Here is a 57,671-nt window from a genome sequence, read left to right as displayed (position 1 = left end):
ATGGTCTTCATATTTTTCTTTTATATTACGTAATATCTGAATCGTTTCATCAGGCGTAGTTGGTTCTACCAACACTTTCTGGAAGCGACGTTCAAGAGCTCCATCTTTTTCTATATTCTTACGGTATTCATCAAGAGTTGTAGCACCAATGCATTGTATTTCACCGCGAGCCAAAGCGGGTTTAAGCATATTTGCTGCGTCCATAGAGCCTGCAGCTGATCCTGCACCAACTATAGTATGAATTTCATCAATAAAGACAATTACATTAGGATTATTCTGTAATTCTAACAATATAGTACGAATTCGTTCTTCAAATTGCCCACGATATTTTGTACCGGCAACAATCGATGTCATATCTAAAGCTACTACTCGTTTATCAAATAATATACGAGATACTTTTTTTTGGATTATCCTGAGCGCAAGTCCCTCAACTATAGCCGACTTACCAACTCCAGGCTCTCCAATTAAAACTGGATTATTCTTTTTCCTACGACTAAGAATTTGTGCCAAACGTTCAATTTCTTTTTCACGTCCAACAACAGGATCTAACCTACCTTCTTGAGCAGCCTTTGTCATGTCAACCCCAAAATTATCAAGTGCTGGTGTATCATTTGAAGGTTTACGAACTGCCTGGGTTTGGTGGTGTTCTATACTTCCTGAACTGCTACTCGCTCGGGAGTCTTCCATATCATCTTCTTCCTCATCGTCTTCCGAGAAACTTGAGCTTGCATTAACGTCAGGTAAGTATGACATATGTTCCAAAAAGGCTTTGTAATCAATACTATTTTCACCAAGAATAGTAGCAGCTGTGTTATTACGATCCTTTAAAATTGCTAATATCAAATGTTCCGTATCTGCAACATTGCTTCTGTAAAGATGCGCTTCTAAGATTCCAAGTTTCAGAATTCGAGCTGTGTCATTAGATAACGGAATATCAGCGTCAGGTAATAACATATCATCTTGATGAAATTTCAAAATTGACTCAATGCGTTTTTTTAGATCATTAAGATCTATATGGAGTGTATTTAATACCTCAATAGCTCTGCTTTCACCATCCCGAATTAATCCTAGAAGTAAATGCTCAGGTCCTATATAGCCATTTTTGAGGCGATTGGCTTCTTCCTTGCTATATATAATGACTTCAGAGACTTTTTGCGAAAACTGATTATTCATCTTCATATTTTATAAAGGTTATTAATGGCAAATGTAGAAAAATTCTATTTAAGCCCGTTTTATATCTCATTCCTTATTTATCTATCAACAAATGTCATGCCAGTTTTGATTAAAATAGTCCTTAAAACTAGAGATTAATTTCATCAATAACACGTAAAAAGGCATTAATATTATTGTTTTTTTCAAATTAATATGGTATGTTATAAATAATCTCACGACATTCATTAACAACAAGGGAATACAGACAATAAAGTTTTTAGCTGAATACTTTTGTATATCGTGAAAATGTAGTACTTTAGCGTGGTTTTTCATAAGCCACGAATGTATAATTAATAATCTTTTTAAATGCTTGAACAAGACAGAATTATAAAGATTAACATTGAAGAAGAAATGAAATCGTCATACATAGATTATTCTATGTCTGTTATCGTATCGAGAGCTCTTCCTGATGTTAGAGATGGATTTAAACCGGTTCATCGCAGAATTCTATATGGAATGATGGAACTAGGCAATACTTCAGACAAACCTTATAAAAAATCGGCAAGAATAGTGGGTGAAGTACTCGGTAAGTACCACCCTCATGGTGATTCTTCTGTATATCTTGCCATGGTGCGAATGGCACAAGAGTGGGCGATGCGTTATCCTTTAGTAGATGGTCAAGGTAACTTTGGTTCTGTTGACGGTGATAGTCCGGCAGCGATGCGTTATACAGAAGCACGCTTAAACAAATTGGGTGAAGAAATGATGCAAGATCTTTATAAAGAGACTGTAGATTTTGATCCTAACTTTGATAATACACTTGTTGAACCTAAGGTAATGCCGACACGCATTCCTAATCTTCTTGTAAATGGTGCTTCAGGTATTGCTGTGGGTATGGCTACTAATATGCCTCCTCACAATCTATCTGAAGTTATTGAAGCGTGCGTTGCTTATTTAAATAACAAGCAAATCACTGTTGAAGAATTGATGGAATATGTAAAGGCTCCGGATTTCCCCACTGGAGGATTTATATATGGAATTAGTGGAGTACGCGAATCTTATTTAACTGGACGAGGTCGTGTAATAATGCGTGCAAAAGCAGAAATCGAATCAGGACAAAACCACGACAAAATAGTTATAACTGAAATACCATATAACGTAAACAAAGCAGAACTGATTAAAAATATTGCTGATCTTGTTAACGAAAAGAAAATAGAAGGTATTTCAAATGCAAATGATGAGTCAGATCGTGACGGCATGCGTATTGTTATTGATATTAAACGAGATGCCAATGCTAGTGTCGTTCTAAATAAGCTTTACAAAATGACAGCATTGCAAACTTCTTTTGGAGTTAACAATGTAGCACTTGTAAATGGTCGTCCAAAGACGTTGAATTTGTACGACTTAATTTCTAACTTTGTTGAGCATAGACATGATGTCGTTATTCGCCGTACACAATTTGATCTCAAGAAAGCAAAAGAAAGAGCTCACATTTTAGAAGGTCTTATTATTGCATCAGATAATATTGATGAAGTAATTCGTATTATCAGAGCAGCAAAAACGCCTAACGATGCAATTGCAAACTTAATATCTAGATTTGAATTAAGCGAGATACAAGCTCGTGCAATTGTTGAAATGCGTCTACGACAATTAACAGGCTTGTTGCAAGATCAGCTCCATGCTGAATATGCAGAAGTGATGAAGCAAATCGCTTATTTCGAAGAAATTCTCTCAAATGATGAAATTTGCCGGCAAGTAATTAAAGATGAGTTAATTGAAGTTAAAAATAAATACGGAGACATTCGTCGCTCTGAAATAGTATACTCTTCTGAAGAATTTAATCCAGAAGATTTTTATTCGGATGATGAAATGATTATCACGATTTCACATTTGGGTTACATCAAGAGGACTCCATTAACAGAATTCCGTGCTCAAAATAGAGGTGGGGTAGGTTCAAAAGGTTCAGAAACTCGTGATGAAGATTTCGTAGAACATATATATCCGGCAACTATGCACAACACAATGATGTTCTTTACTCAAAAAGGTAAATGTTATTGGTTAAAGGTGTATGAAATACCCGAAGGTTCTAAAAATTCGAAAGGAAGAGCAATTCAAAATCTATTAAATATAGATTCAGATGATGCTGTTAATGCATATCTTCGTGTAAAAGACTTATCAGATCAAGATTATATTAACAACCATTATGTGCTCTTCTGTACCAAAAATGGCGTCATCAAGAAGACTTTATTAGAACAATATTCCAGACCACGTCAAAATGGCGTTAATGCAATCACAATTCGTGAAGATGATCGTGTCATTGAAGTACGTATGACCAACGGTGATAATGAAATTATTATTGCCAACAAAAATGGTCGGGCAATTCGTTTCAATGAGAACACGGTTCGTGTTATGGGACGTACTGCGACTGGAGTACGTGGAATGTCCCTTGATGAGGATGGCGAAGACGAAGTAGTTGGAATGATATGTATTAAAGATTCCGAAGCAGAATCTATTATGGTCGTTTCTGAACAAGGTTATGGAAAACGCTCTGATATAGAGGACTATCGTAAGACCAATCGCGGTGGAAAAGGTGTTAAAACCATGAATATAACAGAAAAAACGGGTAAACTTGTCACCATAAAGTCTGTAACTGACGATAATGATTTGATGATCATTAATAAATCTGGTATTACTATTCGTTTAAAAGTAGCTGATGTTCGTATTATGGGACGCGCTACCCAAGGAGTAAGACTAATTAATCTTGAAAAACGCAACGATCAAATAGGCTCTGTTTGTAAAGTGACGTCTGAAAATGAGGATTTATTAGAGGAAGAAGTGGAGACTGCTAACAATGCTATTGAAAGTAGTGCCGAAGAATTTAATGAACACCAAGAGAAGTAATATTGAATAGACATAATATTAACATTTAATTAAAAACATCATGAAAAGAGTATTATTTTCAATGATTTTACTTATTATAGCTAGTTTTGCTTTTGCACAAGAGAAAAATGTAAAAGAAGCAAAGAAAATTGCTAATGAAGTAAAACCTGATTTTAGTAAGGCTGAACAATTAATAAATGAAGCCTTAACAAATCCCGAGACCAAAGATAATCCCGAAACATGGGATGTAGCTGGGTTTATTCAAAAAAGAATAAATGAAAAAGAGATGGAAAATGCATATTTAAAAAAGCCATATGATACTCTAAAGGTATATAATAGCGTTTTAAATATGTATAACTATTTTTTAAAATGTGATGAATTAGCTCAAACTCCTAATGAAAAAGGTAAGGTTAAAAATAAATATAGAAAGGCCAATGCTGCAACTATGATTGCAGAACGTTCTAATCTTATCAACGGTGGTATACAATATTTTAATTTAGATAAAAACAAAGAAGCTTTGTCTTTCTTTGCTGCCTATGTTGATGCTTCTGCACATCCTATTTTTGAAAAAGAAAATTTTGTAGAAAAAGATACTGTTCTTCCTCAAGTAGCCTATTATGCATCACTTGCTGCTGCTAAAATGGAAAATTATCCAGCTGTACTAAAATATGCTCCATTTGCTAAAAATGATAAGGAAGTCGGTAAATACGCCTTGGAGTTTATGGCCACAGCATATAAAGCTCAGGCGGACACAGCTAAATGGGTTGAAACATTGAAAGAGGGAATACAAAAATATCCTCAACATGCATTCTTTTTTGGTCATCTAATTGACTATTATAGCAATACAAATAAGTATGGAGAAGCAATGCAGTTTGCTGATGATATGTTGAATAAAGATCCTAATAACACATTTTATTTATATGTTAAGGGATATTTATATCATAATATGAAGGATTATGATAAGGCAATTCAGTTCTACAAAAAAACAATTGAAATTGATCCTAAATACGCAGAAGCCTATTCAAACTTAGGACTAATTTACTGTTTGCAAGCTCAGGATTATGCATCAAAAACAACAGCAGACGTTAATGATCCTAAGTATTCTAAAGAACAAGCTAAAATAAAAAAGTTCTATGAAGAAGCTAGACCATATTATGAAAAAGCTAGAGATTTAAAGCCAGACCAAAAAGATTTGTGGATTCAAGGTTTATACAGAATTTATTATAATCTCAATTTAGGTAAAGAGTTTGAAGAAATTGATAAATTAATGAATAATTAATATCAATAACATATTAACATATAGAAAAAGCTGTCCCAATTAATTAATTGGGACAGCTTTTTCTATATGTTAATATGTTGAAATCCAAATTATTATTAAACATAATACCAATTATATATATAAATAAACAATTTATATATTAATTACGACTTGTTAAATTCAAGGTTTAGAAAAATTACGTCTAGTGTTGATTACCAATAAAGGCGTATCTGAATGAAAAATCATTTTTCGGGCTATTCCAGGATTAAACAAACGAGAAAAAATATTTCTTTTGTAAGTTGTTAGTGTTAAAATGTCTATTGCATTATTTTTTATATAATTATCAAGGCTATCCAATATATCATCATGTTTTACAATACTATACTCAATAATTAATTCAGGATATTGATTTCTAAAATATTCCTTTATTCCTGCCAATTTAATTTCATTCCATGTGTCGGAAACTTCCGATAAATGAATTAAAGAAATAGAAAATTTGAAAGCTTTAAAGGAATTTACTAACGCATCGAATGCAATAAGATCTCTTTGATCAAAATTTGTCAAAAAGGCGATTTTATTAACATTGTAAAAATCATTCAAGGAAGTATTTTCAGGAATAGCTAATACTGTAGTTTTGCTGCGTTCAATAACCTCTGCAGTAACACTACCAATCAAATCTAAATCCTTTTGATTTTTTCCTCGTGTACCCATCACAATCAACTTAGGATTCTCTTCTTTGGTAAATCTAATAATCTCTTCTTCAGGAATTCCTTCTCTTAAAACACAGTTAAATTGAACATCAGGTAAATCACCTAAACTAATTCTTTTTTTAATTTCATCAGATAATACATTTAAATCAGAATTTACTTTATGAAGAGCATTCTTTACATCATTATCAGGTGATTGATAAGTGAATATATCTCCATATGGCAATGAAGAAGCATATATGGGAGTAAAATACACATGCAATAGGACAACCTCAGAATTAAAGGCTTTTGCACAAGCAAAACCGAATTGGCATGCTTTTATTGAGTATTTGGAGAAATCAACAGGAATTAACACTTTTTGAGGTGTATCAATCTTTTTAAGTTCATTCTCCCCCACTATATCTTCTGCTAACCATATAGAACTTTCAGTAATTTTAAGTGCTCTTGGTAGGTCACTCTCTTTTATACGTAACCTTACTCCAGATGATACAACTGGTTGAATCTGATTCACATTGTGAATATATGTTTCAATACCTTCATTTTCAAGGACATTCTTTAGTATTTGAGCCTTAGTATAAGTCAAAATAGCTAATGTTACAAGTTTATCTTCCATAATTCTTAAATTTATTATAGTATAAAATAAAAGTCCTAATTGCAATATTCAATTAGGACATTATTAGTTAAATCTCATATATCAGCCGATTGTTCAACAAAATTATCTTTACGCAAACTAATATTTAACTCATCAAGAATTTTCAAAGCTTTGTCTAGTACAATAGTATCATCAAGCATCACTAACCCACCATCTGGTCCTGATTCCAAATGTATCCCTACACTCTTACCTTCCTTAAAATGATGGCCACCAAAGAAGTTTCGTACAGTATCTACATTTAAACCTAACTCGTCTGCAATTCTATGCATACTCCCACTTGGTAACGAATCTTTAATCCTCCGGAGTTCATTAAATGTTATTGTTCTCATGTTTCATTAAATTTATGGTTAATACTATGTATCACGCTATAAACTTAATAAATAAAAAAGAAAAAACAAATTATTATTTGAAATAATTTGTTTTTAAAATATCAATATTGCTGCTTTGTTAATTTATATAAAAAGAACAAACTACAATTTTGTGCTTCATTCAATTTATTATAAACGTTCAATAAGTTCTATCAAATAACTTCTAAGTCATTTTTTTTCACCCAACCAACATTACCATCTTCTAATTGAATTTCTTTCCAATCTTTCATCGAATCATCTTTAATAAACACTTTTCTGCCTTCATGGAGAATAAACAAACTTGTGCCATTATCATTAGGGGTACTGCGAATTGTTACACTTGGAGAGATAATTATTGCATTCATTCTATTCAAACGAACCCTTCTCTGAAAAGCAGCAGATATATTCGCTATAACGCAAAATACAAGGAAAAATAAGGCCAAAATAAAAAAGGTTTTTCTAGCCACAATCTTAGTCGAAAAGAAGAAAATGTATATTGATACAATAAATAATAAAAAAAAGGAAATTGCAATAATTGCCCATGACTGAATACCCATTGAGTTTGTAATAGACTTCAACCAAGTGATAAAAAACAACTCAGGTACATCTGTTACCTTATCAACCGTCTTAGCTCTTGCTATTTCTAAGTTAGATCTAATGTCTTTATTAGCAGGCTTTAAAATCAAAGCTCGTTCATAGTTTAAAATAGCTTTAGCTATATCTCCTATCTTATAATAACTATTACCTAGATTATAATATATATCTGCAGACTCACCTGTCCTCAATATCATTTCATATATCTGAATCGCTGTAGTAAAATCGTTTCTAATATACGCACTATCAGCTAAAGATTTGGAGATAACAAGATTTCGACTCCCTAATTTTGATGTAGCATTAACAATTGAATCATTGTTCGTTAATGAATCAATCTCTAACGAACCTTGCGAATGCGACACTTGATATGTCAAAATAAAAAATGTAATAAATAATATCTTTCTCATAACGATATGTCATTTTTTAATAAGATTCTCAATCTTAGTAATTACAGAAACAGCAGAAACGTATAAATTATCCATCGCTCTATTTTTATCACTTGGCGAATAGCGAGCAAATTCACATTCATTCAACGTATCTATAAATTCTCTTATGAGTTCATTAGGCACGCCATATTTATTCAATCTTTCTTCAACATTATCTTTTGATAATCTTGAAACTGGGATATTAAGTTTATCACTAATATATCCCCAGAGAGCTTTCAACACCTCATCATAAAACAAATCCTTATTATCATCTCTTAATAGAGTTTGCGCTAATTTCATCCGTTTTAAAGCAATTTTATTTGCTTTCTTATTTCGCACTTTTGCAATATTTGAGTTCTCAACTATTTGCTTTTTAGAAATCAGAAAAACAATTCCAAAAATGAATATTGGAATTATATAACACAACCAATATGTTAATGAGCCAAAAAAGAAGCTACTACCGGAAATAATTTTTGCATCTCCCAATTTTATATATCTAATATCCTCACCTAAAATCTTTAAATCTTCTTTATTAGTAAAGTTTGCAATGACCTGATCTGCATTTCCCACTCCCTTTTCAACTTCTAAATTAAACTCTTTCGTTGATATATTTTTATAAACTTTATTTTTAACATCAAAAAAAGAAAATGAAATAGCTGGTATTTTAAACACTCCAGGATTTCTTGGAATTGCTAAATATTCAATCACTTTACTACCTGACAATCCATCTTTTGTTAATTTAACCTTATTATCAACTTTAGGATCATAAACTTCGAAATCATCTGGAAATTTAATAGTAGGACTGCTTATAAGTTTATGATTGCCGATTCCTGAAATAACCACCTTGACTGTAACAGCATCATTTGTTTTAATTTTAGTATTACTTATTGACGAAGAAATACTAAAGGTCCCTACTCCACCCGAAAAATCAACAGGTTTTTTGGGTGGCAAGGAATATACATTAACAGTAATTCTAGGTGTAATTATACTCTTCTTTATCTCAACATAATTACTCCCACCATTAAAGAATGCATCAAATGGATCAACCGATTGTACGGTTTTAGCTATAGATGCATCAAAACGAGCTGATTCAATTATCAATTTACCGGATTGTTGAGGAAAAAGCACAAATTGACGATATATTGTTGTATGGTAATTTTTACCATTATAATGCTCCAACGCCCATTTTGCATTTGAAGGTAGTTCTATTTCTTGGGAATGAAATCCTTTAAAATCAGGTAATTTTACATTAGAAAAATTCCTAAGATCTACTACTGTGTAAATTTTATACGTAAGTAAAAAGGCTTCTTGCTCGTAAACATTTGACTTACTTACAGTAGCCGTTATGAAAAGATCATTATTAGATACAGATTTTGCAGATATTGATTTTGAATCATGTACAGAACCATTCGTATTAGATGCTCTTTTCCCTGTTGGAAGAACTTTGATTCTAACAGAATTAGATGTGATTGGATTTCCTTCAGCCGTTATCGATGCACCTGGAATTGAAAATATTCCTTCATTATTGGCCATAAGTATATATGTAAAAGTTATACTGTTACTAGACGCCGCAGTACCATTCACAATTTGTGTACTACTTTGTTGGGAACGACTGGGTCCCATCAACACTTCGAAACCCTTTATTGAAGCAATACGAAAATCCCTCACATTTAAACTATTAACCGTGTATGACAATCTAAATTGATCACCAACTACAACTGTTTCTGGAGCTATAGCTTTAAAATTAACTTTGCCATTAGCTAATAAAAGAGCTTTGCTTGCAAACAAAACTATTATAAAGAATATTATTTTTCTCATATTAAATACTATCTATCATATATGGACTACCAATCTTTTTCTAAACGACCTCCACGTAACTTTTGCTGTTTTTTTATTCTATCTTGCACATCTCTTTCGTCTTGCATCACTGAATTCAATAGTTGTTCTGCATTTTCTTTAGACATTTTTGGGTCCCTCTCGCTTGATTGACTTGATTTAGAGGAATCATGTTTATTATTATTTGAACTATTGTTGGAATCATTATTTTTATTATCTTTTTGATTATTCTCTTTATTGTCCTGTTCATCCTTTAATAATTTTTGTGCTAAAGATAAATTATAACGAGTTTCGTCATCTTTAGGGTTATTAATTAAGGCTTTTTTATACGCTTCAATAGCTTGTTTGTAGTCTTTATCTCGATGAAACAAAACCCCAATATTATGATAAATATAAGATAATTTAGATTTGTCTTTTTCCATTTTAGATGCAGAAACGTATTGTTCTAATGCATCTTTATTTTTTTGTTGATAAATAAGTGAATTACCTAAATTATACATAGAAACAGTTGACTTAGGATTAATTTCAAGAGCTTTTCTATAATTTATCTCAGCATCAATATAGCTACTATCATTGTACAATCTATTTCCCTTACGAATATAACTGCGTTCTACTTTTTGAGCAAAAACAGAACATAAGGATACAAACAAACCTAATAGTAATAATATAAATTTATTTAGTGATTCCATAACAAATTATCTACTTTGAAAATAATCTAATTTTCTTAAAAAACACATTTTTCTTATCAAGAATCATCATCTCCGTAAACAGCAAAAATAAAATAATCCAAGCTATAGCCTGAAATTGTTCATCAAATTCAGTGTATATTTTTGAATTGATGTCAATCTTCGCCATTTTGGCTATCTCGTCATTTATAGTCTTTTCTGCAGAATTAGTATTATCAACACGTACATACACACCATTACCTTCCTTAGCGATCTCCTTACACATCTCTTCATTTAATCTAGTTACAATAACATTCCCTTCACTATCACGCCTAAAATCATTAGTCCCATCGAGAGGTATAGGTGCACCATTAGCAGAACCAACACCAAGTACATGAACCTGAATTCCTTTGTCAACAGCCTCTTTCACTGCATTTGTTACTCCTCCTTCATGATTCTCACCATCAGTTATGATAATAATGGCTTTTCCAACTCCTTCTTGTGGAGTAAAGCTTCTTGATGCTAGATTAATTGCAGCCCCAATAGCGGTACCTTGTTTGTTAATTAAAGAAGGATTTATTGATTCAAGAAACATCTTTGCAGAAATATAATCACTAGTTATTGGCAATTGCGTAAATGCATCACCGGCAAAAATAATCATTCCAACTTTATCATTCTCAAGTTTATCAACTAATCTAGCGACCAATCTTTTTGCTTTTTCGATCCGGCTAGGTTGAAGATCGGTTGCTAGCATAGAATTTGAGATATCAACTGCAATCATTATTTCGACACCCTTACGTTTTATATTTTCTAATTTAGAACCAAATTGTGGTCTTGCTAATAGAAATGAAAATAAGGATATACATATTAAAATCAATCCAGATTTAATTTCAGGTCTATACTTAGACACATCAGGCATCAATAATCCAATAAGTTCTGGATCACCAATTTTCTTAATTCTATTTTTTCTAATATAATTAGAGAACAAATAAAATAATGTTAAAAGTGGTAATAGGAGAAGCAAATATAAATATGCAGGCTCTTCAAATCGAAACATTTTACTATATATTTAGTTATAAATTTCTTAAGGAATCTTCTTTAATATTGAGTTCCTCAAATAAAATTCAAGTAATAAAAAGAGCAAAGCAATCAAAGCAAACCATTGATATTCTTCATGTCTTTTACTATATTGTTTTACATTCAACTTTGTTCTTTCAAGCTTATCTATTTCTTTATAAACTTCTTTCAACTTAGAATTATTCGTTGCACGAAAATAATTGCCATTAGTTGTTATAGCAATTTGGGTCAATGTTTTCTCATCAATTTCAACTGGGGTATTAATATATTGAATAGTTCCAGCTACCCGTAATGGGTATGGTGCCATTCCATTTGTACCAACTCCAATCGTATAAACTCTAATACCAAAGCTTTTAGCTATATCTGCAGCCGTTAATGGAGAAATATCTCCTTTATTATTAGTCCCATCTGTCAGTAAAATTATGACCTTTGATTTTGCCTTACTATCCTTTAATCTTGATACGGCATTAGCAATACCCATGCCGACAGCAGTACCGTCTTCTACTATTCCAGAATTAATACTCTGAAATAAATTAAGTAGGACAGTATGATCAACAGTTAGCGGACATTGAGTAAAGCTTTCACCTGCAAATAAAGTTATGCCAATATTATCATTAGGTCTTCCACTAATAAACTCAGCAGCAACATCTTTTGCCGCTTCTAATCTATTAGGTTTCAAATCTTCGGCTAACATACTTGTAGACACATCTATGGCAAGCATTATATCAATTCCCTCCACTTCGCTATTTTGCCAATTATTAGTAGTCTGAGGACGTGCTAAAATCAAAATGACTAAAGATAAAACAATAATTCGTAAAATAAATGGAGCATGCAACAAATATATTTTATAGCTTTTTTTTATATCACTATAAATATTCGTATCAGACATCTGCAATGTCGCATTGTTTTTTTTATGCTTTAATATATACCACACTATGTAAGGTATTAATAAAAGCAACAGAAATAAATATTCAATATTTGCAAATACCATTATCTTCTATTTTTTAAAATCATTATGCTAAAAGAGCATAGAGTTCACGAACTATAAAAATTAAAACAAATAAGATGATAACAGAAAGAGTGATAATGCTTAAAATTAAAGCAACTTTGACTTTAAGTGATCGTTTCTCTACTACAGTTATTTCTGTCGGCTGAATTATTGAATTATCATCAATAGTCTCCTTTGTTTCATTTATAAATTGAATTGCATTTATTAAATTCGCATCATTCTCATTCATACCAGGATTATGTTTGGCGAATTTAACAAGATCTGCAGTTTGGAAAAGAACTTTTAATCCACTTATATCATTTGCTTTATCAGTAACTTCCATCAATCGATTAATTATCTCCGAGGAGGTCATTTCTAAAGCATTAAATCCAAATCGATTTTTTATATAATTTCTAACTGCGTCAGTTAAATCCGTATAATAATCTTTTAACCTACCTAATTGCAATTTTTTATCACCTTTAATCTTTTCAATTTCATTCATGGCAATTTCATGTGGAGGCAACTTTGGCTCAAGTTTTATTTTTCTTATAATGGGTTTATTATCGCTTAATCTTATAATAAGATAAATCAAAAGAGCTAAACATGGAAATAATAATAACGAAGCAATTATCATGTTCCACCAATCTTCCCATTCAAATGGAGCTTTAAATACAGTTTTAGGTCCGAAAAAATGGTCAGGATTTAATGTATCTACCGGTACCGAATACACTTTAAGAGCTAACGCCTTCGATTTATATATTTTATTATCAACTGTAATACAAAAAGGAGGTATATAATAAAGAGCAGAATCAAAAGACGTTATTATATACTCTTGTGTAATTAACAACCTCTCTTTGTTGTTTAAATATTGAGTATCAGGTTTGGCTATTTCCACAATATCTACACCTTTAATCAAGGTATCAGTGTAAATCGGAAAAATAGCCTTTTGCTTAGCATTAAATGATACCTGAAGTCGAATTCTAGCTTGTTCTCCTATTAGTATCTGCAAAGAATCTATTTTCGCGTCAACAGTTACTGACTGAGAAAATACCCTAACTCCCCAGAATAATAATATAACAATAAATGCCCAACGTATATTCCTTATCATCATAATTACTAATTTCTTTTTTCAAAGAGTGTAAGTAATGCCTTTACAAAATCTTGATCGGTTCTTACAGAAACAGCATCAACTCTACTCTTGTTAAACGCATTTCGCAACTTGTCCTGTTTAGTTTTCCACCATTCAGAATGAGCTTTTCTTAATGATAAAGAAGATGTATCAATCCACTGTTCATTACCTGTTTCAGCATCCTTTACATTAATTAATCCTACCGAAGGTAAATCTTCAATTCTTCTATCATATACCTGAATAGCGACTAAATCATGCTTTCTATTAGTTATAGTCATAGCATTATAGAAGCCATCATCAATAAAATCCGAAATAATAAAAGCTGTACATTTCCTCTTCATTACATCAATCAAATACTCTAAACACACTTTGATATCGGTCATACGACTGTCAGGCTCAAAATTGAGCAACTCACGAATAATATATAAAATATGTTTTTTCCCTTTCTGAGGTGGAATAAATTTTTCTATTTTATTGGAAAAAAAAATAACGCCTATTTTATCATTATTTTGAATTGCAGAAAAAGCCAACGTTGCAGCAATCTCAGTTACAATATCTTTTTTAAATTGTTTCACAGTACCAAATTCAAGACTCCCAGAGACATCAATTAAAAGCATTACAGTCAACTCACGTTCTTCCTCAAAAACCTTTATATAAGGTTTATTAAAACGGGCTGTAACATTCCAATCAATATCTCTTATATCATCTCCATATTGATATTCCCTGACTTCAGAAAAAGCCATACCTCTTCCTTTAAAAGCAGAATGGTACTGCCCTGCAAAAATATTATTAGAAAGTCCTCTAGTCTTTATTTCAATCTTTCGAACTTTTTTTAACAAATCAACCGTTTCCATTAGTTATTATTTTGGTTGATACTAGAATTATTATTTAACATAAAATAAATAATCTAAATTATGGAACCTCAACTTTATTCAGAATGCGACTTATTATTTCATCGGAATTTATGTTATTAGCTTCAGCCTCATACGTTAGCCCAATCCTATGTCTTAAAACATCATGAGCGACAGAACGAATATCTTCAGGGACAACATAACCTCTTCTCTTAATAAAAGCATATGCCCTTGAAGCTAACGCTAGGTTTATCGAAGCACGTGGAGAGCCACCAAACGATATTAACCCTTGAAGATCTTTCAAATCATATTTTTCAGGGAAACGCGTTGCGAATACAATATCAACAATATATTTCTCTATCTTTTCATCAATATAAACTTGACGCACTACTTTTCTAGCTTCAACAACTTCTTCAGATTTTAATATCGATTTTACTTCAATCTTTCTTTCATTAATATTTTGCCTAATAATCAATTTTTCTTCTTCTATTTTCGGATAGTCAATTATTACCTTAAGCATAAAACGATCGACTTGTGCTTCAGGTAATTGATAAGTTCCTTCCTGCTCTATAGGATTTTGGGTTGCCAAAACTAAAAATGGATTTGGCAATTTAAAAGTGTCATTACCAATAGTGACCTGCCTTTCTTGCATCGATTCCAAAAGAGCACTCTGTACTTTTGCAGGGGCACGGTTAATTTCATCAGCCAAAATGAAATTCGCAAACACAGGCCCTTTTTTCACTTGAAATGACTCATCTTTTTGACTATATACCATAGTTCCAATTACATCAGCCGGCAACAAATCCGGAGTAAATTGAATTCTACTATATTTAGCGTCTATCAATGAGGCTAGAGTCTTAATTGCCAATGTTTTTGCTAATCCAGGAACTCCTTCTAATAAGACATGTCCATCAGACAATAGCCCTATCAACAAAGATTCTACTAAATGTTTTTGTCCAACAATCACTTGATCCATGCCCATTGTCAAATTAGACACAAACAGACTTTGTTGTTCAATCCGATTGTTTAATTCACGGATATCTATCGATTCAGCCATATATTCTTTTCTTTTATGAATAAAAAATAACTCAATTATATTGCTTCAAAAGTACAGTATAAAATCAACCCCTAAAACTAATTTCTATTAAAAAAACATGTTAAACCTTTAAGCGTTAAAGGTTTCATCATCTCATTTTTCTGTCAGTTTCGGAATTTTAATAATTACACCATATGGAACATTATCAGGATCTGATATTATCGAGCGATTATGTTTAACAATATATGGCCACAAAGCTTTAGTACCATAAAATTTCAATGCTAATTTAGTTAGGGTTTCCCCTTCATTTAATTTATAATCCGTTAATGTACCCGAAATAGTATATTTATCCAGTTTATTGAATTCGGCTGCAGTTCCGTCTACAGTTTCTAAGGGGGGGGTATTTCTTTTCATGATAGAATCGTCTTTATTATTCAAGACTATAGATTGCTTATTAGTAGGATCGAAATGAACTGTATCATTATGAATAGTTCCAGAATCAATAGGTATCTTAACTGAACCTGCGATCAATGTTGAATCAAGATCATTTTTGGAAAGTCTATTATTAGAATCTCCATTTAGGAAAATATATAAAACATAACTGAGGAATGCAATAGCAATAAATGTAACACTACAAATAAAAGCTCTCCTTGTTTTTACATTTACACTCAATCCACTTTCTTGTTTGGATTTGTATTTCTTACCATATTCCAAATCAGCCTTTTTAATTTCTTGAGCTATAATTTCTTCAACAGATAAAGTTTTAATATGCTCATGCTTCTCAGGGGCAACTGAATCTTTACCCAAATAAAAATCTGCCACCTCGGCATCAAAAGAATTTCCATCCTCTTGACTAAAAGAATCTTGTTTGTGGGATTCCTCTATTGGTTCATTACTAGGACATGGTTCATTACTAGGGCACACATTATCATCATCATGTAATGACACGACTTCCTCCGAAACATCAGCATTTTCAACATTATCAAACTGAATATTATCGTTTAATATGGCAGTTTCAAAATGTGCAAAAGGTTTATTTATGGATTTTTTTAATGAAACATCTGGAGTAAAAGATATTTTTGAATGCCCTTCAATAATAAATCGTTCCCCTGTATTAACGTTAATACTTTCACGACTATCAACGTCAATAAGCTTAAAAGTACCAAATCCCTTAATCTTAAGATATTTATCATTTTCCAGTGCGTACACTACTAAATCAAAAAACTCTTTTACGAATAATTCGACATTTTTCTTAGGAATATTATATTTATACGTCAACAAATCAATAAGATCTTGCATATTTAATTTTTCATTCATAGCATAGATTTTATTTAAACTTATCTTTTAAAAGGTTACTTGGCCTATAAGTTAATACAAGTTTAGGAGGAACAAGCATTCGTTGCTTATTAGTAGGATTTACAGATATACGTTCAGTCTTTTTTTTCACTTCAAAGGAACCAAATCCTTGAAGTGAAATTTGATTATTATTCTGCAACTGCTCAGACATCTCATTTATGAGAAAAGAAACCAACTCAGAAGTATCTTTCATAGTACAACCGAGTCTCTTTGACAATTCCGAAGTAAAATCTTTATTATTCAAGACTATAGATATTAAAATTTAAACGATAAAAAATTAACTTTTAATTATTGCATATAAATCAAAATCATCAGCATCAACTATAGTAGCATTATAAAAGTCACCAATAATTAGCTTTCCATTTTGTTTTAGTATTAAAACTTCCGGATCTACTTCAGGAGAATCAAATTCAGAACGTCCAATATAGTATTTACCCTCTACTCTGTCAATTACAACTTTAATGTTCTCTCCTATTTTCTTAGCACTTAACTCAGATGATATAACTTGTTGTATGTTCATTATTTCATTCAGTCGTTCTTGTTTAACTTCATATGGAATATCATCATCAAACTTAGTAGCAGCATAGGTACCTTCTTCTTCAGAATAAGCAAAAGCTCCCATTCGGTCAAAGCGTATATCTTTAACGAAAGTCTTCAGCTCTTCAAAAGCAATTTCATCTTCTCCAGGATACCCAACCATAAGAGTAGTTCTCAAATGAATACCAGGAACTTCTTTTCTAATTTTATGTATTAATTCATATGTTTCTTTTTTCGTTACATTTCGACGCATATTCAGAAGAACATTATCATTAATATGTTGCAATGCTATATCAAGATATTTACATACATTAGGATACTTCCTCATTACTGGCAGTAAATCTTCTGGAAAATGCGCAGGATAGGCATAATGCAATCTAATCCATTCTACTCCAGGTGTGTTTGCTATTTTTTCTATTAATTCAGCCAACATTTGTTTCTTATATATATCAACCCCATAATAAGTAAGTTCCTGAGCTATAATTTGGAATTCTTTAACCCCTTGAGACACTAAGTAACGTACCTCATCTAAAACATCGTTTATAGGCTTTGATATATGCTTACCAGTAATTATCGGAATTGCACAATAAGAGCAAGCTCTATCACACCCTTCAGAGATTTTCAAATAAGCATAGTGTTTAGGAGTAGTTAAAGTTCTCTCTATCTCAGACTCTGGATTATAAGCCTTCCCTAAATCTTTTAATAATTCTTTCCAATTGAACTTGCCATAGAATTTATTCACTTGAGGTATTTCTGTCGATAATTCATTTAAATACCTTTCAGAAAGACATCCCATTACAAATAATTTCTTTAATCTACCCTCTTCTTTAGCTTGAGCAAATTCAAGTATCATATTTATAGACTCCTCCTTAGCATCACCAATAAAACCACAGGTGTTAATTACAGCAATTTCACCTTTAGGGTTTGTTGAATCATGAGTTACATCATATCCTACCCCTTTTAACTGACGAATTAAATGCTCCGAATCTACTAGATTTTTTGAGCAACCTAAGGTTATTATATCAATCGTTTTTCTTTTCATTGCTATCACCAAATAATGAATCTACATATTCTTTACGGTTAAATAACTGTAAATCCTCAACGCCTTCACCAAGACCTATATATTTCACTGGAATTTTAAATTGATCCGATATTCCAATTACAACTCCACCTTTAGCCGTTCCATCAAGCTTTGTTATTGCCAGCGATGTCACTTCTGTCGCTAAGGTAAATTGTTTTGCCTGTTCAAATGCATTTTGCCCAGTTGAACCATCAAGAACTAACAAAACTTCGTGAGGAGCATCTTCTAAGACTTTTTTCATGACATTCTTAATCTTTGTTAGCTCATTCATGAGCCCTACTTTATTATGCAAACGTCCTGCAGTATCTATAATAACAACATCAGCATTATTAGCTATTGCAGAACTTATTGCATCATAAGCAACCGAAGCTGGATCTGCACCCATTTTTTGTTTAATAACAGGGACTCCAACCCGCTCCCCCCAAATAACCAATTGTTCAACAGCAGCAGCGCGAAACGTATCAGCAGCTCCGAGATATACGGATTTTCCTCTTTGTTTAAATTGGTATGCGAGTTTCCCTATGGTGGTCGTTTTACCTACACCATTCACTCCAACAACCATAATCACGTAAGGCCTAATTTTAGAAGATATATCAAAACTATCTGTATCAACAGAATTATTCTCCATTAATAGACTCGCAATTTCTTCACGCAGTATCGTATTTAATTCCTGAACATTTAAATATTTATCACTGGCTGCTCTTTTTTCAATACGAGCTATGATATTTAAAGTTGTTTCTACCCCTACATCAGAAGTTATTAGGATCTCCTCTAAATCATCTAATACCTGATCGTCAACTTTAGACTTCCCTGCAATAGCTCGAGTTATTTTCCCAAAAACACTTTCTTTTGTTTTAGACAATCCTCTGTCTAACGTCTCTTTCTTCTCTTTTGAGAAAAAATTAAATAATCCCATAATACAACATTATTTGCAAATTACCATTATGATACAAAGATATAATAACTAACGGTAAGTCAAAAATGAAAAATGAAAAATAATCAAGGATAGTGAATATACATATAAAAAAATTCCCCGCAAGAATGCAGGGAATTTTTTTATAGCAACTAGTAGCTACTAGATACTACTATTTCTTAAAAAAGTCTTGTACTTTTTCGTTTGGCACCATTTGCTCATCAAACATATAAGCACCAGTTTTAGGCGATTTTACCATCTTGATAACTTTTGTATAAGAGCGCCCTTCTTTTGTTCCTTCGTGCAAACTTGCAACTGTCTTTTTTGCCATGGATTATACTTATTTAATTTCTTTATGTACTGTTACTCTTTTCAAGATTGGGTTGTATTTTTTCAACTCAAGTCTTTCCGTAGTATTCTTTCTGTTTTTTGTGGTAATATAACGAGATGTACCCGGCATACCACTTTCTTTATGTTCAGTGCATTCTAAAATAACCTGAACTCTGTTACCTTTTGCTTTCTTTGCCATAAGTTTCCTTCTCCTCTTTAATTAGCCAATTACTTTAATGCTCTTCCAATCACAATAACCTTTAGTAACCGCATCGTTTAAGGCTGCATCAAGCCCCTTCTTATTAATTAAGCGTAAACCAGCAGCACTTAAGCTCAAACTAATCCAGCAATCCTGTTCTACATAATAGAACTTTTTATTAAACAAGTTCACATCAAAAGTTCTTTTGGTTCTCTTCTTTGAATGTGATACATTGTTGCCAATCATGGCTTTCTTTCCTGTAATTTGACAAATCTTCGACATTTCTATCTTGTTTTTATAGTTTTTATCTATATTTATTTCAAACAGAGCGCAAAGTAAGCACTTTTATGAATACAAAACAAGTATTTTACTAAATAAATAAGCTCAACTTACTAATATTTATCCACTAACACTTCTTTTAATATTCGCAGTGCATTACCGCAAGCTTTTATTATATTAATCTCCCTACCATCATCTCCCTGTTGCTTATATGTAATAATTTTCGTTTTATAAACAACAGCGATCCAAACAGTTCCAACGGGTTTATCAACAGTCCCCCCTAAAGGTCCAGCAATGCCGGAAGTAGCGATTGAACAATCACTCTTCAATAACCTCTGCACTCCTTTAGCCATCTCAACAACAACAGATTCACTGACAGCCCCATCTTCAACTAATGATTTAGCATCTACACCCAACAAGTTCGTTTTCACTTCGTTTGCATATGCAATAATTCCTCCTTTGTAAAAGGTTGAGCTTCCAGAAAAATAAGTAAACAGTGAAGCCAGATTACCACCAGTACAACTTTCCGCCGTTGAGATTGTAACACCAGTACTAATCAAAATATCATAAATATCTTCTTTTAATAAAGATATAACAGACTTCCGGTTTAATTCATCCATCTTTGTTCTATTTTATAAAATCACAAAACAACTCTGGAATATGCCGGCAGTGAAATGGAGCAAAAATCATTATCCAAATATTTAAAATAACCATTAATTGCGATCATCGCAGCATTATCAGTTGTATAACTAAACTTTGGGATATAAATATTCCATCCATATTTTTGAGCATGTTCCCTAAATGAGTTCCGTAGTCCATTATTGGCAGAAACACCGCCAGCTACAGCAATCTCTTTTATATTATGCTTTTTTGCCGCTTTCCTTAGCTTATCCATCAAAATATCTACCACAGTAGCCTCCAATGAAGCCGCTAAATCATTTTTATTATTCTCTATAAAATTAGGATCATCTTTTATCCAACTACGCAAAGAATATAAGAAAGAAGTTTTGAGACCACTAAAGCTATAATCAAAGTCTGGTATATTTGGTTTATTAAATTTAAAAGCTTTTGGATTTCCATTCCTTGCAAGCCTATCTATTATTGGTCCCCCAGGATATCCAAGTCCCATGACTTTAGAACATTTATCAATTGCTTCACCAGCAGCATCATCTATTGTTTGCCCTAGCACAGTCATATCACTGTAAGATTCCACCAATATAATTTGAGAATTACCACCTGAAACTAATAAACATAGAAAAGGAAATTTAGGTTGTTGCAATATCTCATCTGGCTCTTTCAAAAAATGTGCTAATACATGACCAGTTAAATGATTAACGTCTATTAGTGGTATATTTAACGATCTTGCAAATCCTTTGGCAAAGGAAACTCCAACGAGTAAAGAGCCCATTAATCCAGGCCCTCGAGTAAATGCAACGGCACTTATCATCTCTTTAGTAACATTTGCCCTCTTCATCGCTTCGTGCACCACCGGTACAATGTTTTGCTGATGCGCTCTAGATGCTAATTCAGGAACAACACCTCCATAGGATTCATGAACAGATTGGTTAGCAACAACATTTGATATTAAAACCCCATCCTTTATAATTGCAGCTGAAGTGTCATCACACGATGATTCTATACCTAATATAATTACTGACATACCTTTTTTTTAAGTTTGATGCTACAAAAGTAATCATAAAACTAAGATTCATACCATTATATTTTATATTTTTGTTCCCAAATATAAATCTTCAGCTTATCAAAACATTAAAAAAACTAATTCAATGGCTCCTAGGCGTTATCTTAGGAATGTACATAGGAGTTATTATCTTGCTAAACATCCCCTTTGTTCAGCAAAAGACTGCAGCATACGTAAGCCATCAATTATCCATACTCCTTAACACATCTGTCAGTGTTGAAAAAATTAATTTGGGGCTATTAAACCGCATAGTAGTTGATAACATAGCATTAAAAGATCAGTCAGCCACTGATCTACTAAAAGTAACTAGACTTTCTGCTAAATTTGAGATTCTGCCTCTATTGAATGGGAAAATATCAATAAATAGTATACAGTTATTTGGCTTTAATATATCATTAAATAAAGCAAACAGAAACTCAAAGGCTAACTATCAATTTATAATTGATGCATTGACCCCCACAAATAAAACATCTAAAAAAAACAACAATTTAGATTTAAGAATTAACTCAATTCTTATCCGAAGAGGAAAGCTTTCATACGACATACTTAGTGAAAGTACAACTCCGGGCAAGTTTAATCCTAGCCATATAAAACTACATAACATTATTGCCAATATTTCATTAAAATCACTTCATAATGACTCTATTAATGCTTCAATTAAAAGGTTAAGTTTAGATGAGCAATCAGGTTTATCATTACGCAAGTTAACTTTGAAGGTTCTTGCCAACGACAAGAAAATGACAGTTGAAAATTTTAAATTGGAATTAGCAAACACGCAAATAAAAACAAATCAGATAGAAATGAGCTATAACTCATTTGAAGACTTTAATGACTTTGGCAATAAGGTTAATTTCGCACTTTCGATACTCCCTTCAAGAATTACTTTTAAAGACATATCTCCGATAGTAACATCTTTAGCTCATTTCAAAGAAAGTATTGAATTAGAAATGAAACTAAAAGGTACTATAAATCAATTAGACATCCCTTTTTTGTCAATTAAAGGGAGCGAACATTTAAAATTGAACAGTTCACTCTCTTTTCAATATTTATTAGACCCCGAAAACACATATCTTTATGGAAAATTGGATAATTTATTCATAGATTCTAAAGGGTTTGATTTCATTACCCGAAATATGAGTGATACATATTTAGGAATAAAACCAATCCTTAACCGCCTTGGGAATATTTCTTTTAGTGGTGAAGTTTCCGGGTATTATAGTGATCTGGTAACCTACGGATTATTCAAAACAGACCTAGGATCATTCAATACCGATTTAAAGTTAAGTGGCAACAAAGAAACCCATGCTTTGTCATATTCCGGAGAAATAAAGACAATCGATTTTAGTCTTGGAAAATTAATAAACAATTCCTTAGTAGGACAAACATCCTTGAATTTTATTGTTAATGGGTATCATCCCAAAATGCAATACCCAACGATTAATATAAAAGGATTAATATCAAAAATAGAATACAAACAATACAAATATGAGAATATTAACCTAGATGGTGAATACAAAGCAGGAGGATATAATGGTAAAATAGCTTTAAATGATCCCAATGGCAATGTTTTATTAAAAGGAGAGTTTAGCCCCTATAATAAAATTCCTAATTTTAACTTTACAGCTCTGATAAGTAAGATCAAGCCCCACAATTTAAATTTATCATCGAAATATTCAGAAACAGAATTTTCATTAAATATCAATGCAAATTTCCACGGTAAATCAATAAATGATCTTTCAGGAGAAGTTAGCGTCGATAGCTTTATTTGTAAATCAGCAACAAAAGATTTCTATATACCAGAAATTAAAATAAGTGCCTCTAATGAAGATAAAAATAAAAAAATAAAAATTAATTCATCTTTCATAAAGGGAACTATTTTAGGACAATATTCGTATGAGACAATCGGCAATAGCATTACTAATATTTTAAAAAAACATTTATCTTCTCTAGCTCCTTCAACTACAAATTCGCAAGAAAAAAAATCGGAAAATAATTTCAACTTTGACATTCATATTTACAACACTGATATATTGCCTATCCTTCTTGACATACCATTAAATATTAATTCACATTCCACTATAAAAGGTTATGTCGATGATAAAATGAGTCGCACAAGACTAGAGGCCTATTTTCCTAAGCTTAAATATGATAATTTCAACATAGAATCAGGAGTTTTAATCTGCGACAATCAAGGAGATCAAATAAGTGCCCAAATACGATTTACAAACATTAGAGATAATAAGAATGCAATCAATTTTTCATTGGATTCTAAAGCTAAAAACGACACGTTGTACACGACATTGAATTGGGGTAATAATTCAAAAAACACTTATGGTGGAAAGTTATCAGCGGTAACAAAATTTACAAGAAAAATAAATGAAGTATCGCAGGAATCCAACATTGCTACCCAAATAGAAATAAAAGCAACAGATGTTATTTTAAATGATACTCTATGGAAAATACACCCATCAATTATTAAATTAGAATCACAAAAAATAGAGATTAACAATTTTTATTTTAGTCATAAAAACCAATATATTCATATAAATGGAAGTGCATCAAAAAATGAGTCTGATACTCTAAAAATGCAGTTAAGAGATATAAATATTGACTATGTTTTCGACGTAGTTAATCTTCAAGGACTTGATTTTAAAGGCAAAGCCTCTGGAAATGCCTATATAACGAAAACTATGAAAACTCCCAATATGAAAGCCGATCTTTCGGTGAAACAATTTAGGTTCAATAATGGAATAATAGGCGATATGAATATCACGGGCAACTGGGATGAAAAAAATGAAGGTATTTTTTTAGATGCCAAAATACAAGAACCAAATAAATCTAAAACAACAGTTAGTGGATACATTTATCCATTAAAGCCTAAAAGTGGCTTGGATTTATATATAAACGCACAAAATACAAATTTAAAGTTTATGGAACATTATGTACAGTCCATAATATCCGATATTAAGGGGAAAGGGAGTGGAAATGTCCATTTATTCGGTACATTCAAAGCTTTAAATATTGAAGGAAAGGTAAAACCTGATGCAACATTAAAGATTAATCTTTTAAACACCTATTTTGCTGTAAAAGATAGTATTGAGATGAAAGCTGATCAGTTTTCATTTAATAATATACCAATTTCTGATCTTGAAGGGCATAATGGCTCTCTTAACGGCACAATCAAGCATCAAAACTTTAAAAACATGCATTACAATCTAGAATTTAAAGCGAATAATCTCTTAGTAATGAACACAAAAGAGAATAATAGTGCACCATTCTATGGTACTATATATGCAACCGGCAACGCATTATTAAATGGAAACCCGGAAGGGCTAAATATAGATGCAGCTCTCGTTACAAACAAAAACAGTAATTTTGTTTATATTGCTGGCGGTATTGCATCTGCCACAAACAATCAATTTATAAAATTTATAGATAAGACTCCCAAAAGAAGTGTAGATATAGTCGATGAAACAATAGAAAATCCTATAGACAAATCACCTACAGATACCTCTACAGATGTTAGGCTAAACATTTCTGTTGATGCAACCCCCGATGCTACCATGAAAATAGTAATGGATCCAATTGCCGGTGATTATATCAGTGGAAAAGGATTTGGTAATATAAGAACAGAGTATTACAACAAAGGCGATATAAAAATGTTTGGTAATTATCAGATAAACCAAGGCGTCTATAAATTTAGTCTGCAGGAGATTATTCGTAAAGATTTTACCATTCAAAATGGGAGTGAAATATCATTTAATGGTAATCCATTAGATGCCAACTTAAACATCCAGGCCATTTACACAGTCAACTCTGCTTCATTAAATGATCTTCTTCCTGACGCTTCACAAATAGTACAACAACCCAATGTGAAAGTTAACTGTAATATGTTCCTAAGTGGAGCTCTCATCAAACCAACAATAAAGATGGAAATAAAACTTCCTAATGAAAATGATGAAGTGCAAACTTTAGTGAGGAATTACATCAATTCCGATGAACAAACAAATATGCAGATCCTATATTTGTTAAGCATTGGAAAATTTTACACCGCTGAGAATGTCAACAGTGCGCAGAGCTCAAACGTTATGCCATCAGTTTTAGCTTCAACTTTATCTGGACAACTCAACAACATGCTATCACAAATACTCAATTATAGTAATTGGAATATAGGAACTAATTTAAGTACTGGAGACAAAGGATGGACTGATTTAGAAGTTGAAGGGCTTTTATCCGGTCAACTATTAAATAACAGGTTACTTATTAACGGTAATTTTGGATACAGAGATAATCCCATGGCTAACACTAATTTCATAGGAGATTTTCAAGCCGAATGGCTACTTACTCGTAGTGGTGATATTAGGTTAAAAGCATATAATGAGACCAACGATAAATATTACACGCGAACAAATCTTACCACTCAAGGGTTTGGTATTATGTATAAGAAAGATTTTAATAAGTGGAATGAATTGTTTTTCTGGCAAAATTGGATTAAAAAAGGTAAATCAAAAAACAAGCAACAATGAGAACATTAGATTATGGTGTAATAGGAAACTGCCGTTCTGCTGGGTTAGTTTCAAAATTCGGAAGAATAGACTGGTTATGTTTTCCTGATTTTGATTCGCCATCTATTTTTGCACGCCTACTCGATGAAGATAAAGGAGGATACATGAACATTATTGCTTCATCGGACAGTTACAATATAACGCAATCGTATATTGATCAGACCAATATTCTTTCTACAAAGTTCATTAGTCAAGATGCGTCATTTGAGATACTCGATTTTATGCCGAGATATAAAACAGGAATTAACACTCACTATATTCCACCCGAATTGTATAGACTAATACGCATAATTCATGGAAAACCCAAAATAAGGATTGAATATGTTCCTGCAATGAACTACGCAGCAGATATTACTATTAACCAAAAGATAAACGATGAATTTATAAGAACAAGCTCTTCAAATAATCATAAAGACACAGTTTATTTGTATTCAAATCTTAATCTGCAATATATTTTAGATCACTCAGAAATAGAATTAACAGAAGATTCTTTCTTACTTTTATCGTATTACCAAAAATTAATCCACATAGATATTGACCGAGTTAATCTAGAATATCAACGCACTAAAGTGTATTGGTTAAATTGGAGCAACAGATCTAAGAAATTTTTCACATACAATAAAGAAATAACACGAAGTATGCTAGTTCTGAAACTAATGTCATACCATAGAACAGGTGCTGTTTTAGCGGCATTAACAACTAGTTTACCAGAATCAATCGGTGAAACACGAAATTGGGATTATCGATTTTGTTGGGTACGAGATGCTTCAATGTCTATCAGAACATTATTGCAGCTCAACCATTCGGGTGCTGCACAAAGATTTATTACATTTATTAAAAACATTCTAAAATCAAAAAATGATAGCCTCCAAATAATGTATGGAATTAGAGGTGAACGTGAGCTAACAGAAACCATTTTAAATCATTTATCTGGATTTGAAAATTCCAAACCTGTTAGAATTGGCAATCAGGCATATATTCAAAAACAAAATGATTCATTAGGTTATTTAATGGATGTAATTCATCAATATTTCTATAATTTTCCAGGTTCACTAGATGAGGTTGAAGAAATGTTTGAGGTGGTCAAAATTATTGCTAAAGATGTGACAGACAACTGGCGCAAGCCGGATAAAGGTATTTGGGAGATAAGAAATACTGATCATCATTTTGTTTTCTCAAAAGTGATGTGTTGGGTAGCCCTTGACAGAGCTATAAAAATAGCTCAATTACTTAATAGGGACCATTTCGTAGAAGTGTGGGGCAAAGAAGCTTTCTTAATTAAAGAAGATGTTTTTGCCAATGGATGGAAAGAAGAGTTACAAAGTTTCTCACAAGCATACGACAATACGTATTTGGATTCATCATTATTACTGATGGAGACTTACGGATTTATTGAACCCTCAAATGAGAAATATAGAAAAACAGTTAAAGCAATAAAAAACAAACTATTTCATTATGGCCTCATGTACCGTTACAAAAATGAAGATGATTTTGGGAGCCCAACCTCTGCATTTACTATTTGCACATTTTGGTTAGTAAGAGCTCTATTTGTAACTGGTGAAGAAGAAGAGGCGCGCAAAATATTTAATCAACTCTGTTCTTACACGAATCATGTTGGCTTAATGAGCGAAGATCTTGATTTTATTTCCAAGCAACAATTAGGTAATTTTCCACAAGCTTATTCTCATCTAGCCATGATTGATATAGCCATTTTACTTTCAAAAGAAAAAAAGACATCACATTTTATCCGACCTTAATCAGACAAAAATAGATTTAATAGAGGTAAGACTTCATGCTGGTTCTTTAGATAAAATCGTGCAGCATCTGACATCTCACCGACTTTAATCGTATAGGAATCTTTAGGCATTTCTCTAAACATATCCTCGTCAGTAGTGTCATCACCTATTGCGAGCATAAAATCAAAGTCTTCTTTTAGTAATAATTGTTTAGCCACATATCCTTTATCACACCCTACTTGTTTTATTTCTATAATTTTATTACCTTTCATAATATGCAATCCTTCCCTCGCACATTTATCTCCCAACATATTAAAAAGTTGCTGTTCACGCAAAGCTGCAACCCAAGGATCAACATTTCTAAAATGCCAAACCAGAGCCGTTTTTTTCTCTTCTAAAAATGATCCAGGTGTTTTATCTGTAACTTTGAGTATTATGTCAACAATTTCCCTACTCCAACTTCTATCTTCTAAATTCTTTCTCCAAACACCATTATCACGCACAAAAGCTCCATGCTCTGCAGCTAAAATTATGGGATATTCACCAAACCACCCAGAAAGGGTATCTTGATCACGTCCGCTAGAAATAGCTATGCAATTTCTTTTGTCAGCAAGTAGACCTTTTATTATTTGAGTTAATTGAAGCGATGGCGCTGCTTCTTCCGGGTTATTGTAAAAAGGAGATAGTGTTCCATCATAATCTAATATAATCAATCTTTTATGTGATCTTTTATATTCGGAGACTATTATTTGTTTATTAACATCTGTAATTAATTTAGTTTTATTTTTTTCATTCTGTTTTTTTAGACTCAATAGTTCATCAATATAGTCTGTAGCCCATTTTTGAACAGTTTGTGATGAAACAATTTTCTGCATTCGCTTCATTCGTTTTAATTGTTCATCAGCAGGCATTTCCAAGGCTTTTAAAATAGCATCTTTCATGCCATCAACATCATTGGGATTGACAATAATTGCATCTCTTAATTCTTGAGCAGCACCTGCCATTTCACTTAAAATTAGTATCCCGAGATTCTTCCTCTTTACAGCTATATATTCTTTAGCAACAAGATTCATACCATCTCTCAAAGGAGAAACCAACGCAATATCAGCTACATTATAAAAAGCAACTAGTCGTTCAAACGAAAAGCTATGATAAAAATAATGAATAGGGGTCCAATTAAGATTTGAGTATTTGCCATTTATCATTCCGATTTTCTCATTAATCTTCATTTTAAGGTCAGCATAAGCTCCAACTTTATCTCTTGATGGAACAACAATCATTACTAATGATACTTTTTCATGGTATTCAGGGTGCTCAGCCAAGAAACGATTAAAGGCTTTAAGCCGATGCAAAATGCCTTTACTGTAGTCTAATCTATCAACTGAAATGATTATCTTGCGTTCACCAAACTTCATTTTCCATTCGGATGACAACTTTTGAGGTGCCACTTTTAGTGGAGCAGCGCTGTACTTTTCGTAATTTATGCCCATAGGAAAAGCATCCACATGAACGATCCTATTATTGTACCTCGTTTCATCCAACATAAACTTAGTATCCATAACTCTCTCAGCCGTACTCATAAAATGACGCATATAATCAGCAGTATGAAAGCCTATTAAATCAGCACCAAGTAAACCATCTAAAATTTCCTTTCTTTCCGGTAAAATCCTAAATAATTCATAAGAGGGGAAAGGTATGTGGTGAAAATAGCCGATGCTAACATCTTTATTTCCATCGCGGATCAATGCCGGTAAGAGCATTAACTGATAATCTTGTATCCACACGATATCGCCATTTTCAATGTGCATATCCGCAACTTGTGCAAAAAGACTATTAACCTCTTTGTATGCCTCCCATGAAGCTATTCCATATTTTATATGTGTATAAAAATAGTGGCACAAAGGCCATATTACACTATTGCTGTAATTATGATAAAATTCCTCTATCTGCTCAGCAGATAAAAAAACGGGATGATAATTAAATTTTTTCAGATGGGATCTAATTTCCGTCATTTCTTTATCATCTTTGGTAAATATACCAGGCCAACCAACCCAATGTTTTTCTATTGAGGTATCCAACGACGCTAATCCAGTTGCCAATCCTCCCTCGCTAGGAATAAAAATAACTTTGCCATTTTTCTTAAAAGCTTTTATTGGCAGTCTATTCGATATGATAATTAATTTCATATTATTTAAATTTAATAAAGTAGATAATGATAAATTCAACTTTCAAATGAAAATGAATCCATCAAGTTAAGTCACATCAAAGAAGAAGTAATATGCAGAATTTGGCATATTTGCAATTCAGAACGCATATGTGAAATACAAATATACATTTATTCCGCTTAAAATTAAAATATAAAACTTGTTTTTTTATATCTGTATGAATCCTCATAAAGATTAGCCATCATTTTTATTAAAAATAAATACAATACTTAACATGCTGATTATCAACACAAAACAAATCACTGAAAAATAAAATGCGAAAAACTTGTGTTTTTTACACCAATATATTTGCAAATATAAAAAATATGCCTACCTTTGCACTCGCTTTAAAGATGGTAACACACTAAAGTTTTCGGGGTGTAGCGCAGTCCGGTTAGCGCACCTGCTTTGGGAGCAGGGGGTCGTGGGTTCGAATCCCGCTACCCCGACAAAAAGGTATCAATTTTGATACCTTTTTTTGTTTTTGAACCATTCGGAAATCCATTTGTTCTTATTATTATTTTATAATAACATTCATAGCAGATGAGAACAATAATCTATATTTTACTTTTTCTCGTAGCACCTCTAGGAGGTACTATATATGCTCAGCAAGCCACTTTGCATGATTTTACAGTTACTACCATTGATGGAGAAGCATTCCCTTTGAGCCAGCTAAAAGGGAAAAAGGTGTTAATAGTCAATTTAGCTTCAAAATGCGGCCTTACTCCCCAATATTTTGAGCTGCAGCAACTTTATAAAAAATATGGAGGAGATAAATTCACAATAGTAGGATTCCCTGCTAACAATTTTAATGGGCAAGAACCCGGTAGTAATGCCGAAATCAAATCTTTCTGCGTACTAAACTACGATGTTGAATTTCCACTTATGGCTAAAATATCAGTTAAAGGAAGCGACATCTCTCCCGTTTATGAGTGGTTAACTCAAAAATCTAAAAACGGAAAAGAAGACGCACCTGTACAGTGGAATTTCCAAAAGTTTATGATTGATGAAAATGGTAAATGGATAGGAATGATTCCACCTAAAGAAAGTCCGATGTGCCCAGAAATTATCAACTGGATTGAAAACAAAAAGTTATAAATGATAGCCTTTTGAGTTCATTTCGTATGCTTGAAACAATGCATATTTATCTTTTTCAAAAGGATAATCCCAGCAACCCATTTGATGATATAATTCACCACCGAATCCTATTTTAAACTGATATAGTCCATGCATAGGATGTGATGGATTTGAGTTAGGCGGTATGCCAAACATATCATATTCTGTGCAACCATAAGTTTTTGCAATTCGGATGGCCTCCCATTGCAAAGCATAAGTAGACATTGAATTGCGATGAGCTGAAGAAGAAGCTCCATAGAGATATGTAGCACGATGGTCTGTAATAACTAAAAACATGGCAGATACAGGTTCTCCGTTTAATTCAGCAAGTAGCAATTTGACTATAGCCGGAGACGATGTATTTTCGGCCTTTGAAGCTAAAACCGTCTGAAAATAGTCTATATCATTCAGAAAAATATTATTTCTATAAGCCGTATCCCGGTATAAGTTGTACCAAACGTGCAATTTATCCATTCCAACCTCTTTAACTACTACCCCTTTACGTAAAGCCAGGTTTATATTGTAACGAGTCTTAGCTTTCATCTTACTTAAAATAGTATTTACATCTGGCTGTAAATCAATAAATATTGTATTGACTGGTAATATATCAGTATTTGCTTTTTTAAAATTCCAATTGATAGTATTATAATTGAAATGAAATTCCTGATAATTAGGTTGAGGGGGCCCCATCCATTTGCCTTCATCATCACAAAAATCATCCTTTCCCCAATGAGATTGCCAATTCAAATCATATCGTAAAGCAATACAATTGCTTGGAAGATAAGATCTGACAATTTCCGACAGTTCCTCTAAAAAGCGACCCTGATTTTCCTCAGAAGGTTCTATCTCAGGTCCATAGGGAACGTACGCTATTGTTGATTCTTTACTTAACTGTTGTATTAAAACTAAAAAATCAGATACAGTATAACTCCTTCCTCCCGTATTTGTATATAAGTCAGAGTTTCTAATCTTAAATTCAAATGCTTTTGATTTTACTCCTAAATTACTTTTCACTTCTGACCAAAAGGCCGTTTGATGTAAAATGGGTGTTTGATAAACTTCGCTAATTTCTTTTTTAAGGACCTCAATATTCATTATTAAATTATTTTTTCACAAAGATAGCCCCACTAATTGATAAATCCAATTTTAATTATTTAATTAGCAACTTTAACAAAAGCAAAAACTTTTTCGATATAACAACTGTTATAAAAATAATAAATATTAAAAAGAAGATGATATGATTTACAATTTTTTATTCCCGTCAAAACCGGATGATACAAAAACATCTTTGTTTTTGCTTGGCATGAGAGTCGTTTTTGGTACATTAATGATGCTGCACGGATTACAAAAATGGAATGCGTTTGAACAAATGTCATCTGGTTTTCCAGATCCTATCGGATTAGGGAGCAGTACCTCGTTAATATTAGCTATTTTCGGAGAGCTAATTTGTTCTTTAGCTTTTATTCTAGGCTTTCTGTACAGATTATCTCTTATTCCTATGATTGTAACTATGGTAGTCGCATTTTTTATAGTACATGGAGCAGATCCTTTTTTAGTTAAAGAACTAGCGTTCATTTATTTGATAGTATTTCTTTTGATGTACTTTATTGGCCCTGGAAAGTATTCACTTGATAGCATTCTGAAGAAACTTATTAAACATAAAAGATAGATTTTATTTTATACAAATCGTTGCAAAATAAATAAAATGATATATATTTGTATTCACAATTTATTTTATTAATTAAAACATATTAAGTAATGAAAAAGACCAAATTATCTATCGGTGCATTATTAATCAGTGGCACATTATTATTTAGTTCTTGTATCGGTTCATTTGCCTTATGGCATAAAGTTCTTGACTGGAATCAGGGACTTGGCAACAAATTTGTAAATGAACTCGTGTTTCTTGCTTGTAACATTGTACCTATTTACCCTATTGCGGGTTTAATAGACGTTGTAGTTCTCAACTCTATTGAGTTTTGGACCGGTTCTAATCCTGCAAGCGCCAATGTAGGAGAAGTCAAAAAGGTAAAAGGTGAGAATGGAGATTACTTGGTGAAAACTTTAGAAGATGGTTACACTATCAGTAAAGAAGATCAATCAATGAATCTCAAATACAATGAAGAAAATAACACATGGAACGTAGAATACAACGGAGAGTCTACTAAGTTATTAAAAATGAATAACGATGGTACTGCCGATTTATTTCTACCGAATGGAAATACAATGAATGTAACTCTTGATGCACAAGGTATGATGGCAGCACGCCAAGTTGTAATGAACAGCTCGTTCTTTGCAGCTCGATAAATTGATATAGTATTACAAGCCCTTTTGTTGTGCTGTTGTTCAACAAAAGGGCTTTGTTTTTCCATAACCCTCTCTGACAAAGAATCTATTTAGAAAGGATACCCCACTGCCAAATGGAACGTAAAGTCCCGCTTAAAATTAGGATTAAGAATCGGATATCTTTGCTTACCACTGCTATAAGCCGGATTGAGAGCTTTCATACCTCCATCTATTCTAAATACTAAATAATCAAGGTCAATTCTTATCCCTAAACCGTACGCAAAAGCTATTTGTTTATAAAACTTCGAAATATCAAATTGACCGCCTGGTTGGTTTTCATACTCCTTAATAGTCCAAATATTACCTGCATCAACAAACAAAGCCCCCTGCAAAAGCCAAAAAAGTTTGCTTCTATACTCTATACTGGCATCAAACTTAATGTCGCCCGACTGATTTAAGTAGTTTCCATCACCAGGAAATGAGCCAGGACCTAGTTCCCGAACCGACCATCCACGTACACTATTAGCTCCGCCTGAAAAATACTGCTTAATATAGGGAATGCTTTTTGAATTTCCATAAGGAACAGCAATGCCAACTCCAACGTGATAAGCAATAGCATTTTTATCGTCGATAACAATATTCCTAGAGAAGTCAAAATCGCCCTTAATATATTGGGCATAAGGGATACTTAACAAGGAATATTCACCATCAGAGTTTTTTGACTGTTTTGTAAGATTTGAAATTGCATACATTACATTACCCGCCGACTCTAAACCAGCTCGAATTGAGAAGGAGTTACTTTTAATCGTGTTATTCGCCATCCTCTCCCCTGCACTATTGTAATTGAACATATAACCCATGCGCACAATCAATCTGTCTTTGTAATTGTATTCAAAAATATAACTTTGATTATTCTCTTCATACTTCTGCTTAAAAGTATCTGAGACCCATGGAAAATATAGAAAACTAACATCCAACAAATCAAATCTGTGCTGAGATTTACGAGAATTGGACCATTTATAACTCCAAGAGGCAGATGCGACTTTTCTTGAGAACTCAGGTCTTTGCTGAGAATTATATTGCAAACCGAATTCAGTAGTTGCTCTTATGCGGTTTTTAAAGTCTGCAGCCAGAAAAGGGAACAAGAAACTTGGGAAGTTAATACTTGACTCTACTCCATATTCTGTATAATTATCATTGCTATAACCCTGCTGTAAACCCGAAATAGCTTCATAAGCCCCTCTCAGTTTAACCATGAATGTTTCAGAACCATGAAACAGATTTCTATGTTGAAAGGAAACAGATGCAGCAGCCCCCAAGTCGCCCGCCGAGTTCGTTCCTTCTACCTCAAAAGCCACAGACTGATGCCTACCCTTCGTTAATAACACATAACAATTTAGTAAATTAGTATCAGCTACCTGAGTATCAAAAAAACGAACATTTGTATATTTCAGTGCAGAAAGTCGTCCGAAGTTATTATATGTACGCTGTACATTTCTTTCATTATAAAGCTCACCCGGACGAATTTGCAAATTATCGACCAAAACTTTGGGACGCAGATAAAGATTATCCTTATAGTAGATCGGATAATTTTTATAATGAATGGAATCATTGATTTCAATGCTGCTCAGTGCCGATGATTGAAGAACATCATAATCTGTTATAAAGCTAACCTTTCCTATTTTGTATTGCTTGTGGTCTGATGGTTCATTATCAGTATATGCTTTAAACTGAAGCAAATGCAATGTTAAATCAACCAGATACGTACTCCTCACGGTATCCGCGCTGTAAGAGATAAAATCTTTATTAAACCGGTAATATCCATTTTGCTGAAGGAATGACGTAATTCGCTGACGTTCATTATCGAGTTTATTGACGTTGAGCAACATTCCCGGACGTAAAAGAGAATTCGCCGAGTCATTTTGCAAATACTCTGCTATTTTTTTGTCCTTAACATCCAATTTCACGCTACGAACAATGTAGGGTTTGCCCGATGCAACCCGATATGTCACTTCTATCTTTTTCTTCTTAATTTTTTTATCCGTATAGACCTCCGCTCCCATGTATCCCATGTTTTGCACCGCTTTTTTGAGCTCTTCCTGCGAACGTTGCGTATCATATTCACTGTACACAACCGGAGCGTCACCAATCCTTCTTAACATCCGATTGTACCATTTGGTAGAGTCTCTTCCGGAAAGATTGTAAATATACAGCTGCGTTTTTATTACACTAAACCATCTATTGTTAGGTTTTTGTCTTATATAAGTAGACAAGTCAGTTGATTTAGTATCATTATTATCGGCCTGAACTGCTACTTTATCTAATAAAAAAGCACCTTCGGGCACATATTTCGTACCAGAGCAGGCAACCATTGTTATGGCAAAAAGGGAATATATAATATAACGAAAGCCTTTATTCATGCGTTAGGAAAGATCAATTATTTAATGATTCACAAATATAAGTCATATTTTCTTCACGCTAAAAGAAAAAGAGAGTGAAGTATGGACGGTTATTAAAAATATCTTCCTAGATTTGCAAAAAAAATACAAACAGAATCTAAAGAAATGTCTATTAGTAAAAATAAAATAAAGTATATTCATTCGCTGGAATTAAAGAAAAACAGAAAAGAAGAAGGCGTTTTCTTAGCAGAAGGTCCCAAATTAACCGAAGAATTATTAGGGCATTTTCATTGCTCTTTTCTTGCTGCCACACGTGAATGGCTCGAAGAACATCCCGACGTAAAAGCCGATGAGATAGCAGAAGTGACGCCCGATGAGTTAGCCCGTACGAGTTTATTAAAAACCCCTCAACGTGTGCTTGCCGTTTTTAAACAACCTAATTATACAATAGATTCTGAAACAATAGCCCACAACCTATCTATTGCCTTGGATGACGTTCAAGACCCGGGTAACTTAGGCACCATTATTCGTTTGGCTGACTGGTTTGGAATAGAAAACATCTACTGTTCCTTTAATACGGTTGATGTATTCAATCCGAAAACCGTTCAGGCAACCATGGGAGCTATTGCTCGTGTTAAGGTTCATTATGTAGACTTACCAGCGTTTTTGTCTGCACTAAAAGATACACCCATTTACGGAACTTTCCTTGATGGAAAGAACATGTACGAAGAGCCATTGACTAAAAACGGCATTATTATTATGGGTAACGAAGGCAACGGAATTAGCCCTGATATAGAAACTTACGTAAACAGAAAGCTGTACATTCCCAACTACCCACAGGAAAGAAATTCATCGGAGTCATTAAACGTAGCCATAGCAACGGCCATTGTATGTGCCGAGTTTAGAAGACTAGCGCAGAATGGCTAGTTTGGTAGCTGAATAAGGTTGCATTTCTGTAAAATCAAACGGAAAAAGTCGGAAAACCACCCATTTTTTTTGCATAATAACTTCATTCATATCAGAAGCTATGTAATCAACAATCTTTGTTTCGGCCAGTAAAGGTGTAATTTTGTCTGCCAGCATAGCTTCCCTATTAAAATCCTTAGTAACGTCTGTGTCCGACAGCAGTACGCTTACACCCGGCATCCACTGTACACGCTCCGATTCTTCGCTTAAAGGAAAAATCCTTGAAACATTGTCATTTTCAATTTCAACGACCATCTGTTTCATCCATCCGTGTTCGGGAAGAAATAAATAATGAGAAGCAAATCGTTTCATAGTAATTACAGTTATCGTTTCATGGGTTGTAACTTCCTGGCGGGCATCGTTCTACGCCTGTGATTCAGTTCCTCGGGATTCATCCTTTTAACAGGTTCTTGAGGAGTCAACGTATCTTTGGAGACCGGAGCTGATTTAACAGTACGAGTCGAATCAGTTGGGACCGGCTCAACAGGTTTTGCTATTTCGCCTGTTACGCGATACCTCTTCATCGATATGTTGTGAACCAACACATAGTCATCCTTGCCACCTTCAAAATAAATATAACCACGAACTTCACGAAGCGCTCCCAGCGTATCTGACTGCAAACGGATTTCCTGTTCTCCGGATCGGGTAATTTTGCGAGAGGAAGTAATCACACTATCGTTTCGATAAACCATTTGCATGGCCATGTAAGTTTCCGGCATTGCTTTCCCTGCTTTAGAAGGATAAAAGAAAGAAGCTTTCCAAACCAGCGCATCACGATCTTGCGAATTAACATCGGCAGGTATTACAAAAGATATTTTGTTGTTATCTTGCGCGTTTGTCAAACAAGAGACCTGCTCCATAAACCATAACTCAACGCTATCACCGGGTTGTGAAACAGGCGACTTTTTATCGCGTATGGCTACCATGTGGTTGATAGATGCTTGCTCCTCTTTCAAACGATCGTTTATTTTTTCGTATATTTTCGCTAAAATATCGGTGTGCCTGGTATACCAAACCATTGAAGAATCAAATTCGGCCTGTGTTACGTCATACTTTTGAAAAACGGACTGAATGTACAATGCTTTTTTATAATTATCTGACACAGGCAGGTTTTCTCCCATGGAGCGTGCCAGATGATAATCATAGAGTAACTCCTCCATTTGGGACTCAGCAATAACACCGTCGGGTCTTTTAACCTTACAGGCCATTACAGTCAACATAAGTATGAAAAAAAAGCAGAGTTTCTTCATGTTTAATACACTTAACTATTCGTCAATTTTTGTGGTGATAACTCTCATTCAAATATTTGCTGTAAAACAAAAGCAGTGCAATAATACCACAACTAATGGCTGCATCTGCAAAATTGAATATCGGACTGAAGAATATAAAATGTTGGCCACCAATAACCGGCATCCACATAGGCCAGGTTGTATCGATGATGGGAAAATAAAACATATCGACCACCTTGCCATAGAACCAGGTTGAATACCCCCCTTCAGCAGGCAAGAATGTAGCAATGGAAGAATTGGTGCTTTGGTCAAACAGAACACCGTAAAATACGCTATCTATTATATTTCCGAGTGCACCTGTAAGTATCAATGACACACATATTATATAACCCGTTTTGGCTCCCTTTTTTATTGTTTTATACAGATACCAGGCAATAAACCCTACGGCAATAATACGAAAACTGGTGAGAAACAGTTTACCGAATATCTCCATACCGAAAGCCATTCCGTTGTTCTCTGTAAAGTAAATATAAAACCAATCTGTAATATGAATACTTTCATGAAAGTACATATTGGTTTTCACAATTACCTTAATAATTTGGTCAATGAGAAGCACAGAAACGATTACGAGTAATGATATCCGGCCTTTTGTTAGTATTTTTTTCATTCTTACCTGAGTAAAGAGTTGGAGCAAACACTCCATTAAACATAAAAGTGTTGAGCTATCAGCATAATTGCGGAACAGCCCAACACTTTAGCTATTACTTCACACTTTTATCTTTTTCCTTCATTTTTAGCTTCAATGCTAAGCGTAGCGTGTGGTACGGCACGAAGACGTTCGGGGGGAATCAACTTACCTGTTTCCCTGCAAATGCCATAGGTTTTGTTTTCTATGCGAACCAAAGCAGCCTGCAAACCTTGAATAAATTTCAATTGTCTTTGCGCTAACCTTGTAGTTTCCTCCTTTGACAATGTATTGGCGCCCTCTTCAAGCACCTTGTATGTTGGCGAAGTATCATCCGTGTCGTTACCATCCTTGTTCATTATGCTTAGCTTCAACTGTTCATAATCACGTTGTGCCAATTCTAATTTCTCCATGATGATTGCACGGAATTCAGCTAACTCCGCATCAGAGTATCTCGTCTTTTCTGTCATAACTCTAAATAATTAAAAGGTTAGTAGTTTTTATTTATTCTTTAATCACACTTACAAACAGTGAGAAATCATCGAAGTTCAACTCCGTGCCATCTTTGACCTCGTCAACTAATTCTAGGGAAACCCCTAAAACCTGATTGCAAATATAACTATTATATTCATTTACCGCATCATCCGTTTCCTGATTTTTAGATAATCTGATTCTTATCTTATCGGTTATCTCAAATCCGCTCGATTTACGAATATTTTGAATACGGTTTACCAGTTCACGGGCTATTCCTTCCCTACGAAGTTCTTCCGTCACAGTCACCTCAAGAGCTACTGTCAGCTTTCCTTCGTTGGCAACCAGCCAGCCGGGTATGTCTTCGCTGATAATTTCAACATCAGCCGCTTCAATAACTGCTTCGCCATCGGTCAATGACAAAGTATACCTGCCGTTTTTCTCCAGTTCCGCAATGGCTTCTTGTGGCAACTCGCCTACTGCAGCCGCCACTGCCTTCATTTTTTTACCAAATTTAGGACCAAGCTTTTTGAAATCGCACTTCACTTTTTTCACCAGAATACCTGCCGTACCATCAACAAAATTAATTTCCTTCACATTAACCTCATTGATAATAAGAGACTTAACCGCTTCAATATGAGTTCTTTGCGCTTCATCCGAAACAGGAATCATAATGCACTGAAGGGGCTGACGCACCTTAATATTCACTTTTCTACGAAGCGCCAATACCATGGATGTTACATCCTGAGCCATTTGCATGCGTGCTTCAAGCGCCGCATCAATCAGCGAACTGTTGCACACGGGGAACTTAGCCAAATGCACAGACACAACCGTATCTCTTCCCGTTGCAGCAATCAAATCCATGTATAACTTGTCGGCATAGAAAGGTGCAATAGGAGCCATTAGCTTGGCAACTGTTTCCAAACAAGTGTAAAGCGTTTGGTAAGCAGAAAGTTTATCTTGCGAGTAGCCGCCTCCCCAGAAACGTTTACGGTTGAGACGCACGTACCAGTTTGATAAATTATCGTTTACAAAATCAGAAATCAATCGTCCGGCTTTGGTGGGTTCATAATCGTTGTAACAGCTATCCACCTCTTTCACTAATGAGTTGAGTACGGAAAGAATCCAGCGGTCAATTTCCGGACGTTCAGCCACGGGAACATCTGCCTCTTTGTATTCAAAACCATCCACATTGGCATACAGTGCAAAGAACGAATACGTATTGTATAACGTACCGAAGAACTTACGGCGTACCTCTTCTATTCCTTCCACATCGAATTTCAGGTTATCCCATGGAGAAGAATTGGTTATCATGTACCAACGCAAGGGGTCGGATCCATATTTCTCTATCGTGCTAAAGGGGTCAACGGCATTGCCCAGTCTTTTCGACATTTTATTACCGTTTTTATCGAGCACCAACCCGTTCGAGATTACAGCTTTGTAAGACACACTATCAAACACCATCGTAGCGATAGCATGCAATGTAAAGAACCAACCGCGAGTTTGGTCAACACCTTCGGCAATAAAATCGGCCGGATACACCTGATTGCTATCCAGTAATTCTTTGTTTTCAAACGGATAATGAATTTGCGCGTAAGGCATAGCACCCGAATCAAACCACACGTCAATCAAATCGAGTTCACGTTTCATCGGTTTACCCTCTTTGGAAACCAGAATAATATCGTCAACGTACGGACGGTGCAGGTCAATCTTTTCGTAATTATCCTGATTGTATTCGCCCGGAACAAATCCTTTTTCTTTGTAAGGGTTCGAAGCCATCAGTCCGGCAGCTACCGATTTTTCTATTTCGTTATAGAGTTCCTCTACCGATTCAATGCATATTTCCTCGCTATTATCTTCCGTTCTCCAGATAGGCAGCGGTGTGCCCCAGTAGCGCGAGCGACTAAGGTTCCAGTCATTGAGGTTTTCAAGCCATTTGCCGAAACGGCCTGTTCCGGTCGATTCCGGTTTCCAGTTAATGGTTTTGTTCAGCTCCATCATACGCTCTTTGCAAGCGGTAGAACGGATGAACCAACTGTCGAGCGGATAATAAAGCACCGGCTTGTCTGTTCTCCAGCAATGCGGATAGTTGTGCACATGCTTCTCTATCTTGAACGCCTTGTTAGACGCCTTCATCATCATGCAAATGGAAACATCCAATGATTCGTCTTTTTCCGTCAACGTAGGGTCATAGGCATTCTTCACAAACCGACCGGCATACTCTTTATAAAGTTCAACGTTAACGCTCTGATTTACAAAGGATTCGTCCAACTCATCTAAAGTATAGAATTTACCTGTCAGATCAACCATCGGACGCAATTCGCCCTTCTTATTAATCAGTTGCAAAGGAGGAACACCCGCATTTTTTGCCACCAAGGCATCGTCGGCACCAAACGTAGGTGCAATGTGAACAATACCTGTACCGTCTTCCGTCGTTACGTAATCGCCCGGAATAACACGGAACGCACCTTCGCCCGGATTGACCCAAGGAATAAGCTGCTCATATTCCATGCCCACCAAATCGGTTCCTTTGTATTCGGCCACCACTTTAAACGGCACCAACTTATCACCCGGTTTGTAATCTTCCAAAGCTATTTCAGCTGCTTTCGGATTAAAATGAGTATTCAGCAATGCCTTGGCCAGCACAACCGTAATAGGCTCGCCGGTGTACGCATTGTAAGACTGAACGGCTACGTAATCAATTTTGGGCCCCACACAAAGCGCTGTGTTTGAGGGCAATGTCCACGGTGTGGTAGTCCACGCAATAAAATAAGGGGTACCCCATGCCGACATTTCGGGTTTGGGATTCTTCATCAGGAACTGCGCAACTACCGTCGTATCTTTCACATCACGGTAGCAGCCCGGTTGATTCAGCTCGTGCGAGCTCAACCCTGTTCCGGCAGCCGGAGAATAAGGCTGAATGGTATATCCTTTGTAAAGTAATCCTTTTTTATACAGTTGTTTCAGCAGCCACCACAGAGTTTCTATGTAGCGGTTGTCATACGTAATGTAGGGATCGTTCATATCGACCCAATACCCCATCTTGTGCGTAAGGTCCTCCCACTCTTTGGTGAATTTCATCACATCTTTGCGGCAAGCTGCATTGTATTCGGCAACAGTGATTTTCTTACCAATATCTTCTTTGGTAATGCCCAGCGCTTTCTCCACTCCCAGTTCCACCGGTAGTCCATGCGTATCCCATCCGGCCTTACGCTTTACCTGAAAACCTTTCATCGTTTTGTAACGGCAGAAAATATCTTTGATGGAACGTGCCATTACATGGTGAATGCCCGGCATACCATTGGCCGAGGGAGGTCCTTCAAAAAACACAAATGAGGGACACCCTTCACGTTCTGTCATACTTTTGGCGAAAACACTGTTTTCATCCCATTTTTTAAGTACCTCTTTGTTCACCTCAGAAAGGTCGAACTGAGAATGTTCAGCAAATCTTTTACTCATCACTGTATATTCTAAATTTTAACTATTCAAATTTATAAGGGTGCAAATTTACAAAAACATTAGTAAGAGAGAAAGCATTTGCCCTCAAAAAGCGATGCATAATGACAATATTTGCATGAAAACGGCTAGCATTAAAATCGTTATACTAGAAATTTAGTGTAACTTTGCAGCCTTTTAAAGGTAAATAAGATAAAGTACATGAACCTATTTAATTCGAAAGCGGCCGGGGGAACTACCTTTAGCATCCTCATAGCGCTAAGCATTGCGCATTTATTAAACGACACGCTACAATCTGTCATTTCAGCTATTTACCCATTATTAAAAGATAGCTTATCTCTCAGTTTTGCCCAAATAGGGCTCATCACGCTGGTTTATCAGATTTCGGCCTCGGTCTTTCAACCGTTGGTGGGCATCTATCTCGACAAAAAACCGAACCCGTGGTTTTTACCCATCGGCATGAGCTTCACGCTGGCAGGATTGCTTTTCCTGGCTTTCGCCACTACCCTCCCACAGGTTTTTTTATCGGTGTTTCTGGTGGGTGTCGGTTCGTCTATTTTACACCCCGAAGCTTCACGTCTTACTTCGTTAGCATCCGGTGGTAAACGCGGATTAGCGCAATCTCTTTTTCAAGTAGGTGGCAATTTAGGCGGATCGATGGGACCGTTATTAGCTGCACTGATCATTGCTCCTTACGGACAACAGCACATTGCTTTGTTTGCCGTGCTGGCAGTAATTGCTATTCTAGCAATGATTCCCATTTGCAAATGGTATAGAAGAGTGCTACAAATTGCCGGGCAACGAGGACGCAAGCAGGTAGCAGCTGTCAAAGGGCCGTTGTCACGCAACAAAACGATTCTTTCATTACTTATTTTGCTTGTACTTATTTTCTCTAAATACATCTACATGGCCAGTCTCACCAACTTCTATACCTTTTACCTGATGCATAAATTTGGTGTTTCCATCCAGAACTCTCAATTTTACTTGTTTGCCTTTCTTTTTGCAGCTGCGCTGGGAACATTGTTGGGTGGCCCCATAGGCGACCGCGTGGGACGTAAATACGTCATTTGGGTATCCATCTTAGGGGTAGCTCCTTTTACGTTGTTGATGCCTCATGCCAATTTGTTTTGGACTTGCATTTTAAGTATTTGCATCGGGTTGATTCTTTCATCGGCTTTTTCGGCCATACTGGTTTATGCGCAAGAATTATTGCCGGCCAAACTGGGACTTATTTCGGGACTGTTTTTCGGACTGGCATTCGGCATTGCAGGTGTGGCTTCGGCTATTTTGGGTAATATGGCCGATAGCAAAGGAATTGAATATGTTTATGAGATGTGTGCATACATGCCTTTGTTAGGATTGGTTACTTACTTTTTACCGAATCTAAAGAAATCTGACCGATAAAAACAAACAGCACGCTTCTTTTTACCACGCTGTGCTCAACGCAGCTGTTCACTGCGCACAAGACATTTGTTTTCTACGCACAGAAGTATTCATCTTTGTGCACAACTCTCAAAGGCTTTGTGGAAAGGCTATTTAAAGGCACAAAAAAAGGATACATCATGTGATGCATCCTTTTTTATAAGTAAGATTTATTTTAAAAGAATTACTTGCGTGGCAAGGCTTCTTTAACTACCATCTGACGACCTTCGTATTCAGCTCCGTTAAGTTCTTTGATAACCTGACCAGCTTCAGTGCTGTCTGGCATTTCAACGAATGCAAAGCCTTTTGACTTTTTAGTGTCACGGTCAACGATTAATTTAACAGAATCAACTGTACCGTATTCTTCAATAACCTGTCTCAAATCTGCTTCCCTAACGCGATAGCTTAGGTTTCCAACATAAATGTTCATAAAAATAAAAAATAAAAATTGATAAATAAAATAATAAAACAACGGAAGTTTGAGATAGATCTGTATTCAACTAAAAAGAGAAGAAAAAAGAACAATACGAAACGATCAATTGTTTACGGCTACAAAGTAAGGCATTTATTTTGAATAAACACCTATATAACTGTGTTTTTTTTCATTATGCGCATCAAATAATAAGATTTGAGCGGAAATTTGAAATAAAAATGAAATAAAAAAAGCAAAGAATGCATCAAATCTTCAAAAAAATGAAGGTATGCGCATTCTTTGCAATAATAAAAGCACTTATTTATGTTGTTCGGCCCAAGGGCCTACAGTGAATTTTAGTGCTTGCTCAAATAGCTGGCAACACCATCTTCGGTTGCCTTAAGAGCATCTTTACCTTTTGACCAGTTAGCCGGACAAACTTCGCCAAATTCTTCAAAGTGTTGCAAGGCATCTACCACACGAATGGCTTCGTCCACACTACGTCCTAGTGGCAAATCGTTAATAACTGAATGGCGAACCACTCCTTCTTTATCAATCAGGAACAATCCACGGTACGCAACGGGGGTACCTTCACAAACCCAATTGCCATTTTCATCGGGTGCGTAAGAACCTGCCAATACGCCGAAGCTTTCAGAAATTGATTTGGAAAGGTCGGCTACAATCGGATATGTTACACCCTGAATACCGCCTTGGTTTTTAGGTGTGTTTAACCATGCAAAATGTGAATGCTGTGAATCGACTGAACAGCCAACTACTGCCACATTTCTTTTTTCAAATTCGGCCAGTTTTTCCTGAAAAGCGTGGAGTTCCGTGGGACAAACAAATGTAAAGTCCATCGGATAGAAGAAAAATACCACGTATTTGTTACCTTTGTATTGTTCCAAAGAAAAGTTATCGACTATTTCGTGTCCGTTAACTACTGCTGCTGCACTAAATTTAGGTGCTTGTTTTCCAATTAATGATCTCATAATGTATTTTGTTTTTAGAAGTTATTTAATCCTTTTTCTGAAAGCAAAACTACGGTAATCTGCAGAGGTGGCAAAATAAATACAATGGATAAAATCTATGGACTTATAGATGAAATCTATCAGGGGAAACAATTACTTTTGCACATCCGTTCGTAGTCACTAAAAAGAAAGTATGTAAAATGAAAAAGTTCGTCAGTTTATTCGTTCTAATTCTGCTATCCGCATCAGCGTGGTGCCAATCGCACCCCAACTACACCGTTATCGTATCGCTCGATGGTTTTCGCTGGGATTACCCTACCTTGTATAACACTCCCCATTTAGACCAGATAGCCGCCAGAGGTTCGTCGGCCACCATGCTTCCCTCCTATCCGGCTTCCACTTTTCCGAACCATTACACGCTGGCTACCGGACTGGTTCCTGATCATCATGGCATAGTAAACAATACATTTTGGGATACGCAGAACAACCGGCAATATTCCATGAATAATCCGGAAACACGTTTTAATCCGGCATATTATTTGGGCGAACCAATATGGGTTACGGCACAAAAACAGGGTGTTAAAACGGCCAATATGTATTGGGTGGCAGCCGATATACCCATCAAAAATACATTTCCTACTTATCAAAAATTGTTCAGGCAGAAGCCGCAGCTAACGTTCGAAGAACGCATTGATACTGTTATTTCGTGGTTACGCATGCCCGAAGAGGCACGCCCGCAACTCGTCATGCTCTATTTTGAAGAGCCCGACGGCACAGGGCATCACTTCGGTCCGCGAAGCCTGGAAACAAAAAGAAAAGTTGAATACCTGGATAGTTTGGTGGGTGTGCTGATGCACAAGATCAGTAGGCTGCCTATAGCGGACAGGATCAATTTAATTGTAACTTCGGACCACGGGATGACTGAAATCAGCGATGAGCGTGTGGTCAACATGCATCAATATCTCAAACCGGAGTGGTGCCGGGTTATTGATGGTAAAACACCAACATCGGTATTTACAAAGCCCGAATTCAGGGATTCGGTGTACAATTCATTAAAAAATGTGCCTCACATTCATGTGTGGAAAAAGGAAGAAATACCCGCCGAACTGCATTATGGCAGCAGTGACCGGATTGGCGACATAGTCATTGCACCTGCAACCGGATGGCAGTTTGCCGAGAAAGGAGCCGGACTAAAAGGGGCGCACGGTTATTTCCCTCAGGAGCCCGACATGCAGGTTATTTTCAGAGCTTACGGACCCGATTTCAAAGAGGGTTATCGCTCCAAAGGGTTTGTCAACGTTGACATCTACCCGTTGCTATGTTATCTGCTGCATGTAAAACCTGCAAAAAATGATGGTCAACCGGCACGAATAGCCGATTTAATAAATCACCCCCGCTACAACGATCTGTGGCGAGGGTGATTTTTATTTATTTTTGCCAAAGTTGACTCATATCTTCCAGAGTTTTACCCTTCGTTTCGGGCACCCAGCGCCATACAAATAGAGCAGCAAGAATGCAAATGGAACCGTAAAGACTATATGCAAACACCGGACTAAAATCATACAGTGCAGGGAAAGTAGATGATATGATGTAATTAAACACCCATTGGAAAGCCACCGCAATTGCTACCGCTTTACCACGGATCGTGTTGGGGAATATCTCGGAAATGAGTACCCAGCAGATAGGGCCCCATGACATCATGAAGAATGCTGCGTAAACGATAATGGAGAATACGGGAAGAACTCCTTTCACATCCATGCCATCGCACAAAGCAACCGCAAAAGCTCCTAAAGCCATACCAATAGAACCGATAATCAGCAAAGGTTTGCGTCCAAAACGGTCCACAGTAAAGATGGCAACCAGCGTAAAGATGATGTTAACCACACCCATCAGCACGGTTTGCATCATACCTCCTCCTTCAGCTCCGGCACTTTCAAATATACGCGGTGCATAATAAAGTACCGCATTAATACCGATGGCCTGCTGAAATACGGAAAGCAAAATACCTATTACAATAACAGTTACCCCGTAGGTGAAGAGCTTTTCTGTCTTCTCGTGAGCCGTTGCTTTAATATCAGCCAAGATTTGTTTTGCCTGAATGGTACCATTCACTTTTTCGAGAATAGAGAAAGCCTTGTCTTCCTGCTGTACCATTACCAGGTAGCGAGGAGTTTTAGGAACAAAAAACAAGAGCAATCCAAACAAACCGGCCGGGAAAGCCTCTGAGCCGAACATATACCTCCAGCCTTCGGTTACACTCCACATATCCGATGCACTATTCACCGTCAGCATGCCCGTTGCAGGATCCTTGTCCAAAATAGGATTTTCGTGACCTCCCAAAATGAGATAATTCACGAAATACACCACCAACATACCAAAAATAATGGCAAACTGGTTACATGACACCAAGGTTCCACGGATGTTTGACGGTGCAATTTCGGCAATGTACATAGGACATACAGCCGAAGCCAGTCCAACGCCAATACCACCCAACACACGGTACAAGTTAAAAGCGATCAACAAGTCCATGTTTGGTTTTCCGTATTCAAAAAACAAGAATTCGGGATAATAAGAGCCTAATGCCGATAGGAAGAACAGAATGGCAGCCAGTCGCAAAGAGTTTCTACGCCCCAGGCGTGAAGCGAAAACACCAGACATGGCACCTCCCAGAACGCAACCAATCAAAGCACTCGATGAAGTAATGCCATGCATCACCTTATCATACTGAAAATCCGGTGCCATTAAAAAGAAAGCTTCAAGCCCTTTTTCTGCACCGGAAATCACTGCTGTATCATAACCAAACAGTAGCCCTCCGAGGATGGCTACTGTTGTGATTGAATAAAGATAGAGTTTACTACCGTTATTTGTATTATTCATAGTATATGGATTTCTTAACAATACATGTTCAGAATCGCCTCGTACAATTCTTGTTTTCCACTAGTTTGTTTCGGCTCACCGTTTGCTTTCGCATAAGCAACCAACTCTTCTAGTTTCAACTTGCCTTCTTCAAATTCTTTACCTTTACCGGCATCGAATGAAGCGTAACGTTCTGCAAACATTTTCTTGTAAGGAGATTCGTTAAGCAATGCAGCTGCATTTTCCAAAGCACGTGCCATGGCATCCATACCTGCAATGTGAGCAATGAAGATATCTTCCAGATCGGTTGAGTTACGACGAGTCTTAGCGTCAAAGTTAGTACCGCCATTACCCAAACCACCGTTGCGGATGATCTGCATCATTGCCTGAACCAATTCGTATTGGTCAATGGGGAACTGGTCAGTATCCCAGCCGTTTTGATAGTCACCACGGTTAGCATCGATTGAACCCAACATGCCATTGTCAACAGCAACTGCCAATTCGTGTTCAAAAGTATGACCGGCCAACGTAGCATGGTTCACCTCAATGTTCACTTTGAAATCTTTTTCAAGACCGTGAGCTTTCAAGAAACCAATTACAGTTTCAGTATCAACGTCATATTGATGTTTGCTAGGTTCCATTGGTTTAGGTTCAATCAAGAAAGTACCCTGGAAGCCTTTAGAACGAGCATAGTCACGAGCCATAGTCAACATTTTAGCCAAATGTTCTTTTTCACGTTTCTGGTCAGTGTTCAACAGAGACATATAACCTTCTCTACCTCCCCAGAATACGTAGTTTGAACCACCTAGTTCAATAGTAGCATCGATCGCATTTTTAATTTGAACAGCAGCACGAGCCACTACATCAAAATCAGGGTTAGTAGCTGCACCATTCATGTAGCGAGCATTGCTGAACACGTTGGCAGTACCCCACAACAGTTTAATACCAGTTTCTTGTTGCTTTTGTTTTGCGTAAGCAACGATAGCTTTCAAATTAGCTTCGTATTCTTCAATAGAAGCACCTTCGTCAACCAAGTCAATATCGTGGAAACAGTAATATTCAATACCTATTTTCTGCATGAATTCGAAACCTGCATCCATTTTATCTTTTGCAGCCTGCAATTTATCAACATTACCGTTCCATGCAAACTGTTTTGTTCCGCCACCAAATTGATCGCCACCTTCAGCGCAAAGTGTGTGCCACCATGCCATTGAAAATTTGAACCAATCTTTCATTTTCTTTCCATTAATTTCCTTTTCAGGATCATAATAACGGAATGCCATCGGGTTTTTGCTCTCTTTTCCTTCAAATTTAATTTTTCCTATTCCGGGAAAAAACTCTTTTGTTGCCATAATTTTTAGGGTTTTAAAGTGTAAGCAGCACATGTCAATTAGTGAATATGCTGCTTTTCACTTGTTATTAAATTAAGTTAGTTAATTATTTATTTGCTCATTGATTTCTCTAAACGATACTTCCACTTGGCATAAGCATCAGCGTATTCCTGGCGTTTAGCAACGTTTGGTTCAATTACATCCAGCTTTTCGAGCGTAGCAAAAGCTTCGTTGTTGTCTTTATAAATTCCTGCACCGATACCGGCTCCCTTGGCTGCTCCCACTGATCCGTCTGTGTCATACAGCTCGATAACGGCTCCGGTTACTCCGGCCAATGTGTCGCGGAAGATAGAACTCAGGAACATATTGGCATGACCGGCATGTATCTTCTTCACTGGTATACCCATCTGCTCCATAATATCAATACCGTATTTGAATGAGAATACGATGCCTTCTTGCGCAGCACGAATAATGTGATGCTTGCCGTGCGTGTTAAAGTTCACGCCACGGATGCTACAACCTATTTCTTTATTATTGAGCATTCTTTCGGCACCGTTCCCAAAAGGAAGAATGCTGATGCCCGCACTACCGATAGGCGCTTTGGAAGCCAGCACATTCATTTCGTTATACGAAATTCCTTCGGGAGCAATGTTGCGCTTAACCCATGAGTTCAAAATTCCGGTTCCGTTGATGCAAAGCAGCACACCCAAACGGGTTTGCTCATCACTGTGGTTCACGTGGGCAAATGTATTCACGCGCGACTGCGGATCGTAATTTACCTCGCCGTTCACTCCGTAAACCACACCCGAAGTTCCTGCTGTTGAAGCTATTTCTCCCGGGTTAAATACGTTCAGCGAAAGCGCATTATTGGGCTGATCACCGGCACGATAAGTAATAGGTGTTCCTTCTTTCAATCCTAATTCCTTGGCCGCAGCAGCATTGACACGTCCTTGTTCAGAGAAGGTTGGCTTAATATCGGCTATCAACGAAGCATCGAATCCGTAATATTTCATCAGGAAGTCTGCCACAGAATTTGTTTTGAAATCCCAAAACATACCTTCGGACAAGCCCGAAACAGTGGTGCAAATTTCACCGCTCAACTTCATGGCAATGTAATCTCCCGGAAGCATTATTTTGTAAATGCGTGCATAAAGTTCGGGTTCATGTTCCTTAATCCATGCCAATTTAGAAGCGGTAAAGTTACCGGGAGAGTTCAACAAGTGCGACAAGCATTGTTCTTCGCCCAGCGTTTCAAACGCTTTTTGACCGTAAGGCACTGCACGTGAGTCGCACCAAATGATGGAAGGTCTCAACACGTGTTGATCTTTGTCAACACACACCAATCCGTGCATCTGATAAGATATACCAATGGCCTTTATTTCACCGGCACTAACGCCGGATTCGGTCATAATGGTTTGTGTGGACAGCTTGAGGTTTTCCCACCAGCTCTCGGGGTCTTGTTCTGCCCATCCGGGGTTAACAGCTATGATGTTTGCTTCCGTTTTGGGGAAGAAAGCCGACGAAACACATTTTCCGGTTTCGGCATTAACCAAGCTCGCCTTAACAGATGAGCTACCAATATCGTACCCTAGTAAAAACATAAACTTATTTTTTAGTATTAGAAACTTTCATTAATCGATTCAACTGGATGATGTTATCTTCTGATCTTGTTATATATCTTTTTATCGAACTTGTAATAGCGTGCTGCGCGATGCGCCACCCCTTTCTGACGTTCTTCCAAAGGCACAACATATTCCATCATAGCTATTTTCTTATGAAAGTTGCGCACATCAAGTTCTTTATCATAAATAAGTTCAAAAAGAATGCGAAGCTGGGCTGCGGTAAACTTGCGCGGAAGCAAGTCGAATACGATAGAGGGATTGAACTCAACCACCTGGCGAATGGAAACCAATGCTTCCTTAATAATAAGGTTATGGTCAAAAGCCAATGTTTTGACTTCATTCAATGCTACCCAACAAGCTTGGTAATCTTCCAGAGACTGACTCAGCGTTCGGTCTATTTTCACCATAGCCATGTAGGCCACGGTAACAATACGCTCAACTTTCATTTTGGTGGCTCTTTCAAGCCAACGAACATCTTTGGGGTTGCTCGTGCGGTTTTTGGAACCAAACGTTTTAAACTGTATCAAATTCACAGATTTTACGCCGGTCAATTCATTCAACACGCGTTGAGCCGCTTCATCAAGATCTTCATCCATATAAATAAGGCTTCCGGGCAATTTCATGTCGTTGTATATATCGCCCGCTTCTTCGCCTACCCTTTTAACCAGAAGCACCTTGAGTTGCTCACCGTCAAAACCAATCACCACACAGTCAACTGATATGTGATTATTCGCCAAAAGAGTTTCATTGAGTATGTTTTGCATAATACTTACCTTAATTTGCGGTGCAAATATAGATGCTTTTTTCATTTCTACAAGCATAAAACAAGATAATTAATGATGCTATAAAACATTATTTATCAGGCAAATACATATCTTACAACTTACAATATGATGCTTTTGTCTTATCTTCCAAAAAACAATATGTATTGCAGCCAATCTACGTCAGGGCTAATTGTATTTATTACAAAAAGAGTTTATGGTCTGAAAATCAGGCATTTTAGCTTACCCGTTATTTACTACGCGGCAAGGAAGTTATTGTATTCACACAACCATCGATATGCCACATGGTTTCATTTGAAACGTTCAAAAGCAGATTCTTTTCTCTTTGAGATTCATCGTATGAATAAAATCCTTACCTTTGGGGCCGTGTTTTATAAAAACTACTAAAATAGAGAAAATATGAAAGCATTTGTATTCCCGGGTCAGGGTGCTCAATTTGTAGGAATGGGCAAAGACTTGTATGAAAGCTCGGCACTTGCCAAAGAATTATTTGAAAAAGCAAATGATATCCTCGGATATCGGATTACGGATATTATGTTCAACGGTACGGATGAGGATTTGCGTCAAACCAAAGTGACTCAGCCTGCTGTTTTCTTGCACTCGGTAATCTCTGCTCTTTGCATGGGCGACGATTTCAAACCTGAAATGACTGCCGGCCATTCATTGGGCGAGTTTTCGGCTCTTGTTGCAGCCGGAGCGCTCAACTTTGAAGACGGATTAAAATTAGTATATGCTCGTGCAATGGCTATGCAGAAAGCATGCGAAGCTACTCCGTCGACAATGGCTGCCATTTTGGGACTGGCCGACGAGAAAGTGGAAGAAATCTGCGCTTCAATCGAAGGAGAGGTTTGTGTGCCGGCCAATTACAACTGCCCGGGACAAATCGTAATTTCGGGATCAGTACCGGGAATTGAAAAGGCATGTGAGTTGATGAAAGCTGCTGGTGCCAAACGTGCTCTTCCTTTAAAGGTAGGTGGTGCTTTCCACTCTCCGCTCATGGATCCTGCAAAGATTGAGTTGGAAGCGGCTATCAATGCCACTGAAATACACACTCCCAAGTGTCCGGTTTATCAGAACGTTGATGCCAAACCGCATACTGATCCTTTGGAAATTAAAAAGAATCTGGTGGCTCAGCTGACAGCTTCTGTACGCTGGACTCAAACGGTAAAAAACATGGTAGCCGACGGGGCAACCGACTTTACCGAATGCGGACCGGGTGCTGTTCTTCAAGGAATGATTAAGAAGATTGAGCCATCTGTTGATGCTCACGGAATAGCTTAAGCTTTATTTTAAGTAAACAGTAAAAGGGTCGTCAGCATTGTACGGCCCTTTTTCAGCTAAACAATCTAATTTCCATATGAAAGACTTCGCAGCAATAGATTTTGAAACAGCCAACCAACATCGCAGCAGTGTGTGCAGTGTAGGGATCGTCATTGTAAAAAACGACATCATTGTTGACCGCTTTTATCGCTTGATAAAGCCTAGTCCTAATTTTTACTGCAGATGGGCCACTGAGTGCCACGGCATTACGTTTAATGACACGGTCAACTCACCGCTGTTTCCCGATGTATGGGCTGAAATTGCACCTCGGATAGCTGGCTTGCCTTTAATAGCGCACAACAAAAGTTTCGATGAACCATGCCTCAAAAAGTGTCATGAAGTATATGACATTCCTTATCCTAATTACACTTTTTATTGCACCTTGCAGGCATCACGACGTTACTTCCCGAGACTGGAAAACCATCAGTTGCACACTGTCTCGGCACACGTGGGTTACATACTGGATAATCACCACCATGCATTGGCCGACGCTGAAGCATGTGCAGAAATAGCATTGAAATTACAGATGCTGTAAAATCCGGATCCTCGCATTTTATATGGCCGGTTAAGTTAATTAATCGGGAAATCTAATTAACTTCGTAGCGAACAAATTCAATGTCATAAACAAATGGACTTCAATATTGGTTATGCTTTAAGCGGTGGCTTTATTAAAGGCTTTGCGCATTTGGGAATTATGCAGGCGCTTCTGGAACACGACATTAAACCCGATGTAATATCCGGAGTTAGTGCCGGATCGTTGGCGGGTGTGTTTTATGCGGATGGTAATGAACCTTATAAGGTGCTCGACTTTTTCTCGGGGCACAAGTTTCAGGATCTTACCAAACTGGTTATTCCCAAAGTGGGACTTTTCGAGTTGGGCGAATTTCAAGATTTCCTTCGCAGCAACCTCAAAGCCCAAAAGCTGGAAGAGCTGAAGACGCCGTTAATCGTTACGGCAACCGATTTGGATCACGGTAAAAGCGTTCAATTCAGAAAAGGAAGCATTCCCGAACGAATTGCGGCTTCGTGTTGCATGCCCATCTTGTTTGCTCCCGTAAAAATAAACGGTGTGCATTACGTTGACGGGGGGCTGTTTATGAACCTGCCGGCTTCGGTTATCCGAAAACAATGCGAAAAGGTTGTAGCCATCAACGTGAGTCCGCTCAACATGGAGCAATATAAAATGAATATTATTGGTATTGCGCTGAGGTCTTATCACCTGATGTTCAGGGCTAACTCATTCAAAGAAATGGAGTATTGCGACTTGCTCATTGAGCCGGGCAATCTTAGTAAATATAGCAACCGCGAACTTGAAAAGGCAGAAGAAATATTTAATCACGGATACGAAACTGCCAACCATTTAATAACCGAACTATTAGAGGAAAAAGGAAAAATATGGAAGTAATTAAAACGGGACTAGCCGCTTTTGGCATGTCGGGACAAGTATTTCATGCGCCTTTCATCAGTTCGAATCCCCAATTTGAACTCTCAAAAATAGTTGAAAGGAGTAAGAATTTATCTAAAGAGAAATATCCAAAAGCAGAAATAGTAAGAAGCTTTGATGAACTGATTGCTGATGCGCAGTTGGAACTCATCATCATCAATACACCAGACAGTACGCATTATGAATACGCCAAAGCAGCATTGCTTGCCGGAAAGCATGTGGTCATTGAAAAGCCCATTACCAGCAACGCTGATCAGGCTAAAGAGTTAGTTGATATAGCAAAATCTAAAAACCTAATGATCAGCGCTTACCAAAACAGAAGATGGGACGCTGATTTCCTTGCGGTAAAAGAAATTCTGGCTAAAAACCTGTTGGGAAGAGTTGTGGAATTTGAATCGACGTTTTCACGTTACCGCAATTTTATTAAACCGGGAACGTGGAAAGAAACCGGTGAATTAGGCGGTGGATTAACCTATAACATCGGTTCGCACCTGATTGATCAGGCTGTCAGACTTTTTGGATTACCGGAAGCCGTATATGCCGATTTGGGAACTGTAAGAACCGGAGGAATGGTCGATGATTATTTTGTGATCCGCTTCCTACGTCCTGCCTTGGCTCCTGAGCTTAAAGTTTCACTAAAAGCCAGCTACCTGATGCGTACTCCCGAACCTCGTTTTGTTTTACACGGTACATTGGGATCATTTGTAAAATACGGTATTGACCGCCAGGAAGAAGATTTAATAGCCGGAAAGTCTCCTCTGGAACAAAACTGGGGGAAAGAAGATGAAGAATTTTACGGATGGCTACACACCGAAGCCGACGGCAGAGAGATAAATACGCGTTACGAGGGCCCGGCAGGAAACTACGGTGCGTTTTACGAGAACATTTACCGTCACCTGAGACTAAACGAAGCGCTGGAAACAGACGCATCCGAGGTGCTCGATGTGATACGAATCATTGAGGCGGCCTACCAAAGTCACAAGGAAGAAAGGATTATTCACTTACGCTAATCCCAAACATGATAGAGAAACAAAATAAACTGATAGTATATCAGGTATTACCCCGCCTTTTTGGCAACAACAATAATTACTGCGTTAACAACGGCAGCCTGGAAACCAATGGGTGTGGTAAGTTTAATGATTTCACGCCCAAAGCGCTCGGTGAAATAAAAAAACTGGGAGTCACACATATTTGGTACACAGGAATCATTGAACACGCCACGCAAACCGATTACAGTGCATACGGCATCCAACGGGATCATCCGGCTGTTGTGAAGGGTAAAGCGGGTTCTCCTTATGCCATTAAAGACTATTACGATGTGGATCCCGACTTGGCCACTCATGTTGAAAAGCGGATGCATGAGTTTGAAGAATTGGTGAAACGAACTCATAAAGAGGGATTGAAGGTTATCATTGATTTTGTTCCGAACCACGTGGCCCGGCAATATCACTCGGATGTGCAACCGGCCGACATAGCCGAATTGGGTGCCGATGACAATCAAACACTGTCATTCAGTCCATACAACAATTATTACTACATACCTCAAACTGAATTTAAAGGCCAGTTTGACTTGAAAGCCGGGGGGGATACTCCTTACAAGGAATACCCTGCCAAGGCAACGGGAAACAACCGCTTCGATGCTTCGCCCAACATAAACGACTGGTACGAAACAGTCAAGTTGAATTACGGAGTTGATTACCCCAACGGAGGCACGCGGTGCTTCTCGCCCACTCCGGATACATGGACGAAAATGAGGCACATCCTTCTCTTCTGGGCTGCCAAAGGTGTTGACGGATTTCGTTGTGACATGGCCGAGATGGTTCCCGTGGAATTTTGGGAATGGGTGGTGCCGCAAGTGAAAAAGGATTATCCCGATCTGTTATTTATTGCTGAGGTCTATAACCCTTATGAATACAAAAACTATTTGCAAAAGGGCAAATTTGACTATTTGTATGATAAAGTAGGATTGTATGACACTTTGCGAAACATTACCTGCGGATACGAATCGGCAAATGCCATAACTCGTTGCTGGCAAAGCTTGGGCGGACTGGAAAAACAAATGCTTAACTTTCTGGAAAACCACGATGAACAGCGTATTGCATCCGACTTTTTTGCTCGTGATCCGCGCAAGGCCATTCCGGCCTTAGTGGTTTCTTCTTGTATGAACACCAATCCATTCATGATTTATTCGGGGCAGGAATTGGGTGAAAAAGGCATGGATACGGAAGGTTTCAGCGGCCGGGACGGACGAACCAGCATTTTCGATTACTGGAGTATGGACAGCATACGTAAGTGGAGAAACGGAGGCAAGTTTGATGGCAAGAAAATAACTCCGGAACAACAGCATTTACTCGATTTTTATCGTTTACTCCTCACACTTTCTACCCACGAAAAAGCGATTAGTTGTGGA

At 36.3% G+C, this 57,671-nt stretch carries 49 protein-coding genes and 1 tRNA gene (2 of these 50 cut by a window edge); 16 read left to right on the top strand and 34 right to left on the bottom strand.

Annotated features, from left to right (window positions below):
- Window positions 1-1,173: the 5' portion of an ATP-dependent Clp protease ATP-binding subunit gene (locus tag C511_RS0113275; RefSeq protein WP_024997716.1), read on the bottom strand. 1,356 nt of this gene lie to the left of the window's left edge; 1,173 of the gene's 2,529 nt are visible here — the first part of the coding sequence; its start codon is at window positions 1,171-1,173; its stop codon lies off the left edge, out of view.
- A gap of 345 nt (window positions 1,174-1,518) precedes the next feature.
- On the opposite strand from C511_RS0113275, the gene gyrA reads away from it, so the two are divergent.
- Window positions 1,519-4,053, top strand: a complete 2,535-nt coding sequence (gene gyrA, locus C511_RS0113270; protein WP_024997717.1) for a DNA gyrase subunit A — start codon at window positions 1,519-1,521, stop codon at window positions 4,051-4,053.
- A gap of 40 nt (window positions 4,054-4,093) precedes the next feature.
- Window positions 4,094-5,311 (top strand): tetratricopeptide repeat protein, encoded by a 1,218-nt coding sequence (locus tag C511_RS0113265; protein ID WP_027318260.1) that lies wholly within the window; start codon window positions 4,094-4,096, stop codon window positions 5,309-5,311.
- A 159-nt stretch (window positions 5,312-5,470) separates the two neighbouring features.
- On the opposite strand, the gene C511_RS0113260 is transcribed toward C511_RS0113265, so the two are convergent.
- From C511_RS0113260 to tsaD, 19 genes are all read right to left on the bottom strand, one after another.
- Window positions 5,471-6,610: a universal stress protein gene (locus tag C511_RS0113260; RefSeq protein ID WP_024997714.1), complete on the bottom strand. Its 1,140-nt coding sequence runs from the start codon at window positions 6,608-6,610 to the stop codon at window positions 5,471-5,473.
- A 74-nt stretch (window positions 6,611-6,684) separates the two neighbouring features.
- Entirely contained in the window at window positions 6,685-6,978 is a 294-nt protein-coding gene (locus C511_RS0113255) for a hypothetical protein (RefSeq protein ID WP_024997713.1), read from the bottom strand.
- 191 nt (window positions 6,979-7,169) lie between these two features.
- Window positions 7,170-7,997, bottom strand: coding sequence for a tetratricopeptide repeat protein (locus tag C511_RS0113250; RefSeq protein ID WP_027318259.1), 828 nt, complete (start codon window positions 7,995-7,997; stop codon window positions 7,170-7,172).
- Between the two features lie 9 nt (window positions 7,998-8,006).
- Window positions 8,007-9,833, bottom strand: a complete 1,827-nt coding sequence (locus tag C511_RS0113245) for a BatD family protein (RefSeq protein WP_024997712.1) — start codon at window positions 9,831-9,833, stop codon at window positions 8,007-8,009.
- 26 nt (window positions 9,834-9,859) lie between these two features.
- Window positions 9,860-10,540: a tetratricopeptide repeat protein gene (locus tag C511_RS0113240; protein ID WP_024997711.1), complete on the bottom strand. Its 681-nt coding sequence runs from the start codon at window positions 10,538-10,540 to the stop codon at window positions 9,860-9,862.
- Between the two features lie 10 nt (window positions 10,541-10,550).
- Complete coding sequence (locus tag C511_RS0113235) at window positions 10,551-11,573, bottom strand: VWA domain-containing protein (RefSeq protein ID WP_024997710.1); 1,023 nt, start codon at window positions 11,571-11,573, stop codon at window positions 10,551-10,553.
- 27 nt (window positions 11,574-11,600) lie between these two features.
- On the bottom strand, window positions 11,601-12,584 hold the full coding sequence (locus tag C511_RS0113230; protein WP_024997709.1) for a vWA domain-containing protein: 984 nt from the start codon (window positions 12,582-12,584) through the stop codon (window positions 11,601-11,603).
- A 22-nt stretch (window positions 12,585-12,606) separates the two neighbouring features.
- Window positions 12,607-13,689 carry a BatD family protein gene (locus C511_RS0113225; protein WP_024997708.1) on the bottom strand — a complete coding sequence of 361 codons (1,083 nt, stop codon included), beginning with the start codon at window positions 13,687-13,689 and terminating at the stop codon, window positions 12,607-12,609.
- A gap of 8 nt (window positions 13,690-13,697) precedes the next feature.
- Window positions 13,698-14,564, bottom strand: a complete 867-nt coding sequence (locus tag C511_RS0113220; RefSeq protein ID WP_027318257.1) for a DUF58 domain-containing protein — start codon at window positions 14,562-14,564, stop codon at window positions 13,698-13,700.
- Window positions 14,565-14,622: 58 nt separating this feature from the next.
- Window positions 14,623-15,618 carry an AAA family ATPase gene (locus C511_RS0113215; RefSeq protein ID WP_024997707.1) on the bottom strand — a complete coding sequence of 332 codons (996 nt, stop codon included), beginning with the start codon at window positions 15,616-15,618 and terminating at the stop codon, window positions 14,623-14,625.
- 132 nt (window positions 15,619-15,750) lie between these two features.
- Complete coding sequence (locus C511_RS0113210; RefSeq protein WP_024997706.1) at window positions 15,751-16,914, bottom strand: HU family DNA-binding protein; 1,164 nt, start codon at window positions 16,912-16,914, stop codon at window positions 15,751-15,753.
- 10 nt (window positions 16,915-16,924) lie between these two features.
- On the bottom strand, window positions 16,925-17,197 hold the full coding sequence (locus C511_RS0113205) for an HU family DNA-binding protein (RefSeq protein WP_024997705.1): 273 nt from the start codon (window positions 17,195-17,197) through the stop codon (window positions 16,925-16,927).
- A gap of 33 nt (window positions 17,198-17,230) precedes the next feature.
- A complete protein-coding gene (rimO, locus tag C511_RS0113200) occupies window positions 17,231-18,532 on the bottom strand; it encodes a 30S ribosomal protein S12 methylthiotransferase RimO (protein WP_024997704.1) in 1,302 nt (433 codons plus the stop codon).
- Window positions 18,513-19,487 (bottom strand): signal recognition particle-docking protein FtsY, encoded by a 975-nt coding sequence (ftsY, locus tag C511_RS0113195; RefSeq protein WP_024997703.1) that lies wholly within the window; start codon window positions 19,485-19,487, stop codon window positions 18,513-18,515. Before ftsY ends, rimO begins: the two co-directional genes overlap by 20 nt.
- Before the next feature lie 169 nt (window positions 19,488-19,656).
- Window positions 19,657-19,815 carry a DUF4295 domain-containing protein gene (locus tag C511_RS17605; RefSeq protein WP_081698317.1) on the bottom strand — a complete coding sequence of 53 codons (159 nt, stop codon included), beginning with the start codon at window positions 19,813-19,815 and terminating at the stop codon, window positions 19,657-19,659.
- A gap of 9 nt (window positions 19,816-19,824) precedes the next feature.
- On the bottom strand, window positions 19,825-20,013 hold the full coding sequence (rpmG, locus tag C511_RS0113185) for a 50S ribosomal protein L33 (protein WP_008761579.1): 189 nt from the start codon (window positions 20,011-20,013) through the stop codon (window positions 19,825-19,827).
- Between the two features lie 21 nt (window positions 20,014-20,034).
- Window positions 20,035-20,295, bottom strand: a complete 261-nt coding sequence (rpmB, locus tag C511_RS0113180; RefSeq protein ID WP_024996950.1) for a 50S ribosomal protein L28 — start codon at window positions 20,293-20,295, stop codon at window positions 20,035-20,037.
- 110 nt (window positions 20,296-20,405) lie between these two features.
- A complete protein-coding gene (locus tag C511_RS0113175; RefSeq protein WP_024996951.1) occupies window positions 20,406-20,912 on the bottom strand; it encodes a CinA family protein in 507 nt (168 codons plus the stop codon).
- A 20-nt stretch (window positions 20,913-20,932) separates the two neighbouring features.
- Window positions 20,933-21,952: a tRNA (adenosine(37)-N6)-threonylcarbamoyltransferase complex transferase subunit TsaD gene (gene tsaD / locus C511_RS0113170; RefSeq protein ID WP_024996952.1), complete on the bottom strand. Its 1,020-nt coding sequence runs from the start codon at window positions 21,950-21,952 to the stop codon at window positions 20,933-20,935.
- Window positions 21,953-22,101: 149 nt separating this feature from the next.
- On the opposite strand from tsaD, the gene C511_RS16920 reads away from it, so the two are divergent.
- On the top strand, window positions 22,102-26,517 hold the full coding sequence (locus C511_RS16920; RefSeq protein WP_034782635.1) for a translocation/assembly module TamB domain-containing protein: 4,416 nt from the start codon (window positions 22,102-22,104) through the stop codon (window positions 26,515-26,517).
- Window positions 26,514-28,313, top strand: coding sequence for a glycoside hydrolase family 15 protein (locus C511_RS0113160; RefSeq protein ID WP_024996953.1), 1,800 nt, complete (start codon window positions 26,514-26,516; stop codon window positions 28,311-28,313). Before C511_RS16920 ends, C511_RS0113160 begins: the two co-directional genes overlap by 4 nt.
- Here C511_RS0113160 and C511_RS0113155 read toward each other — a convergent pair.
- Window positions 28,310-30,478: a bifunctional alpha,alpha-trehalose-phosphate synthase (UDP-forming)/trehalose-phosphatase gene (locus tag C511_RS0113155; protein WP_027318255.1), complete on the bottom strand. Its 2,169-nt coding sequence runs from the start codon at window positions 30,476-30,478 to the stop codon at window positions 28,310-28,312. The two genes, C511_RS0113160 and C511_RS0113155, sit on opposite strands and share 4 nt — an antisense overlap.
- Before the next feature lie 392 nt (window positions 30,479-30,870).
- Here C511_RS0113155 and C511_RS0113150 point away from each other — a divergent pair.
- A tRNA-Pro gene (locus C511_RS0113150) sits at window positions 30,871-30,945 on the top strand.
- Window positions 30,946-31,039: 94 nt separating this feature from the next.
- Window positions 31,040-31,594, top strand: coding sequence for a glutathione peroxidase (locus C511_RS0113145; RefSeq protein ID WP_024996954.1), 555 nt, complete (start codon window positions 31,040-31,042; stop codon window positions 31,592-31,594).
- On the opposite strand, the gene C511_RS0113140 is transcribed toward C511_RS0113145, so the two are convergent.
- A complete protein-coding gene (locus C511_RS0113140) occupies window positions 31,589-32,707 on the bottom strand; it encodes a lipid II:glycine glycyltransferase FemX (RefSeq protein ID WP_027318254.1) in 1,119 nt (372 codons plus the stop codon). The genes C511_RS0113145 and C511_RS0113140 overlap by 6 nt on opposite strands.
- A gap of 142 nt (window positions 32,708-32,849) precedes the next feature.
- Between C511_RS0113140 and C511_RS0113135 the strand changes: the two genes are divergently transcribed.
- Both C511_RS0113135 and C511_RS0113130 read left to right on the top strand, forming a co-directional pair.
- Entirely contained in the window at window positions 32,850-33,281 is a 432-nt protein-coding gene (locus C511_RS0113135; protein WP_024996955.1) for a DoxX family protein, read from the top strand.
- Between the two features lie 89 nt (window positions 33,282-33,370).
- Complete coding sequence (locus C511_RS0113130) at window positions 33,371-33,919, top strand: DUF3332 domain-containing protein (protein WP_024996956.1); 549 nt, start codon at window positions 33,371-33,373, stop codon at window positions 33,917-33,919.
- An 89-nt stretch (window positions 33,920-34,008) separates the two neighbouring features.
- Here the strand turns inward: C511_RS0113130 and tamL are convergent, their stop codons facing one another.
- Window positions 34,009-36,318: a translocation and assembly module lipoprotein TamL gene (tamL, locus tag C511_RS0113125; protein WP_027318253.1), complete on the bottom strand. Its 2,310-nt coding sequence runs from the start codon at window positions 36,316-36,318 to the stop codon at window positions 34,009-34,011.
- A 144-nt stretch (window positions 36,319-36,462) separates the two neighbouring features.
- Between tamL and C511_RS0113120 the strand changes: the two genes are divergently transcribed.
- Window positions 36,463-37,224 (top strand): TrmH family RNA methyltransferase, encoded by a 762-nt coding sequence (locus C511_RS0113120; RefSeq protein WP_024996957.1) that lies wholly within the window; start codon window positions 36,463-36,465, stop codon window positions 37,222-37,224.
- Here C511_RS0113120 and C511_RS0113115 read toward each other — a convergent pair.
- The 5 genes from C511_RS0113115 to ileS form a co-directional block, all read right to left on the bottom strand.
- Window positions 37,207-37,575 (bottom strand): hypothetical protein, encoded by a 369-nt coding sequence (locus C511_RS0113115; protein WP_024996958.1) that lies wholly within the window; start codon window positions 37,573-37,575, stop codon window positions 37,207-37,209. The genes C511_RS0113120 and C511_RS0113115 overlap by 18 nt on opposite strands.
- An 11-nt stretch (window positions 37,576-37,586) precedes the next feature.
- Window positions 37,587-38,513, bottom strand: coding sequence for a DUF4296 domain-containing protein (locus tag C511_RS0113110; RefSeq protein ID WP_027318252.1), 927 nt, complete (start codon window positions 38,511-38,513; stop codon window positions 37,587-37,589).
- Between the two features lie 22 nt (window positions 38,514-38,535).
- The gene (locus C511_RS0113105; RefSeq protein WP_027318251.1) at window positions 38,536-39,159 is read right to left on the bottom strand and encodes a lipoprotein signal peptidase; all 624 of its coding nucleotides are present in this window, start codon (window positions 39,157-39,159) and stop codon (window positions 38,536-38,538) included.
- Window positions 39,160-39,266: 107 nt separating this feature from the next.
- The gene (locus C511_RS0113100) at window positions 39,267-39,647 is read right to left on the bottom strand and encodes a TraR/DksA family transcriptional regulator (protein WP_024996959.1); all 381 of its coding nucleotides are present in this window, start codon (window positions 39,645-39,647) and stop codon (window positions 39,267-39,269) included.
- A gap of 34 nt (window positions 39,648-39,681) precedes the next feature.
- Window positions 39,682-43,107: an isoleucine--tRNA ligase gene (gene ileS, locus C511_RS0113095; protein ID WP_027318250.1), complete on the bottom strand. Its 3,426-nt coding sequence runs from the start codon at window positions 43,105-43,107 to the stop codon at window positions 39,682-39,684.
- A gap of 198 nt (window positions 43,108-43,305) precedes the next feature.
- Between ileS and C511_RS0113090 the strand changes: the two genes are divergently transcribed.
- On the top strand, window positions 43,306-44,508 hold the full coding sequence (locus C511_RS0113090) for an MFS transporter (protein ID WP_027318249.1): 1,203 nt from the start codon (window positions 43,306-43,308) through the stop codon (window positions 44,506-44,508).
- Between the two features lie 202 nt (window positions 44,509-44,710).
- Here C511_RS0113090 and C511_RS0113085 read toward each other — a convergent pair whose 3' ends face one another.
- On the bottom strand, window positions 44,711-44,956 hold the full coding sequence (locus C511_RS0113085) for an RNA recognition motif domain-containing protein (RefSeq protein ID WP_024996960.1): 246 nt from the start codon (window positions 44,954-44,956) through the stop codon (window positions 44,711-44,713).
- 338 nt (window positions 44,957-45,294) lie between these two features.
- The gene (locus C511_RS0113080; RefSeq protein ID WP_024996961.1) at window positions 45,295-45,927 is read right to left on the bottom strand and encodes a peroxiredoxin; all 633 of its coding nucleotides are present in this window, start codon (window positions 45,925-45,927) and stop codon (window positions 45,295-45,297) included.
- Between the two features lie 179 nt (window positions 45,928-46,106).
- Between C511_RS0113080 and C511_RS0113075 the strand changes: the two genes are divergently transcribed.
- Window positions 46,107-47,327, top strand: a complete 1,221-nt coding sequence (locus C511_RS0113075; protein ID WP_024996962.1) for an alkaline phosphatase family protein — start codon at window positions 46,107-46,109, stop codon at window positions 47,325-47,327.
- 7 nt (window positions 47,328-47,334) lie between these two features.
- Here the strand turns inward: C511_RS0113075 and xylE are convergent, their stop codons facing one another.
- The 4 genes from xylE to C511_RS0113055 all read right to left on the bottom strand — a co-directional run bounded on the left by xylE (window position 47,335) and on the right by C511_RS0113055 (window position 52,479).
- A complete protein-coding gene (xylE, locus tag C511_RS0113070; RefSeq protein WP_024996963.1) occupies window positions 47,335-48,783 on the bottom strand; it encodes a D-xylose transporter XylE in 1,449 nt (482 codons plus the stop codon).
- Window positions 48,784-48,797: 14 nt separating this feature from the next.
- Window positions 48,798-50,114 (bottom strand): xylose isomerase, encoded by a 1,317-nt coding sequence (xylA, locus tag C511_RS0113065; RefSeq protein ID WP_024996964.1) that lies wholly within the window; start codon window positions 50,112-50,114, stop codon window positions 48,798-48,800.
- A gap of 89 nt (window positions 50,115-50,203) precedes the next feature.
- Window positions 50,204-51,694: a xylulokinase gene (locus C511_RS0113060; protein WP_027318248.1), complete on the bottom strand. Its 1,491-nt coding sequence runs from the start codon at window positions 51,692-51,694 to the stop codon at window positions 50,204-50,206.
- 53 nt (window positions 51,695-51,747) lie between these two features.
- Window positions 51,748-52,479: an NUDIX hydrolase gene (locus tag C511_RS0113055; RefSeq protein ID WP_024996965.1), complete on the bottom strand. Its 732-nt coding sequence runs from the start codon at window positions 52,477-52,479 to the stop codon at window positions 51,748-51,750.
- Between the two features lie 417 nt (window positions 52,480-52,896).
- Here C511_RS0113055 and fabD point away from each other — a divergent pair, with 417 nt between their 5' ends.
- The 5 genes from fabD to C511_RS0113030 all read left to right on the top strand — a co-directional run.
- A complete protein-coding gene (fabD, locus tag C511_RS0113050) occupies window positions 52,897-53,778 on the top strand; it encodes an ACP S-malonyltransferase (protein ID WP_024996966.1) in 882 nt (293 codons plus the stop codon).
- A gap of 76 nt (window positions 53,779-53,854) precedes the next feature.
- Window positions 53,855-54,352 carry a 3'-5' exonuclease gene (locus C511_RS0113045; RefSeq protein ID WP_027318247.1) on the top strand — a complete coding sequence of 166 codons (498 nt, stop codon included), beginning with the start codon at window positions 53,855-53,857 and terminating at the stop codon, window positions 54,350-54,352.
- A 93-nt stretch (window positions 54,353-54,445) separates the two neighbouring features.
- On the top strand, window positions 54,446-55,222 hold the full coding sequence (locus C511_RS0113040; RefSeq protein ID WP_024996967.1) for a patatin-like phospholipase family protein: 777 nt from the start codon (window positions 54,446-54,448) through the stop codon (window positions 55,220-55,222).
- Window positions 55,213-56,271, top strand: a complete 1,059-nt coding sequence (locus C511_RS0113035) for a Gfo/Idh/MocA family oxidoreductase (protein WP_024996968.1) — start codon at window positions 55,213-55,215, stop codon at window positions 56,269-56,271. Before C511_RS0113040 ends, C511_RS0113035 begins: the two co-directional genes overlap by 10 nt.
- An 11-nt stretch (window positions 56,272-56,282) precedes the next feature.
- Window positions 56,283-57,671: the 5' portion of an alpha-amylase family glycosyl hydrolase gene (locus C511_RS0113030; protein ID WP_024996969.1), read on the top strand. The gene runs 309 nt beyond the window's last position; the window shows 1,389 of its 1,698 coding nt (coding positions 1-1,389); the start codon lies at window positions 56,283-56,285; its stop codon lies beyond the right edge, outside the window.

Source organism: Bacteroides graminisolvens DSM 19988 = JCM 15093 (genome assembly GCF_000428125.1).
Lineage (GTDB): Bacteria > Bacteroidota > Bacteroidia > Bacteroidales > Bacteroidaceae > Bacteroides > Bacteroides graminisolvens.
Note: the sequence above shows the minus strand (reverse complement) of the source record. Positions and strands in the feature narration are given on the sequence as shown.

What these genes read in the sequence shown, in the direction of transcription:
- gyrA (WP_024997717.1), top strand. Translation starts at nt 1,519, where the DNA reads ATGCTTGAACAAGACAGAATTATAAAGATTAACATTGAAGAAGAAATG.
- C511_RS0113265 (WP_027318260.1), top strand. Translation starts at nt 4,094, where the DNA reads ATGAAAAGAGTATTATTTTCAATGATTTTACTTATTATAGCTAGTTTT.
- C511_RS0113260 (WP_024997714.1), bottom strand. Translation starts at nt 6,610, where the DNA reads ATGGAAGATAAACTTGTAACATTAGCTATTTTGACTTATACTAAGGCT.
- C511_RS0113255 (WP_024997713.1), bottom strand. Translation starts at nt 6,978, where the DNA reads ATGAGAACAATAACATTTAATGAACTCCGGAGGATTAAAGATTCGTTA.
- C511_RS0113250 (WP_027318259.1), bottom strand. Translation starts at nt 7,997, where the DNA reads ATGAGAAAGATATTATTTATTACATTTTTTATTTTGACATATCAAGTG.
- C511_RS0113245 (WP_024997712.1), bottom strand. Translation starts at nt 9,833, where the DNA reads ATGAGAAAAATAATATTCTTTATAATAGTTTTGTTTGCAAGCAAAGCT.
- C511_RS0113240 (WP_024997711.1), bottom strand. Translation starts at nt 10,540, where the DNA reads ATGGAATCACTAAATAAATTTATATTATTACTATTAGGTTTGTTTGTA.
- C511_RS0113235 (WP_024997710.1), bottom strand. Translation starts at nt 11,573, where the DNA reads ATGTTTCGATTTGAAGAGCCTGCATATTTATATTTGCTTCTCCTATTA.
- C511_RS0113230 (WP_024997709.1), bottom strand. Translation starts at nt 12,584, where the DNA reads ATGGTATTTGCAAATATTGAATATTTATTTCTGTTGCTTTTATTAATA.
- C511_RS0113225 (WP_024997708.1), bottom strand. Translation starts at nt 13,689, where the DNA reads ATGATAAGGAATATACGTTGGGCATTTATTGTTATATTATTATTCTGG.
- C511_RS0113220 (WP_027318257.1), bottom strand. Translation starts at nt 14,564, where the DNA reads ATGGAAACGGTTGATTTGTTAAAAAAAGTTCGAAAGATTGAAATAAAG.
- C511_RS0113215 (WP_024997707.1), bottom strand. Translation starts at nt 15,618, where the DNA reads ATGGCTGAATCGATAGATATCCGTGAATTAAACAATCGGATTGAACAA.
- C511_RS0113210 (WP_024997706.1), bottom strand. Translation starts at nt 16,914, where the DNA reads ATGAATGAAAAATTAAATATGCAAGATCTTATTGATTTGTTGACGTAT.
- rimO (WP_024997704.1), bottom strand. Translation starts at nt 18,532, where the DNA reads ATGAAAAGAAAAACGATTGATATAATAACCTTAGGTTGCTCAAAAAAT.
- ftsY (WP_024997703.1), bottom strand. Translation starts at nt 19,487, where the DNA reads ATGGGATTATTTAATTTTTTCTCAAAAGAGAAGAAAGAGACGTTAGAC.
- C511_RS17605 (WP_081698317.1), bottom strand. Translation starts at nt 19,815, where the DNA reads ATGGCAAAAAAGACAGTTGCAAGTTTGCACGAAGGAACAAAAGAAGGG.
- rpmG (WP_008761579.1), bottom strand. Translation starts at nt 20,013, where the DNA reads ATGGCAAAGAAAGCAAAAGGTAACAGAGTTCAGGTTATTTTAGAATGC.
- rpmB (WP_024996950.1), bottom strand. Translation starts at nt 20,295, where the DNA reads ATGTCGAAGATTTGTCAAATTACAGGAAAGAAAGCCATGATTGGCAAC.
- C511_RS0113175 (WP_024996951.1), bottom strand. Translation starts at nt 20,912, where the DNA reads ATGGATGAATTAAACCGGAAGTCTGTTATATCTTTATTAAAAGAAGAT.
- tsaD (WP_024996952.1), bottom strand. Translation starts at nt 21,952, where the DNA reads ATGTCAGTAATTATATTAGGTATAGAATCATCGTGTGATGACACTTCA.
- C511_RS16920 (WP_034782635.1), top strand. Translation starts at nt 22,102, where the DNA reads ATGTACATAGGAGTTATTATCTTGCTAAACATCCCCTTTGTTCAGCAA.
- C511_RS0113160 (WP_024996953.1), top strand. Translation starts at nt 26,514, where the DNA reads ATGAGAACATTAGATTATGGTGTAATAGGAAACTGCCGTTCTGCTGGG.
- C511_RS0113155 (WP_027318255.1), bottom strand. Translation starts at nt 30,478, where the DNA reads ATGAAATTAATTATCATATCGAATAGACTGCCAATAAAAGCTTTTAAG.
- C511_RS0113145 (WP_024996954.1), top strand. Translation starts at nt 31,040, where the DNA reads ATGAGAACAATAATCTATATTTTACTTTTTCTCGTAGCACCTCTAGGA.
- C511_RS0113140 (WP_027318254.1), bottom strand. Translation starts at nt 32,707, where the DNA reads ATGAATATTGAGGTCCTTAAAAAAGAAATTAGCGAAGTTTATCAAACA.
- C511_RS0113135 (WP_024996955.1), top strand. Translation starts at nt 32,850, where the DNA reads ATGATTTACAATTTTTTATTCCCGTCAAAACCGGATGATACAAAAACA.
- C511_RS0113130 (WP_024996956.1), top strand. Translation starts at nt 33,371, where the DNA reads ATGAAAAAGACCAAATTATCTATCGGTGCATTATTAATCAGTGGCACA.
- tamL (WP_027318253.1), bottom strand. Translation starts at nt 36,318, where the DNA reads ATGAATAAAGGCTTTCGTTATATTATATATTCCCTTTTTGCCATAACA.
- C511_RS0113120 (WP_024996957.1), top strand. Translation starts at nt 36,463, where the DNA reads ATGTCTATTAGTAAAAATAAAATAAAGTATATTCATTCGCTGGAATTA.
- C511_RS0113115 (WP_024996958.1), bottom strand. Translation starts at nt 37,575, where the DNA reads ATGAAACGATTTGCTTCTCATTATTTATTTCTTCCCGAACACGGATGG.
- C511_RS0113110 (WP_027318252.1), bottom strand. Translation starts at nt 38,513, where the DNA reads ATGAAGAAACTCTGCTTTTTTTTCATACTTATGTTGACTGTAATGGCC.
- C511_RS0113105 (WP_027318251.1), bottom strand. Translation starts at nt 39,159, where the DNA reads ATGAAAAAAATACTAACAAAAGGCCGGATATCATTACTCGTAATCGTT.
- C511_RS0113100 (WP_024996959.1), bottom strand. Translation starts at nt 39,647, where the DNA reads ATGACAGAAAAGACGAGATACTCTGATGCGGAGTTAGCTGAATTCCGT.
- ileS (WP_027318250.1), bottom strand. Translation starts at nt 43,107, where the DNA reads ATGAGTAAAAGATTTGCTGAACATTCTCAGTTCGACCTTTCTGAGGTG.
- C511_RS0113090 (WP_027318249.1), top strand. Translation starts at nt 43,306, where the DNA reads ATGAACCTATTTAATTCGAAAGCGGCCGGGGGAACTACCTTTAGCATC.
- C511_RS0113085 (WP_024996960.1), bottom strand. Translation starts at nt 44,956, where the DNA reads ATGAACATTTATGTTGGAAACCTAAGCTATCGCGTTAGGGAAGCAGAT.
- C511_RS0113080 (WP_024996961.1), bottom strand. Translation starts at nt 45,927, where the DNA reads ATGAGATCATTAATTGGAAAACAAGCACCTAAATTTAGTGCAGCAGCA.
- C511_RS0113075 (WP_024996962.1), top strand. Translation starts at nt 46,107, where the DNA reads ATGAAAAAGTTCGTCAGTTTATTCGTTCTAATTCTGCTATCCGCATCA.
- xylE (WP_024996963.1), bottom strand. Translation starts at nt 48,783, where the DNA reads ATGAATAATACAAATAACGGTAGTAAACTCTATCTTTATTCAATCACA.
- xylA (WP_024996964.1), bottom strand. Translation starts at nt 50,114, where the DNA reads ATGGCAACAAAAGAGTTTTTTCCCGGAATAGGAAAAATTAAATTTGAA.
- C511_RS0113060 (WP_027318248.1), bottom strand. Translation starts at nt 51,694, where the DNA reads ATGTTTTTACTAGGGTACGATATTGGTAGCTCATCTGTTAAGGCGAGC.
- C511_RS0113055 (WP_024996965.1), bottom strand. Translation starts at nt 52,479, where the DNA reads ATGCAAAACATACTCAATGAAACTCTTTTGGCGAATAATCACATATCA.
- fabD (WP_024996966.1), top strand. Translation starts at nt 52,897, where the DNA reads ATGAAAGCATTTGTATTCCCGGGTCAGGGTGCTCAATTTGTAGGAATG.
- C511_RS0113045 (WP_027318247.1), top strand. Translation starts at nt 53,855, where the DNA reads ATGAAAGACTTCGCAGCAATAGATTTTGAAACAGCCAACCAACATCGC.
- C511_RS0113040 (WP_024996967.1), top strand. Translation starts at nt 54,446, where the DNA reads ATGGACTTCAATATTGGTTATGCTTTAAGCGGTGGCTTTATTAAAGGC.
- C511_RS0113035 (WP_024996968.1), top strand. Translation starts at nt 55,213, where the DNA reads ATGGAAGTAATTAAAACGGGACTAGCCGCTTTTGGCATGTCGGGACAA.